Genomic DNA, 51,250 nt, shown 5'->3' on the forward strand with positions numbered 1-51,250 from the left:
AGGGGATTGCGGGGGGGTATGTGAGATCTGTGACGGGTACGGTCAAAATGTGGGAGCGGGCTTGCCCGCGAAGGCGGCCGTTCAGCCACCACCTCTATCGCCCATGCCGCCGCTTTCGCAGCCTCGCTAAAGCTCGAAAGCGGCCACACAAGCCGGCACCTGTCCGCGGCGTGTTCAGTTCAAGAGACCATCCGCCCGCAGCAGGGTTTCCAGGCAGTGCTCGGTGATGTGGTAGAACGCCTTCAGCTCCTGGATTTTCGCCAGCAACTGCGCGTTGTCCACGGGGTCGGCGCGCTTGACCGCGAGGATCATCTTGTTCTTGTTGGTGTGCTCCAACGAGATGAACTCGAACACTTTGGTCTCGTAGCCACAGGCTTCGAGGAACAGCGCACGCAAGCTGTCGGTGACCATTTCCGCCTGCTGTCCCAGGTGCAGGCCGTACTGCAGCATCGGCTTGAGCAGCGCCGGGCTCTGGATCTGCAGGCGAATCTGCTTATGGCAGCACGGCGAGCACATGATGATCGACGCGCCGGAACGGATGCCGGTGTGGATCGCGTAATCGGTGGCAATGTCGCAGGCATGCAGGGCGATCATCACGTCCAGCTCGCTCGGCGCCACGCTGCGCACGTCGCCGCACTTGAACACCAGGCCCGGATGCTCCAGGCGCGCAGCGGCGCTGTTGCACAGGGTCACCATGTCTTCACGCAGTTCCACGCCGGTCACTTCACCCTCGGCCTTGAGGGTGTTGCGCAGGTAATCGTGAATCGCAAAGGTCAGGTAGCCCTTGCCCGAGCCGAAGTCGGCGACGCGCACCGGCTGGTCCAGCTTCAACGGTGATGAGGTCAGCGCATGGCTGAACACTTCGATGAACTTGTTGATCTGCTTCCACTTGCGCGACATCGACGGGATCAGCGCCTGCCTGGCATCGGTCACGCCGAGGTCGGCGAGGAACGGCCGGCTCAGGTCGAGGAAGCGATTCTTCTCGCGGTTATGCTCAGCCGAAGGCGCCTCGCGCAGTTGCTGCGGCTTGCTTTTGAACAGCGAGCTTTTGTTCTTCTTGCTGTATTCCAGCTGCGCTTCATCGGTCAGCGACAGCAGGTGCGCGTTCTTGAAGGACGCCGGCAGCAACTCGGCAATCATCGCCACGCCTTCGGCCAGCGCGAAATTCTTGGTGATGTCGCGGGTCTTGTAGCGGTAGACGAAGGACAGGCACGGCTGCTCCTTGACCTCTACCTGCTTGATGATCAGCCGCTGCAGCTCGGCTTCCGCACCGACGTACTTGGCCAGCACCAGCTTGATAAACGCATGCTGCGCCAGGCTTGCGCTCAACAGTTCGATGAACTGGGCGTGATGATCCGGCGCAGGGCGGGCAGGTTGAGCGGTGACAGACATGAACAAAAAAGCCTCGGGCTGGGGATGCCGGGCATTTTAGGGGGGATGGGGGCCGAGGGCACGGGGTTATTTGATCAACGGTCAATCAACCCTGCCCATCCACGGCGGGACGCACCTTATGTGGGAGCCGGGCTTGCCCGCGATTGCATCACCTCGACAGGCCTGACAGACCCAGTTGCCCGCCCCGCAGGCAAGCCAGTTCCCACCTGGAGCAAAATGAGCTATTCGAGCACGACCAGGCGATTGGGCAGCTCATTGCGGGTCTGCGTGACCGGCACATGCACCTTGAGCAACTCCCCGCAGGCTTCAATGCAGGCAATAAACCCCGCCAGTGTCTGCCCCTGTTTCACTTGCTGAGTGAACGCCCTGACGATGGTGTCCCAACTGCTGTCATCCAGGCGCTTGGAAATCCCCTCATCCACCAGGATCTCCACGTAGCGCTCGGCCTCGCTGACAAAAATCAGCACACCGGTGCTGCCCAGCGTGTGGTGCAGGTTCTGCTCCAGGAACTGCCGGCGCGCCAGGTTGGACGCGCGCCAATGGCGCACCGAGCGCGGGATCAGGCGGGTGGTGACCTTGGGCAGGCGAAACACCAGGCACAGCACGATAAACGTCGCCCACTGCGCCAAAAGCAAGGTGTACATGGTCAAGTAGCCGGACAAGTAATGCACCACACCCGGCACCACCAACGCGATCAGGCTGGCCCACAGCAGTGGGATGTAGGCGTAGTCGTCCGCGCGGGCAGCCAGTACCGTCACCAGTTCGGCGTCGGTCTGCTGCTCGACGCGGGCAATCGCCTCGGCGACCTGGCGTTGCTCGTGTTCACTCAGTAGTGCCATGGTTGTAGATGCTCTGTTGTCGTTATTGTCATTACCAGCCGCCCGAGGCCCCGCCGCCGCCGAAACCGCCACCGCCGCCGCGGAAACCACCGCCACCGCCTCCGCCACCACCGCCGCGCCCGCTGCTGCTGAGGATCGCCAGCAAAATGGCGCCCACTGGCAGCCCCAGCCGATTGCACAGCCACAGCACACCGATCAGCAAGATAAACAGGCCGATGGAAAACCCCGGATTATCCTTGGCAAAGTTGGCGTCCGCCACGTGCGCCGGCACCGCCAGCGGTTCACCGCCGACCACCTGCACCATCGCCGAAACACCATCGCTGATGCCCTGGCTGTAATTGCCAGCCTTGAACTTGGGCGCGATCACCTGGTTGATGATCACCCAGGACTGCGCATCGGTCAGCACGCCTTCCAGGCCATAGCCGACTTCGATGCGCAATTTGCGCTCATCGCGGGCGACGATCAACAGCGCGCCGTTGTCCTTGCCCTTCTGGCCAATGCCCCACTGGCGGCCCAACTGATAACCGTAGTCTTCAATCGGCACCCCCTGCAGGTCGGGCACTGTGACCACCACGATCTGGTCGCCACGGGCTTGCTCGAGCGCCTGCAATTGCTGGGTGATCTGCTCCCGGGTCGCCGGGTCGATCATCTGGGCGGTGTCCACCACCCGACCGGTCAATGCCGGGAAGGTCAGCGCCGCCTGGGCCACGCCCACGCAGGCCAGCAGCCACAGCGCCAGGCCTATCCTGAATAAACGCATCGACACCTCAATGCAGCCTTATTTGAACTTCACTTGCGGCGCTTTATCGGCATCGGCACTGGTGGCTTCAAACGTGGCGCGGATCGGCAGATCGCTGTACATCACGCTGTGCCACAAGCGACCGGGGAAAGTGCGGATCTCGGTGTTGTAGGCCTGCACCGCCTGGATAAAGTCGCGGCGGGCCACGGCGATACGGTTTTCGGTGCCTTCAAGCTGCGATTGCAGGGCCAGGAAGTTCTGGTTGGCCTTCAGGTCCGGGTAACGCTCGGACACCACCATCAAGCGGCTGAGGGCACCGCTCAAACCATCCTGGGCCTGCTGGAACTGCTTGAGTTTTTCCGGGTTGTCGAGGGTGCTGGCATCCACCTGGATCGAGGTGGCCTTGGCCCGTGCCTCAATGACGGCGGTCAGGGTGTCCTGCTCATGGGCGGCGTAGCCCTTGACCACTTCCACCAGGTTGGGGATCAGGTCGGCACGGCGTTGATACTGGTTCTGCACCTGGCCCCAGGCGGCCTTGGCCTGTTCATCCAGGGTCGGGATGGTGTTGATGCCACAACCGCTCAGCAGCGTGCTGATCAGTAGCAAAGCCGCGGCCTTGAGGCCCCAGCGGGAAGAGTGTGCTGCTTGCATGGTGTTTCTCCTGACCAAACTGGATGGAATGTGACGACTAACCCTATAAACCGCGCGCTTGGGGCATAATCCGCCACCACTGGAATGCATTGAGCCAATCAGCTACAAAGATGCCCAGCGCGAAAAAGAGTTCAGAGTGTGCTGCATTTATCTGAACAACACCCGAACAACAATAGACGCTCCCCACATTTTGGCCGATCAGCCCCAGCGCTGTGCAGTGAGCCGAAAAAGGATATTCATGAAGAAGCTGTGTTTGCTCGGCCTTGTTGCCACTCTGGCCACCCACCCCGTCTGGGCAGAAACAAAGCCTGCTGCGCTCAAGGACAAGGACGCCTTCGTCAGCGACCTGCTCAAGCAGATGACCCTCGATGAAAAGATCGGCCAGTTGCGCCTGATCAGCATCGGCCCCGAGATGCCCCGCGAGCTGATCCGCAAGGAAATCGCCGCCGGCCGCATCGGTGGCACCTTCAACTCGATCACCCGCCCGGAAAACCGTCCGATGCAGGACGCAGCCATGCGCAGCCGGTTGAAGATCCCGATGTTCTTCGCCTATGACGTGATCCACGGCCACCGCACGATCTTCCCGATCAGCCTGGCCCTGGCGTCCAGCTGGGACATGGACGCCATCGGCCGCTCCGGGCGCATCGCCGCCCAGGAAGCTGCCGCCGACAGCCTCGACATCACCTTCGCGCCGATGGTCGACATCTCCCGCGACCCGCGCTGGGGCCGCACCTCCGAAGGTTTCGGCGAAGACACCTACCTGGTCTCGCGCATCGCCGAAGTGATGGTCAAGGCCTTCCAGGGCACCAGCCCCGCCAATGCCGACAGCATCATGGCCAGCGTCAAGCACTTCGCCCTGTACGGCGCGGTGGAAGGCGGGCGTGACTACAACGTGGTCGACATGAGCCCGGTCAAGATGTACCAGGACTACCTGCCGCCCTACCACGCGGCGATCAAGGCCGGCTCCGGCGGCGTGATGGTCGCGCTGAACTCGATCAACGGCGTCCCCGCCACCGCCAACACCTGGCTGATGAACGATCTGCTGCGCAAGGACTGGGGTTTCAAGGGCCTGGCCGTGAGCGACCATGGCGCGATCTTCGAGCTGATCAAGCACGGCGTGGCCAAGGACGGGCGTGAAGCCGCCAAGCTGGCGATCAAGGCCGGTATCGACATGAGCATGAACGACTCGCTGTACGGCAAGGAATTGCCCGGCTTGCTCAAGTCCGGCGAGATCGAGCAGAGCGACATCGACAACGCCGTGCGCGAAGTGCTCGGCGCCAAGTACGACATGGGCCTGTTCGCCGACCCGTACCTGCGCATCGGCAAGGCCGAGGATGACCCGGCCGACACTTACGCCGAAAGCCGCCTGCACCGCAGCGAGGCCCGCGACATCGCGCGCCGCAGCCTGGTACTGCTGAAGAACCAGAACGACACCCTGCCGTTGAAAAAATCCGCGACCATCGCCCTCGTCGGCCCGCTGGCCAAGGCACCGATCGACATGATGGGCAGCTGGGCCGCCGCCGGCAAACCGGCGCAGTCGGTGACCCTGCTCGACGGCATGAATGCCGTGATCGGCGAAAAAGGCAAGGTGATCTACGCGCGGGGCGCCAACATCACCAACGACAAGGCCGTGGTCGACTACCTCAACTTCCTCAACTTCGATGCCCCGGAAGTGGTGGATGACACCCGTTCGCCGCAAGTGCTGATCGATGAAGCGGTCAAGGCCGCCAAGGATGCCGACGTGGTGGTGGCTGCCGTGGGTGAATCGCGCGGCATGTCCCACGAGTCGTCTAGCCGCACCGACCTGAACATCCCGCAAAGCCAGCGCGACCTGATCAAGGCCCTCAAGGCCACCGGCAAGCCGCTGGTGCTGGTGTTGATGAACGGTCGTCCGCTGTCGATCCTCGAAGAGAACCAACAGGCCGACGCGATCCTGGAAACCTGGTTCGCCGGCACCGAAGGCGGCAACGCGATTGCCGACGTGCTGTTCGGTGACTACAACCCGTCGGGCAAGCTGCCGATCACCTTCCCACGTTCGGTGGGGCAGATTCCGACCTACTACAACCACCTGACCATCGGCCGGCCCTTTACCCCGGGCAAGCCGGGCAACTACACCTCGCAGTACTTCGATGACGTCACCGGGCCGCTGTTCCCGTTCGGTTATGGCCTGAGCTACACCACGTTCAGCCTGTCGGAAATGGCGTTGTCGTCGACCACCCTGAACAAGACCGGCAAGCTCGACGCCAGTGTCACGCTGAAAAACACCGGCAAGATCGACGGCGAAACCGTGGTGCAGCTGTATATCCAGGACGTGGCCGGCTCGATGATCCGCCCGATCAAAGAACTGAAAAACTTCCAGAAGGTCATGCTCAAGGCCGGTGAGGAGCGCACGCTGCACTTCACCATCACCGAGGACGATTTGAAGTTCTACAACACCCAGCTGAAATACGCCGCCGAACCCGGCCAGTTCAACGTGCAGATCGGGCTGGACTCCCAGGATGTGCAGCAACAAACCTTCGAACTGCTCTGACCTGAAGCTGTAGACACGGTCAATGTGGGAACTGGCTTGCCTGCGATAGCGGTGGAACACTCACCAACGTCATCGCAGGCAAGCCAGCTCCCACCGTTTATCGATGTGATCGAATCAGCCGCGTCGATCAAGCAAGTTGACCACCAGCCGATCAATCCACCCCCACACCCGCTGCTTCACCCGCCGCCACAATGGCCGCGCCTTCCACGCCTCCAGGCTCACCGCCAGGCTCTGGGCAAAGTCGCGCTCGAAACTGCCCGCCACCGCCTGCGTCAATTCCGGGTCCAACGCTTCCAGGTTGGCTTCCAGGTTGAAGCGCAAATTCCAGTGATCAAAGTTGCATGAGCCGACGCTGACCCAATCGTCCACCAGCACCATCTTCAGGTGCAGGAAACACGGCTGGTATTCGAAGATCTGCACCCCCGAACGCAGCAGGCGCGGGTAATAACGGTGCCCGGCGTAGCGCACGGACGGGTGATCGGTGCGTGGGCCGGTGAGCAACAGGCGCACGTCCACCCCGCGCCCGGCTGCGCGGCGCAAGGCACGGCGGACACTCCAGGTCGGCAGGAAATACGGCGTGGCCAGCCAGATACGGTGCTGGCCGCTGTTCAAGGCGCGGATCAGCGATTGCAGGATATCGCGGTGCTGGCGGGCATCGGCATAGGCCACGCGCCCCAGGCCCGGCCCGGTCGCCGGCACCTTGGGCAAGCGGGGCAAACCAAAATGCGTGGCGGGTTTCCACTCGCGCCGCGCGGCGTTGGCGTGCCACTGGCGATCGAACAGTGCCTGCCAGTCCTGCACCAACGGGCCGCTGATCTGCACCATCACTTCGTGCCAGTCGGCAGTGTCTTGCCCCGGCGTCCAGAACTCATCGGTAACGCCCGTGCCACCGACCACGGCGATGTGCTGGTCGATCAACAACAGCTTGCGGTGGTCACGGTAGAGATTGCGCATCCACCGTCGCCAGTTCAGGCGATTGTAAAAACGCAACGCCACGCCGGCGTCGGTCAAGCGTTTGCGCAGCCCCAAGGTAAAGGCCAGGCTACCGTAATCATCAAACAGGCAGCGCACCTGCACCCCGCGTTCGGCGGCCAACACCAGCGCCTGCACCATGGCTTCGGCGCAGGCGCCGGCTTCCACCAGGTACAACTCCACATCGACTTGCCGCTCGGCGCGGGCAATGCCCACCAACATCTGTGGGAAAAATTGCGGGCCGTCGATCAACAACTCGAAACGGTTGGCGCTGCGCCAGGGGAAGACCGCGCCGCTCACGTCAGCGCGCCGTGAAAATCAGCACCGCACCCACCGGCACCGACAAACTGATCGACTTGAGCCCCGCCGCCTTGCGCAACGCGGCCACACCCGGCACCAGCTCGAAATCCTCGGCATGCAACACCACTGGTTCCAGGGTCACCACCTGAAACCGTCGATCATCCAGGCGCGTGGCCAACAGCTCGGCGCTGTAGGTCTGGGTCTTGCCATGCAACGTCACGCTCAGTGGCAGGCGCAATTCCAATTGCGCGCCAGGCGCCAGGTCGTTGATGGGTTGCAGGTTGATCTGCGCGTTGATCAGCGCGCCAGGGAAAGTCTTGATCTCGAACAGCTGGTTGCGCATGCGCTCATCGCGCAGCGGAATGCCACTGTTGACCGACTCCAGCTCCACCTCCAACTGCGCCGCGCCTTTGCCGTCGACCTTGCCGTGCAACACCAGGAAGCGCTGCACCTCGGCAATCTCGGTGTTTTTAGTCGTCACGAAGGACAGGCGCGAGGACTCGTTGTCCAGGTACCAATCGGCGTGTGCAGGCGCAGCGGCGGCGATCAGCAGGAAGAAGGCCAGGGGTTTGACATTGAACATAAAGACTCATGCGGCAAAAAACCTGCACGAACCTTAACTGTGCCGTGGGCCCGGTGCAATGGAACTGACAAAGCCGATCAAGTGTGGGCGCTGGCTTGCCTGCGATGGCGGTAGACCAGCCAACAACCCTATCGCCGGCTTGGCGGCGCCTGCATGGGAAGGCGGTGTGTCAGGAATTCGGGCGACACCTGCCACCGCGTACTGGCGCGATGCAACTGACAAAGCCGAGCAAATGTGGGAGCTGGCTTGCCTGCGATGGCGGTAGACCAGCCAACAACCCTATCGCCGGCTTGGCGGCGCCTGCATGGGAAGGCGGTGTGTCAGGGGTTGAGGCGACACCCCTGCCGATCGCCGTACCACCGCGCGCTGTGTGTGCGCCCCAACCCACTGGCCGTCACTTCACTGCGCTCCGGGTTGTCGGTGAATGCGCTGGTGGGCACGTACTGCTGCACATACCCCCGGCAATATTCAGCGGGGTTGTTCGCCACATACCGACACGAGCAATACTCCTTGGCGGTATAGGCCGCGATGATGTCGGGGAAGGCTTGCAGGTTGACGCGCTCGTGCCAGATCCATCCCAGCAGGGCGAGCAACAGCAGCAGAAACAGGCTGGTAAACGGGCGACGACGGATCATGGCTTCACCGCCGCCAGCACGCGCTTGAGCAGTTCGTTATGGCGGTAGCTGCCATCGCGGTCATCGCCGTAGCGCACGATCACCAAATGTTCTTCAGGCATTACAAACAGCGCCTGGCCCCAGTGGCCCAGGGCGGCGAAGGTGTCCGCAGGGGCGTCGGGCCACGGGCGTGGAGCCCCTTGGTTGAGCCACCATTGGCCGCCGGGCACGGCTTCGTCCTGGCCTGCCTGGTAGCGACCGAACGGCTGGCGATTGAAATCGACCCAGGCCTTGGGCACCAGCTGTTGTTCCCCCCAGCGCCCGTCTCGCGCCATCAGCAGGCCGACACGCGCCAGATCACGGGCGGTAAGGTAGGCGTAGGACGAGGCGACAAAGGTTTCGTCGGCGTCGGTCTCCCACGTGGCGTTGTGAATCCCCAGCGGCTTGAACAGTGCATCCCACGGGTAGCTCATATAGGCCTTGTGGCCGAGCATGCCTTTAAGGGTGGCGGAGAGAATATTGCTGTCACCGCTGGAGTAACGAAAGACCTGGCCCGGGGCGGCGAAAGCTTCGGTGTCGGCGGCGAACTCGGCCATGTCGGCGTGGCCACGGGTGTAGAGCATCGCCACCACCGAGGATTTCAACGGGGCGTATTCGTAGTCTTCCTGCCAGTCCAGGCCCGAGGCCCAGTGCAACAGGTCAGCCATGGTCACCGTGGGGTGCTGTTTCATCGGCGGGTAAAACCGCGCCGCCGGGTCGGTCAGTTTGAAGCGATTATCACCGAAGGCCACGCCCAGCACGGTGGCCATCAGGCTTTTGCTGATGGACCAGGTCAGGTGCGGCGTGGTGGCAGTGGTGGGCGCGGCGTAGCGTTCATAAATGATTTCGCCGTCACGGATCACCAGCAACGCATCGGTGCGGATGCCTTGTCGGGTGGTGTCATCACGCGGCGGGAACGCATAAGTGTTGAGCGCTTCGACAGCGGGGCCTTCAAGCGGTGTGCCCTTGACCCATTCCTTGTCCGGCCAGGTTTCGGCGCGGGCGGTGACGGTGGCTAACAGCAGGGCAACGCACAACAGGCCTCGGACCATGGACGCAAACTCAAGGGGGCATTCAAGCCCGCGAGCCTAGCCGAGGCCGATGACAGATTTGCGACAAGGGGGGCTGTCATCCAAGCGTCACCATAACTTCATGGAGATGACACCGAGGCTACATAGCCTGACTTTGGACAACAAAGTCGACCGGCCGAAATCGTGGCCGGCACTCGGAGACTCGCCATGACTCAGATCGCCCGCATCAGCGACACCGGCAATGAACGCCGTCTGCAAGCCGAACGCCTGATCGGCGCGCAGGCTTTGCAGGAAGCCCAGGCCCTGCGGTTCAACGTGTTCAGCGGCGAGTTCAACGCCAAGCTGAAAGGCGCGGAACTGGGCCTGGACATGGATGACTATGATGTTCACTGCAGCCACATCGGCGTGCGGGACTTGAACAGCGGTCGACTCGTCGCCACCACCCGTTTGCTCGACCACCAGGCCGCCAGCACCTTGGGCCGGTTCTACAGCGAAGAAGAATTCAGCCTGCATGGCTTGCTGCACTTGCAGGGCCCGATCCTGGAAATCGGCCGCACCTGCGTCGACCCGGCCTACCGCAATGGCGGCACCATCGCCGTGTTGTGGGGCGAGTTGGCCGAAGTGCTCAACCAGGGCGGCTACAGCTACCTGATGGGGTGCGCGAGCATCCCGATGCACGACGGCGGCATCCAGGCCCACGCGATCATGCAGCGCCTGCGCGAGCGCTACCTGTGCAACGAACACCTGCGCGCCGAACCGAAAAAACCGCTGCCGGCGCTGGACCTGCCGTCCAACGTGATCGCCGAAATGCCGCCGCTGCTCAAGGCCTACATGCGCCTGGGTGCGAAGATCTGCGGCGAGCCGTGCTGGGATGAAGACTTCCAGGTCGCCGACGTGTTCATCCTGCTCAAGCGCGACGAGCTGTGCCCGCGCTATGCACGTCACTTCAAGGCGGCCATGTGATGAGCCGCCTGCGCGCATACGGGCGCATTGCCCGGGTACTGGGGGTGGTGGCATTGGGCTTGAGCATGGCCAGTGTGTTTGGCGTGTTCGAACGCATGGGGGTGGCCAATTCGATGGTGCGCCGCCAACGCTGGTCGCGGTTTTTCATGGCGCGACTGACCAACGCCCTGCCCTTTCGCGTGACGGTGCACGGTGAGCTGCCACAAACGCCGATGCTATGGGTGAGCAATCACGTGTCGTGGACCGACATCCCGCTGCTGGGCATGGTCACGCCGATGTCGTTCCTGTCCAAGGCCGAAGTGCGCACCTGGCCGGTGGCCGGCTGGTTGGCGGCCAAGGCCGGCAGCCTGTTTATCCGCCGCGGTTCAGGTGACAGCCAGTTGATCCGCAAGCAGATGACCCGTCATCTGGAGCAACAGCACCCGCTGCTGATGTTCCCCGAAGGCACCACTACCGACGGGCGCAGCCTGCGCACCTTCCACGGGCGCTTGCTGGCGAGTGCGATCGAGGCCGATGTGTCGCTGCAGCCCGTGGCGATCCGTTACCTGCGCGACGGGCAAGTCGACCCGCTGGCCCCGTTCATTGGCGATGACGATTTGCTCTCACACCTGATGCGCCTGTTTGCCAATGACCAGGGCGATGTGGAAATCCATGTGCTCAAACCCATCGCCTGCGCCGGGCAGGAACGCGCGGCACTGGCGTTCCAGGCGCAGCAAGCGGTGCAAAAGGCGTTGTTTGGGCCGTTGCCGGAAGCTGAACAGGTGGATACCCGACCTGCGTTTGCAGCCTGATATCAACTGAACACGGTTAAAGTGTGGGAGCTGGCTTGCCTGCGATGACGGTCTACCTGTGAATGCAGCGGTTGCTGACACATCGAGATCGCAGGCAAGCCCGCTCCCACCTTAGACCCCACTGACCAGTTGGGTGCGTGCAAACGCCTGCAACTGCGGATAGAACCGCCGGAAATCCTCACTCAGCGGCTCATACAGCACCCGCAATTCCTGCATGGCCTGGCCCAGTTCCTCGGGTTGCGTCAGGCGCCGCGAGATCCCCCGCAACACCTGCTCCATCACCGCAAACTCGCGGTAAGAACCCAACCAGTCATCCGCCGCCATGTACGGCGCAATCTGCGCCAGCCGCCCTGGCAACTGCGGCTCGGCGGCGAGCACGCGGTAGACCTGCGCGGTGAAGCGCTCCAGCGGCTGGTCGGCATACAGCGCCCAATCGCGCGCCAGGCAATGATCGAAGAACACATCAAGGACAATCCCCGCGTAGCGCCTGCGGGTCAGGCTGAAACGCGACAACGCCTCGCCGACCAGCGGGTGACTGTCGGTGAAGCGGTCGATGGACCGATGCAGCTGGATCGCCGCCTCGATTTGCGGGCTGAACTGGCCCTGCAGGCGGCCTTTGACGAAATCGCCATACAGGCTGCCCAGCAGTTGCGCAGGAAGTTGGCCGCCCAGGTGCAGATGTGCGAGATAATTCATGGCGCGCAGTCTAGCACTGCCGACAACGTATCGTTATAACCCGATATACCGATTTAGCCTGACCTCAGACCAAAATCATATTGGTATATCGGGATATAACGATTTAAGGTTCGCCTCATCGCGATATAACGCTTTACGACACCGAGCACCTGCCATGTCCATCGACCTCGACGAAATAATAAAAGCCCTGGCGCACCCAGTACGACGAGACATCCTCACCTGGCTGAAAGACCCGAAAGTGCAGTTCCCCGAGCAACTGCACAACCACGAATACGGCATCTGCGCCGGGCAGATCGACCAGCGCTGCGGCTTGTCCCAGTCGACGGTGTCGGCCCACTTGGCGACCTTGCAACGGGCGGGACTGATCAGCAGCCAGAAGGCCGGGCAGTGGCACTTTTTCAAACGCAATGAGGAAGTGATCCAAGCCTTCCTCACGGCGCTCATCACTGAACTCAGCGCACCGCTGTAACAAGGAAACGCAAATGCCCCTCTCGCTACTCATACTGGCCCTGAGCGCCTTCGCCATCGGCACCACCGAGTTCGTCATCATGGGCTTGCTGCCCGATGTGGCGGCGGACCTCGGCGTGTCGATTCCCGGCGCCGGCTGGCTGGTCACCGGCTACGCCCTGGGCGTGGCCATCGGCGCGCCGTTCATGGCGCTGGCCACCGCCAAGCTGCCGCGCAAGGCCGCCCTGGTAGCGTTGATGGGCATCTTCATTGTCGGCAACCTGCTGTGCGCCCTGGCCAGTGACTACAACGTGCTGATGTTTGCCCGAGTGGTCACCGCGCTGTGCCACGGTGCGTTCTTCGGGATCGGCTCGGTGGTGGCCGCCAACCTGGTACCGGCCAACAAACGCGCTTCGGCAGTGGCCTTGATGTTCACCGGCTTGACCCTGGCCAACGTGCTCGGCGTGCCGCTGGGTACGGCGCTGGGCCAGGCAGCCGGCTGGCGCTCGACCTTCTGGGCCGTGACGGTGATTGGCGTCGTGGCGCTGATCGGCCTGATCCGCTTCCTGCCGGCCAAGCGTAACGAAGAAAAACTCGACATGCGTGCCGAACTGGCCGCCCTCAAAGGCGCCGGCATCTGGCTGTCGCTGACCATGACCGCGCTGTTCGCCGCGTCCATGTTCACCCTCTTCACCTACGTGGCGCCTCTGCTTGGCGACGTCACCGGCGTCTCCCCCAAAGGCGTGACCTGGACCCTGCTGCTGATCGGCCTGGGCCTCACCGTGGGCAACATCATCGGCGGCAAGCTGGCGGACAAACGCCTGGCGGCCACGCTGATCGGCGTGTTCATCAGCATGGCGGTGGTCTCCACCGCGCTGACCTGGACCAGCATCGCCGTGATCCCGACTGAAATCACCCTGTTCCTGTGGGCCACCGCCTCGTTTGCCGCCGTCCCTGCGCTGCAGATCAACGTGGTGACCTTCGGCAAGGCTGCACCGAACCTGGTCTCCACCTTGAACATCGGCGCCTTCAACATCGGCAACGCCCTGGGTGCCTGGGTCGGCGGCAGTGTCATTGCCCACGGTTTCGGCCTGACCAGCGTGCCCCTGGCAGCCGCCGCCCTGGCGATCCTCGCGCTGGTGGTGACCTTGATTACTTTCCGTCAGAGCGGCGATGCCGACCTGGCACCTGCGACCAACTGATCAACTTCAAAGAGAAAGGTGTTTTCCCCATGACGACTATTTTCGATCCGATCAAACTGGGCGACCTGGAACTGGCGAACCGCATCATCATGGCGCCGCTGACACGCTGCCGTGCCGACGCCGGCCGCGTACCCAACGCGCTGATGGCCGAGTACTACGTGCAACGCGCCTCCGCCGGGCTGATCCTCAGCGAAGCCACCTCGGTGACGCCACTGGGCGTGGGCTACCCGGACACTCCGGGGATCTGGTCCAACGACCAGGTGCGTGGCTGGGCCAACGTCACCAAGGCGGTGCACGGTGCCGGTGGCAAGATCTTCCTGCAGCTGTGGCACGTGGGCCGTATCTCCCACGAGTCGTACCTGAACGGCGAAACGCCGGTGGCTCCGAGCGCCATCCAGGCTAAAGGCCACGTGAGCCTGGTGCGCCCACTGGCGGACTACCCGACGCCACGTGCGCTGGAAACCGCTGAAATCGCCGACATCGTCGACGCTTACCGCACCGGCGCCGAGAACGCCAAGGCCGCCGGCTTCGATGGCGTGGAAATCCACGGCGCGAATGGCTACCTGCTCGACCAGTTCCTGCAGAGCAGCACCAACCAGCGTACCGACCTCTACGGCGGCTCCCTGGAAAACCGTGCACGCCTGCTGCTGGAAGTGACCGACGCAGCCATCGAAGTCTGGGGCGCCGGCCGTGTCGGTGTGCACCTGGCACCACGCGCCGATGCCCACGACATGGGTGACGACAACCTGGCAGAAACCTTCACCTACGTCGCCAGCGAGCTGGGCAAGCGCGGTATCGCGTTCATCTGCTCCCGCGAAAAAGAAGCCGGCGACAGCCTCGGTCCACAATTGAAAAAGGCCTTCGGCGGCGCGTACATTGCCAACGAGCGCTTTACCAAGGACAGCGCCAACGCCTGGCTGGCGGCGGGCAAGGCCGATGCGGTGGCCTTCGGCGTACCGTTCATTGCCAACCCGGACCTGCCAGCACGCCTGAAGGCCGAGGCGCCGCTCAATGAACCACGCCCGGACACCTTCTACAGCAAGGGTCCGGTCGGCTACATCGACTACCCGACACTGGCCCTGTGATGTAACTTGCTGAAACGAAAAAGCCCCGGCTCGCGAGAACCGGGGCTTTTTCTTGAGTGCGAAGAAACATTCCTTCACAGCCTTGCAACAAAATCGCTACAAAATACTTAGGCGGCTACCTATCAACCGCCCGCCAGCCCGTATATAAAGTCACCCCACCGATCAGGCAAAAGGACGATTGACGGTCCTTGGGCTTTACTGTTGACACAACTGGATGCAATTACGCATTTTGTCTTAATTGCGCAGGCTGGGGCTCCAGCGCAGCATGTCCAGCCCGGCATCCACCCAGCGTTCGGCGTCCTGGTGCAGTTGGAAACTGTCGGGGACCAGCAGCCACTGGCCAATCAACCCGTTGATGTAGGCATGAATGCACACTGCCCCTCGGGTAGTGTCGAGGTTTTCCGGAAGTTGCCCGCGATGGACCGCATTACGCAGTGTCAGGCCGATGCGCAGGTTGCATTCCAGGCTGTGGGTCTGGCGCTGACGGCGCATATCGCACATTTCATCGGTGAATTCGCACTTATGAAACAGGATCTCATTGATGCGCCGGGTTTTCGGGTCCAGGGCCACTTGATGAAACAAATGAATCAACAGCTTGCGCATGCACCCGAGCGGGTCGAGTTCATCCTCGCTTTCGCTGGCGCGCGCCAACTCATCCAGCGGCTCATGCAGGGTGTCGAGCAGCGCCTGCAACAGATCGGATTTATTACTGAAATGCCAATAGATGGCACCCCGCGTCACCCCGGCCAGCGCGGCGATGTCAGCCAGCGTGGTCCGCGCAACGCCGCGCTCATAGAAGGCTTGCTCGGCGGCGGCGAGAATCTGGCTGCGCGTTTCCTGAGCTTCCTCTTTGGTGCGACGAACCATGGCAGTAAAACCTCAATCAGGACACTTGGGACTATCGGTAACGCACGATCAATAGGCGGTAACGATCATCTGAATAATTGTGGGACGACACCGTCATGGGCGCCGAACGTACTAAAATCGAGGCTTTGGGCGGTGCTTTGTCAACATTCCGCGAAGCCTGTCAAGAGTTTACAAACAACCATGAACGTAAGTATATTGCGTAGCAAGCTACTTATCTACTCACAGCTTGTTTTTTACCCTTCCACACTTCTTGTGCGCACTCTGCGCGCCTGACCCGAGGATCTTCATGCAACTTAAGCCAGCTGTTACCGCTCTGGTCACTGCCGTCGCCCTGGCATCGCTGCTCAGCGGATGTAAAAAGGAAGAAGCGGCTCCGCCCGCTCAAACCCCTCAGGTCGGCGTGGTCACCCTTCAACCGCAAGCCTATACCCTGACCTCCGAACTGCCGGGCCGCACCACTGCCTACCGCATCGCGGAAGTTCGCCCGCAGGTCAACGGGATCATTCTCAAGCGCCTGTTCAAGGAAGGCGCGGATGTGAAAGAAGGCCAGCAGCTTTATCAGATCGACCCGTCGGTCTATGAAGCCACGCTGAAAAGCGCACAAGCCAGCCTGACCCAGACCAAGTCCATCACCGACCGCTACAAGCAGTTGGTCGATGAGCAAGCCGTCAGCCGCCAGGAATACGACACCGCGGTCGCCAACCGCATGACTGCCGAAGCAAACGTTCAAACCGCCCAGATCAACGTGCGCTACACCAAAGTGTTCGCGCCGATCTCCGGGCGTATCGGGCGTTCTTCGGTGACCGAAGGCGCGCTGGTCAGCAACGGCCAAGCCGATGCCATGGCCGTGATCCAGCAACTGGACCCGATCTACGTCGACGTCACGCAATCTTCGGCTGAAATGCTGAAACTGCGCCGCGACCTGGAAAGCGGCCAGCTGGAGAAAGCCGGCGCCAATGCCGCCAAGGTCAAGCTGACCCTGGAAGACGGCAGCGACTACGGCCTGGACGGCAAGCTGGAGTTCTCCGAAGTGTCGGTTGACCAGACCACCGGTTCCGTGACCCTGCGCGCCGTGTTCCCCAACCCTGACCACACCCTGTTGCCTGGCATGTTCGTCCACGCCCAGTTGCAGGCCGGTGTGAACAGCAAGGCCATCCTGGCCCCGCAGCAAGGCGTGACCCGCGACATCAAGGGCATCCCGACCGCGCTGGTGGTGAACAAGGACAACAAGGTCGAGCAGCGCCAGCTGGTGGCCAACCGCACTGCCGGCGCCTACTGGCTGGTGGAAAAAGGCTTGAACGCCGGTGACCGCGTGATCACCGAAGGCCTGCAATTCATCAAGCCGGGCATCGAAGTCAAGGTCAAGGACGCGGACAACGCCAAGCCCGCAGGTTCCGCTGCTGCTCCTGCTGCCGCTGCTGGCCAGGGGGAGTAACCCATGTCGAAATTTTTTATCGACCGTCCCATTTTCGCCTGGGTAATTGCCCTGGTGATCATGTTGGTCGGGGCACTGTCGATCCTGAAGTTGCCCATCAACCAATACCCGGCCATTGCGCCAACCGCCATTGATATCCAGGTGACCTACCCAGGTGCGTCTGCACAAACCGTGCAGGACACCGTGGTACAGGTGATCGAGCAACAGCTCAACGGTATCGACAACCTGCGTTATGTCGCCTCGGACAGTAACTCCGACGGCAGCATGACCATCACCGCGACGTTCAACCAGGGTACCAACCCGGACATCGCCCAGGTCCAGGTGCAGAACAAGCTGAACCTGGCGACCCCACTGCTGCCGCAAGAAGTGCAGCAGCAGGGTATCCGCGTGACCAAGTCGGTGAAGAACTTCCTGATGGTGATCGGTCTGGTGTCGGAAGACGGCAGCATGACCAAGGACGACCTCTCCAACTACATCGTGTCCAACATCCAGGACCCGATCTCGCGTACCGCGGGTGTAGGTGACTTCCAGGTGTTCGGTTCGCAGTACGCCATGCGTATCTGGCTCGACCCGGCCAAGCTGAACAACTACCAGCTGACGCCGGTGGATGTGAGCAACGCGATCCAGGCGCAGAACGTCCAGGTGGCCACCGGCCAACTCGGCGGCCTGCCTGCCCTGCCCGGCACCCAACTGAACGCCACCATCATCGGCAAGACGCGCCTGCAAAGCGCCGAAGAGTTCGCCAAGATCCTGATGAAAGTGAATGCCGACGGCTCGCAGGTGCGCCTGGGTGACGTCGCGCGTATCGAACTGGGCGGCCAGAACTACAGCATCAGTGCACAGTTCAACGGCAAGCCGGCTTCCGGCATGGCGATCAAGCTGGCTGCCGGTGCGAACGCCCTGGACACCGCCAAGGCCATCCGCGCCACCGTGGCGTCCCTGGAGCCGTTCTTCCCGCCTGGCATGAAGGCAGTGGTGCCGTATGACACCACCCCGGTCGTGACCGAATCGATTTCCGGTGTTGTACACACCCTGGTCGAAGCGATCGTGCTGGTGTTCCTGGTGATGTTCCTGTTCCTGCAGAACTTCCGCGCCACCATCATCACCACCATGACCGTACCGGTGGTATTGCTGGGTACTTTCGGGATCCTCGCAGCGTTCGGTTTCACCATCAACACCCTGACCATGTTCGGCATGATCCTGGCCATCGGCTTGCTGGTGGACGATGCCATCGTGGTGGTGGAAAACGTCGAGCGGGTCATGGCCGAGGAGCACTTGTCGCCGAAAGAAGCGACGGTCAAATCCATGAGCCAGATCCAGGGCGCCCTGGTGGGTATTGCCCTGGTACTGTCGGCGGTACTGTTGCCGATGGCGTTCTTCGGTGGTTCCACCGGTGTGATCTACAAACAGTTCTCCATCACCATTGTTTCGGCGATGGCGCTGTCGGTACTGGTTGCCTTGATCTTCACTCCGGCCTTGTGCGCCACCATGCTCAAGCCGATCGACCCTGAAAAGCATGGCCAACCCAAGCGCGGTTTCTTTGGCTGGTTCAACCGCACCTTCGACCGTGGCGTACTGAGCTACGAGCGCGGCGTGGGCAACATGATCAAGCACAAGTTTCCAGCGTTCCTGGTCTACGTGCTGATCCTGGCCGGCATGATCTGGATGTTCACCCGTATTCCAAGCGCGTTCCTGCCTGAGGAAGACCAGGGTGTGATCTTTGCCCAGGTGCAGACACCCGTCGGTTCTTCGGCTGAACGTACGCAAAAAGTCATCGACGACATGCGTGCCTTCCTGCTGAACGACAAGGAAGGCGAGCCGGGCGAAGGCAAGGCCGTGAAATCGGTGTTTACCGTGAACGGCTTCAACTTCGCCGGTCGTGGCCAGAGCTCGGGCCTCGCGTTTGTGATGCTCAAGCCGTGGGATGAGCGTGACTCGTCGATGTCGGTATTCGAGGTGGCCAAGCGTGCGCAGGGTTACTTCTTCGGGGCCTTCAAGGACGCCATGGTATTTGCCATCGTTCCGCCTTCGGTACTGGAGCTGGGTAACGCCACCGGTTTCGACGTGTTCCTGCAAGACCAGGGTGGCGTCGGCCACGAGAAGCTGATGGCGGCACGCAACCAGTTCCTCGGTGCAGCGGCGCAAAGCAAGATCCTCGCAGGTGTGCGTCCCAACGGCGTGAACGATGAGCCGCAGTACGAGCTCACCGTCGACGACGAGAAGGCCAGCGCCCAGGGCATCAGCCTGGCGGATATCCAGCAGACCTTGGCGATTGCCCTGGGTGGTAGCTACATCAACGACTTCATCGACCGTGGTCGTGTGAAGAAGGTGTACGTGCAGGGTGACGCGGCCAGCCGGATGTCTCCGGAAGACCTGAACAAGTGGTTCGTGCGCAGCAGCTCCGGGAAGATGGTGCCGCTGTCGGCCATCTCGTCGGGCCAGTGGATCTTCGGTTCGCCGAAACTCTCGCGCTATAACGGTGTAGCGGCGATGGAAATCCTCGGTACCCCGGCACCTGGCTACAGTACCGGTGATGCGATGGCGGAAGTCGAGCGTATCGCCAAGGACCTGCCAGCCGGCGTCGGCTATGCATGGACCGGCCTGTCGTATGAAGAGCGCCTCTCCGGCTCCCAGGCGCCTGCGCTGTACGCGCTGTCGCTGCTGGTGGTGTTCCTGTGCCTCGCGGCACTGTACGAAAGCTGGTCGATCCCGATCGCGGTGATCCTGGTAGTGCCACTGGGTGTGATCGGTGCATTGATTGCCACCAGCCTGCGCGGCCTGTCCAACGACGTGTTCTTCCAGGTGGGCCTGTTGGTCACCGTGGGCCTGGCGGCGAAGAACGCCATCCTGATCGTGGAGTTCGCCAAAGAGCTCCACGAACAAGGCAAGGGCATCGTCGAAGCCGCCATCGAGGCGTCCCGCATGCGTCTGCGTCCGATCATCATGACGTCCATGGCGTTCATGCTCGGCGTATTGCCACTGGCGATCTCCACCGGTGCAGGCTCAGGCAGCCAGCACGCCATCGGTACCGGCGTAATTGGCGGTATGATCACCGCCACCGTCCTGGCGATCTTCTGGGTGCCACTGTTCTTTGCAACCGTGTCGGCCGTTGGCGAGCGTAAAAAGACCGACACTACTGAAACTCCTAAAGAGGCTGGCCAATGAGCAAGTCGCTACTTTCCCTAGCCGTCACGGCATTCGTGCTCAGTGGCTGCTCGTTGATACCTGACTACCAGCGCCCCGACGCGCCGGTAGCAGCGCAATACCCGCAGGGGCCGGCGTATTCGTCGGCCCAGGCGCCGGGCCAGGCCGCTGCCGAGCAGGGCTGGAAGCAGTTTTTCCATGACCCTGCCCTGCAACAGCTGATCCAGACCGCGCTGGTGAACAACCGTGACCTGCGCGTCGCGGCCTTGAACATCGACGCCTACGCCGCGCAGTACCAGATCCAGCGTGCCGACCTGTTCCCGGCCATCTCGGCCACGGGCAGCGGCAGCCGTTCGCGTACCCCGGCCAAGTTGTCGCAGACCGGCGAAGCCGGGATCACCAGCCAATACTCGGCCGGCCTCGGGATCAGCTCGTATGAGCTGGACCTGTTCGGTCGCGTGCGCAGCTTGAGTGAAGAAGCACTGCAGAAGTACTTCGCCACTGAAGAAGCGCGGCGCAGCACCCAGATCAGCCTGGTGGCCAGCGTGGCCAATGCCTACCTGACCTGGCAGGCCGACAAGGAACTGCTCAAGCTGACCCAGGACACCCTCGGCGCGTTCGAGCAGAGCTACAAGCTGACCTCGCGCAGCAACGAAGTCGGCGTGGCCTCGGCCCTCGACCTCAGCCAGGCGCGCACCTCGGTGGAAAACGCCCGTGTGCAACTGGCGCGCTACACCCGCCAGGTGGCCCAGGACGAAAACAGCCTGACCCTGCTGCTGGGCACCGGCTTGCCGGCAAACATCACCAGCAAGCCGCTGTCGGATGACCTGCTCAGCGAAGTGCCGGCCGGGTTGCCATCGGACCTGCTGCAACGTCGTCCCGACATTGTGCAGGCCGAGTACAACCTCAAGGCGGCCAACGCCAATATCGGCGCAGCCCGTGCGGCGTTCTTCCCGAGCATCAGCCTGACCGCGAGTGCCGGCACTGCCAGCCCGACCCTGGGCGGCCTGTTCAAAGGCGGCTCGGGGACCTGGTCGTTTGCCCCGCAGATCAACATCCCGATCTTCAACGCCGGTAGCCTGCGCGCAAGCCTGGACTACTCGAAGATCCAGAAAGAGATCAACGTGGCCAACTACGAGAAGGCAATCCAGACCGGCTTCCAGGAAGTTTCCGACGGCCTCGCCGCGCGTGAAACCTACAAGCAGCAGCTGGATGCCCAACGTGGCTTCGTCGCCGCCAACCAGGATTACTACCGCCTGGCCGAGCGTCGCTACCGCATCGGTGTCGACAGCAACCTGACCTTCCTCGACGCCCAGCGCCAACTGTTCAGTGCCCAGCAATCGCTGATCACCGACCGCCTGGCGCAGCTGAACAGCGAGGTCAACCTGTACAAAGCCCTCGGCGGTGGCTGGAACGAGCAGACCGCGAAGAACGAGCCGTTGAAAGAACAAGCACCGCCGCTGAAGTTGTTCTGACAGTGCGGCTGTAGATAAAACCGCTTCCCTTACCGGAAGCGGTTTTTTTATGTCAGTTCACTTCCCGACGGTGCTTTTCTGTGGGAGCTGGCTTGCCTGCGATTGCATCGAATGGGTGTCACTGATGTACCGAGGTGCCTGCATCGCAGGCAAGCCAGCTCCTACAGAAAAGCCGCGTGTTTTTTGCTCGGCTGCCCATCTCACTCCAACCCCACCGATCCGGCTATCCCCGGTCGTGCACCTTGCGCTCCCTTCAACCTTTCAGGGTAAAATTGGTAACAGATTCTTACAGACCACAGAGGGAGCTTGTCGTAATGATCGTAGGAATCGACTTGGGGACCACCAACAGTCTCGCGGCAGTCTGGCGGGGTGATGCCACTGAATTGGTGCCCAACGCCCTGGGCCAGATGCTCACCCCCAGCGTGGTCGGGCTGGATGATCAAGGCCGCGTGCTGGTCGGCCAGGCCGCCAAAGAACGCCTGCACACGCACCCGCACCTGACCACTTCGCTGTTCAAGCGCTACATGGGCAGTGCCACCGAAGTGCGTCTGGGCGACCGTTCGTTCCGTCCTGAAGAACTCTCGGCACTGGTGCTCAAGAGTCTCAAGGAAGATATCGAGCGCACCTACGGCCATACCGTCACCGAAGCCGTGATCAGCGTGCCCGCCTACTTCAGCGACGGCCAACGCAAGGCCACGCGCATCGCCGGTGAACTGGCGGGGCTCAACGTCGAGAAACTGATCAACGAGCCCACCGCGGCCGCCCTCGCCTACGGCCTGCACCAGCGCGACAAGGAAACCTCGTTCCTGGTGTTCGACCTCGGTGGCGGCACCTTCGACGTGTCGATCATCGAGCTGTTCGACGGCGTGATGGAAGTGCGCGCCAGCGCCGGCGACAACTTCCTCGGCGGCGAAGACTTCGACACGCTGCTGCTCGAACACTTTGTCGACAGCCAGCGCAACGCCCAGGGTTTCCCGCCCACCAGCAGCGTCTTGCAAGCCCTGCGCCGCGAGGCCGAGCGCGTGCGCAAGGCCCTGGGCCAGGACGACAGCGCCGACTTCAGCCTGCGCGTCGACGGCCAGCAATGGGTCACGACCATCACCCAACAGGAACTGGCCAAGCTCTACACGCCGCTGCTCGAACGCCTGCGCGCGCCGATCGAACGGGCCCTGCGCGATGCGCGGATTCGCGTTGGCGACCTCGATGAAATCCTGCTGGTCGGCGGTACCACGCGCATGCCGCTGGTGCGCAAACTCGCCGCCGGCCTGTTCGGGCGCTTCCCGTCCATCAGCCTCGATCCCGACCAGGTGGTCGCCCACGGCGCCGCGATCCAGGCCGCGTTGAAGGCACGTTCGGCCGCCCTCGAAGAAGTCGTGCTGACCGACGTCTGCCCCTACACCCTCGGTATCGAGACCTCGAACCAGTACGGCAGCCACATCGAAAGCGGCCACTACCTGCCGTTGATCGAACGCAACAGCAGCGTGCCGGTCAGCCGGGTCAAAAGTGTGTTCACCCTGTACGACGACCAGACCCGCGTGCTGTTGAAGATCTACCAGGGCGAAAGCCGCCTGGTCAAAGACAACATCGAGCTGGGCCAGCTGGAAATTGCCGTGCCCAAGCGCAAGGCCGGTGAAGTCTCGCTGGACGTGCGTTTCACCTACGACAACAACGGCCTGCTGGAAGCCCAGGTGAAAATCCCGCTGACCGGCGAGCAACACTCGCTGGTGATCGAGAACAACCCCGGCGTACTTAACCCGCAGGAGATCCAGCAGCGCCTGCAAGCCTTGGCAGAGTTGAAGGTTCATCCCCGCGACCAGCAGGTCAACACCGTGCTCGTCGCCCGCCTCGAACGCCTCTATCAGGAAAGCCTGGGTGAGTTGCGCGAGCAGCTCGGGCACTGGGCCGGGCAATTCCAGCAGGTGCTCGACACCCAGGACGAACGCCGCATCCGCGAAGCGCGCAGTGAACTGACCCGCCAACTCGAGCAACTCGACAACGGGTTCTGGCGCTGAGGGACACTCCATGGATTGTTGGACCGTGCTGCAACTGCCGGAAGATGCCGACGAGCGCACCATCAAGCGCACTTATGCGCGGCTGCTCAAAAGCTGCCGCCCGGACGAAGACGCCGAAGGCTTCCAGCGCCTGCGCGAGGCCTACGAAGAAGCCCTGAGTGAAGCGCGCTGGCGCGTCGATAACCAGGACGAGGACGAGGACCGGGTCGAGGCGCCTGTGGCCGAAGCCGCCTACGGCAACCTCAGCGACCTGGCCGAACTGATGGACGTTCGCCCGCTCAGCCCTGCCCCCTTCGAGGCGTCGGCGCCGAACCCGGCCCAGGCGCTGCTCAGCGGCCTCAGCGTGGATAACCTCGACGAGCGCTGGGCCCAGGCCCGCCAACAGGGCTGCGCCGATGCCTTCCAGACCCTCCTGCTGCGTCATTGTTTCGATGCCCCGGGCGAGCGCAGCGCCATCGCCAGTTGGGCAGTCCAGCACCTGGAATGGCTGACGCCGTGGCAGCAGGTGACGATGACCCCCTGGCAATACGAAGCGCTGACCAGCGAGCTGCTGCAGGATTACCGCCGCACCTTGCAGGAACTGCTCGAGCAAAAGGCCGAGCGCGAGTTCATCACCCGGCTCACCCACTACAACAACCAGCCTTGGCTGCGGGTCTTTGACCTGCAGCAACAGTGGCAACGTATCGTCCTGCACGTGCTCCACGACACGCAATGGAGCGTGCCGCTGTTTGAACGGGTGTGCCAGGCGTTCGGCTGGGACGACCAGAAAGGCGTGTACCCGGAACCCGCCTGGATATGGCGCCAACTGGTGTCCCGCTGCGAGCAGGAAAGCTTCTACGCCAACCTGCTCGACAAGGCCCAGGACCAGCGACGCAACTCGGCCGATGCGCTGGCCGCGCGCCTGCTGCTGACGCCGATGTCGGCCACGCAACAAAAACGCCTGACCGACACCTTCGGCGAAAACGACTGGCAAGCCTGCCAGCACCTGGCCGAAACGCTCACCTGGCGCTACCCGCAACTGCTCGAACGCCTGCCCCACAAACAGCTGTTTTTCTGGCGCAAGTTCGTGCCCCGGCCCATCTACACCCAGGTGTTTATCCGGCTGTGGGGTGTGTTCGCCCTGGGTTTCGGCCTGAGCATCGCGCACGACAAACCCGACAACCTGAACCTGATGTCGCTCGTGATCTTCATGCTGATGGCGTTCGTGCCGGCCGCCATCGGTTTTCGCGTGACGCAACTGTGGGCCGGGATGAGTTCCACCTATCGGGTACCCGACCTGTGGCTGAGCCAGTACCTGATCCCCAAGCGGATCAACCCCAATGAATACTGGCTGGTGATACGCCACGGCGTGCCGCAGGCGATCATGCTGGTGGCCTGCGGGCTGATGCTCGGCGTGCTCGGCGCGCTCACCTATGCCGGCATGGTCCTGATCCACCTCTTGCACAAAAAACGCATCGGTTCCATGAGCCCTGCCTTCGCCGAAGGCTACCCGTGGCTGAATGGCTTGCACTGGGCGTTCTGGAGCCCGTTGCAAGCGGTGTTCCTGGTGGTAATGGTGGCGCTGATCGTTGCCGCCCAGCACTACCTGCCGAGCTTCCCCTGGACCCACTTCGACCTGCCCAAGCGCTGACCCTGACTGCCGGGCCCGACGGCCCGGCAACTTGCGTTCGATCATCGCCCACAACCCGCCCTCCCCCGATTGAATCGTCCCCGCACCGCCCCGCACCATGGCCGCCACCTGCATAACCCCAATAACAACAGGTCCGACACCATGAGCACTTTCCACCCGCGCCGGCTCTTGCTGGCCACCGCTGTCGCCAGTCTTGCGTTGCCTGCCGTCGCCGAAGAACATGGGTTTCTCGAAGACGCCAGCGCCAACCTCAACCTGCGCAATTTCTTCTTCAACCGCAATTACACCAACCCCACCAAGATCCAGGGCGGCGCGCAGGAGTGGACGCAAAGTTTCATCCTCGATGCCAAGTCCGGCTTTACCCAGGGCACGGTCGGTTTCGGCGTGGATGTGCTGGGGCTGTACTCGGTGAAGCTCGATGGCGGGCGCGGCACCGGCGGCACCCAATTGCTGCCGCTGGATCACGATGGCCGCCCGGCGGACGAGTTCGGCCGCCTGGGCGTGGCGTTCAAGGCGCGGATATCGAAGACTGAAGTCAAGGTGGGCGAATGGATGCCGGTGCTGCCGATCCTGCGTTCGGACGATGGCCGCTCCCTGCCGCAAACCCTGCGCGGCGGGCAGATCACCTCCAGGGAAATCGATGGCCTGACCCTCTACGGCGGCCAGTTCCGCGCCAACAGCCCGCGCGACGACAGCAGCATGACCGACCTGTCGATGTTCGGTAAACCGGCCTTCACCTCCGACCGTTTCAACTTCCAGGGCGGCGAGTATGCGTTCAACGACAAGCGCACCCAGATCGGCCTGTGGAATGCCCAGCTCAAGGACATCTATAGCCAGCAGTTCGTCAACCTGATCCACAGCCAGCCCATCGGCGACTGGACGCTGGGGGCCAACCTCGGATTCTTCTACGGCAAGGACGATGGCAGCGCCCGCGCAGGCAACCTGGACAACAAGACCTGGTCGGGGCTGTTCTCCGCCAAGTATGGCGGCAACACCTTCTATGTCGGCCTGCAACGACTCACCGGCAACAGCGCCTGGATGCGCGTCAACGGCACCAGCGGCGGCACCCTGGCCAACGACAGCTACAACTCGAGCTACGACAACGCCGAGGAAAAATCCTGGCAGGTGCGCCATGACTACAACTTCGCCGCCCTCGGCGTCCCCGGCCTGACCCTGATGAACCGCTACCTCAGCGGCAGCAACGTGCACACCGGCACCATCACCGACGGCAAGGAATGGGGCCGTGAAAGCGAAATCGGCTACACCGTGCAGAGCGGCGCCCTGCAAAACCTGACGGTACGCTGGCGCAACTCAAGCATGCGCCGGGACTACAGCAACAATGAATTCGACGAAAACCGGTTGATCGTCAGTTATCCGATAAGTCTGCTGTAAACCGCCGCCGGACTTGCTGTATGGTGCGCGCCTGCCGCTGCTGATCCACTCAGCAGCGGCTATTATCCGGGCCCGCGCACACCATGAAATCCTTCGTCATCGTCTTCGCCCTCTGTGCCCTGGCCCTGAGCCTCAGCGGCTGCATTGGTGCGCCCATTCCCCTGACGCCGCAGACCGAAGAGCGCCTGCAAGCCCAGGCACCGATCCGTTTCCTGCTGACCTTCGACGACGGCCCCAGTGCCTCGGGCTACAACAATCCCAGCCGTTCCGTGGTCGCCGACCTGGCGCACAACCCGGTGTTGCCGGGGATCAAGGCGGTGTTTTTCCTGCAGACCGAAGCGAGCCGTTCCGGCGGTAGCTCCCGGGGCCGCAAGACCATGGAGCGTGAGTACGCGGGCGGGCATATCCTGGCCTTTCACACGGCGACAGCGTTTCATACCAACCATCGCTGGCTGAATGACGCCGAGCTGGACAGCACCCTCGCCCAAGGTGCGGCCGACATTGCCGCGATCACCGGCACGCCGCCCGTGCTGGTGCGCCCACCGTTCTGGAATTACGACCGCCGCACGTTCGCCGCCTACCAACGCCATGGCATGCAGGTGTTGCTGACCGACTTGAGTGCCAATGACGGCAAGATCTGGGGCTTCAACGGCAGCCCGCGCCGCCGCGCCAATCTGTATCGACAACTGTCGGTGGTGCGCGAACACATCGCGCTCGGCGAGCTACCGACGGTGGACGGGGTGATACCGGTGGTGGTGACCTTCCACGATATCAACCGCTACACCGCGCGGCACCTGCAGGAGTACCTGCAGATCCTGCTCGACAGCGCCCGCATCAATGGCATGCCGACGGCCGCCGAGCCGTTCTACACCGACACCGGCGCCCTGCAACGCGCCGCGCTGGCGCGTACGGTCAAGGATGTCAGCGAGCCCGTGCATCTGCCCGGCGTGTGGAATTGGGTGTGGGACGCCGATTCCCATTAAATCCAGGCCGCTCGCAAGGCACGCAACATCGAGACAAGTGTTTGACTGCCCTCTCCTCGGAACAACACTTCCCTGCCCACCACTCAAAGGAAAATCTGCCAGCACCGATCGAGCCTAACCATGACTATCTCTGCGTCCGCGCCCGTAATGACGAATTACACCCACAGCCCATCACCGACACCGCCAGAACCCTCCGTCCAGATCAAATACAAACGCCCTGACTCCGATGCCCTGACCCCCGCCTCCCGTCCGTCTCCGCAAATCGCCCTGGGACACAAAAGCTACGTCAACAGTGAGGTCCTGTTTCAGGACAAGAACGTGAAAATCTCCCAGGAGGTTGAATTCAGCGCCGCAAAAAACGGCGACGTCAGCACCATATTCAGTCAAATGGTGTTAGAAACCGGCAACCATGCAGACCGGGTGAACATCAAGCGCGCCCCCGATGGGAAGCTGCTCGCGACGGTCAACGGTAAAGCCTACAGCCTCGAGCTGCTCAATCGACCAGAGCAGGGAATGGTCCAGCCCCTGTGTATCAAGACCCACGGCGGCAATGACTCCGTGGTGGTGGCTCCAGACGTCACGACGCCCATCAAGATCGATTTGGGAGACGGTGACGACTACGCCCGCGGCGGTGGCGGGCCCACCCAAATCAAGGGCGGCGCAGGCGACGACTTTATCGTGATGGGCAGGGGGCGTGGGGTCGCATCAGGCGGGGAAGGCAACGACACACTGATCGCGGGCAGTGGCAGCAGTGCGCTGTACGGCGGCAATGGCAATGACCATCTTCAGGCCATGCTGGGCCCTGCCAACCGAAAGGTGCATATGGACGGAGGGCGCGGCAACGACTTCATGATCGCCAAAAATGGCCACACCGTGATGCACGGTGGCGGTGGTGACAACCTGATGGTCAGCCATGGCAGTTCGGTCATTTACACCGGCAGGGGTAAAAACAACGTGAGGTCTTACCATGACAACACGGTGATCTACGCCAAACCTTCGGACAACGTGGTCCGCTCGCTCAGCTCACGCAGGATTGATGTAACGCCCAGTGATGCCGGGAAAACTGCCTATAAGGTCGAGGGTTCCGCCGAGTTCAAACAGCGCGTCGAAGACGATCTGGAGCTATTGAGAATGTCGCCCATAGGCCAGCAGTCCTTGAAGAAAGAGGACGAACTGGCCGCGAGCAACAACGCGCCAGTCACCCTGCGCGAGCTGGACACCCGGTATGACATGACCTACGGCTTCAACACCAAGGCCATCCAACAGCATCTTCAAGCCGGCGGCGCCGTCGAAGCCCTGAGCGAGTCACAGTTGGGTTATATCGTGGAGGGTAAAGCCGGAGAAAAAGCTGACCTGGGCACGATCAATTACAACCCGATGTATATGCACGACGACAGTTCGCCCCCGATCATCAGTCTCGCGCATGAAAGGGGACACGCCTTCGCGGGTGCCACAGGCCAAAATCTAAAGGGGACCACCGCAGACCCCGACAATAACCAGGAACGTGAACCCAACAGGGAGCGACAGGCGATCGGTCTGCATTCGGCAGTCCCACCGGTTGATTTCGACGGCGACCCCAGCACCGCGAAAACCACCACCAATCCGCGGGCATTTACCGAAAACGGCCTGAAAGAAGAAATGGGGCTTCCATTGCGCAAGAGGGTCTACGCCACGTAGGCAGCCTGAGCCGGCTCGACCGCCTCAGGCCCGGGGGGGCTGTTACTTCGGCTGGCGGGATTCAACTCCCAGTTCATCCCACACCGATTCAGCCAGGTGAAACGTCGCGTTCGCCGCCGGTATGCCGCAGTAGATCGCGCTCTGCATCAGCACTTCCTTGATCTCGGCGCGGGTCACGCCATTGCTGGCCGCGGCGCGCAGGTGCAGCTTGAGTTCTTCGCTGCGGTTCATGCCGATCAGCATGGCGATGGTGATCAGGCTGCGGGTGTGCCGGGGCAGGCCCGGGCGGGTCCAGATGTCACCCCAGGCGTGGCGGGTGATCATTTCCTGGAACTCACTGTTGAACTCGGTCAGGGCATTGAGACTGCGGTCGACGTGCGCATCACCCAGGACTTCGCGGCGCACCTGCAGGCCATCGGCATAACGTTGTTTCTCATCCACAAAAATACTCCCGACTGAATGTGATAAAGACTCGCCCCACTGTGGCAAACGCACCTGCCGTAGCCAGCACGCTTGTCTTGCTGAGCAGGCTTGTTTTGCTGAGCCGACTTATTGTGGCTAATGGGCTTGTTGTGGCTAGTGGGCTTGTTGTGGCGAGCGGGCTTGCCCCGCGTTGGGCTGCGCAGCAGCCCCAAAACCTGCGACAAGGTCCATCGAAAAAAACGCACTGACTAACCCCAGCCCGCTTCGCTCCCCAGCCCTGTGCAAGCCCGCTCACCACAGGTTCATTGCGCCAGCAGAAACTCCAGCACCCGCTCACTGAACGCCGCACCCGCCTGCACATTGGACAGGTGCGCGGCATAGAACTCGGCGTATTCGGCGCCCTGCACATGGCTCTGGATAAAGTGACTGCCGGCCGGTGGCGTAACGGCATCTTCGGTGCCGGCAATCGCCAGGGTCGGCACTTTGATCAAGGCCAGTTGCTCGCGGAAATCGGCGTCGCGCACCGCCGCACAATTGGCCGCGTAGCCTTCGGGCGAGGTGGCCGCGAGCATGTCGGTGATCTGTTGGGCCTGGTGCGGGTTGGCCGCAGCGAAATCGGCGGTGAACCAGCGCGCAATCGATGCATCGCGCAACGCTACCATCGCCGCCGCGCCATCGCGCAGGACCATCTCGATACGCGGGTTCCAGATGTCCGGCGTGCCGATCTTGGCGGCGGTGTTGCACACCACCAGGCGCTGCAGGCGCTCGCCGGCATGGATGCCGAGCCATTGGCCGATCAAGCCGCCCATCGACAGCCCACAGAAATGCGCCCGCTGGATATCCAGCGCATCCAGCAGCGCAATCACGTCGCGCCCCAGTTGCTCGATGCTGTAGGGCCCCTCGGTGACCAGGGATTTGCCATGGCCACGGGTATCGAAACGCAACACGCGAAAATGCTTGGTGAAAGCCGGGATCTGGATGTCCCACATGTGCAGGTCAGTGCCCAGCGAGTTGGACAGCACCAACACGGGTGCCTCCACAGGTCCATCCAGTTGGTAATGCAGTTCGCCCTCGGCGAGTTGTACAAAAGCCACAGCGTTCTCCTCAGGCGGTCAAGGCAAAATGTTCGGTGACGGCGCGGGTCACCCAGGTGTGCGCCTGGCCCAGGTAGTGGGCCGGGTCGAGCAGGCGGTCGAGTTCAGCGGCGGAGAGTTCGTGGGTGATTTGCGGCTCGTCCGCCAGCACCGCACGCAAATGACGCCCCTCGGCGACGGCGCGTTTACAGCATTGTTCGAGCAGGTGGTGGGCGGTCTCGCGCCCCAGGCGTTGGGCGAGCACGATGCTCACGGCTTCGGCCAGCACCAGGCCCTGGGTCAGGTCGAGGTTCTGCGCCATGCGCTCAGGATTGACCTCCAACCCCTCGCTCACCAGCAAGGCCTGGTGCAGCGCTCCGGAGACCAACCGGCAAATCTCCGGCAGGGTTTCCCACTCGGCGTGCCACAGGCCCAGGCTGCGCTCGTGTTCCTGGGGCATGGCGCTGAACAGTGTCGCCACCAGGCCAGGTACGCGGGTCGCCGCGCTGATCAGTACGGCGGCGCCCACCGGGTTGCGTTTGTGCGGCATGGTCGAGGAACCGCCCTTGCCCGGCGCCGACGGCTCGAAGACTTCCGCCGCCTCGGTCTGCATCAGCAGGCTGATATCACGCCCCAGCTTGCCGAGGCTGCCGGCGATCAGGCCGAGCACACTGGCAAACTCCACCAAACGGTCGCGCTGGGTATGCCAGGGTTGTTCGGGCAGGCCCAGCTGCAATTCGGCAGCCAAGGCCTCGGCGACCGGCATCGCCTGTTCACCGAGCGCCGCCAAAGTGCCGGACGCGCCGCCAAATTGCAGCACCAGCAGACGCGGTTTCAGCTCGGCAAGACGTTGCCGACTGCGCGTCACTGCCCCCAGCCAACCAGCGATTTTCATCCCCAACGTGACCGGTGTCGCATGCTGCAACCAGGTACGCCCAGCTAGCGGCACGCCGGCATAACGCTGCGCCTGCGCGGCCAGCACGCCGCCCAGTTGCGCCAGGTCAGCTTCGATCAACGCCAGCGCCTGGCGTATTTGCAGAACCAGGCCGGTGTCCATCACGTCCTGGCTGGTCGCGCCCAGATGCACATAACGCTCGGCCCCGGCATCCTCACTGGCAATCAACTTGCCCAGAGCCTTCACCAACGGAATGGCCGAATTCCCCGCCGTGGCGATCGCCACGCCGAGGGCGTCCACGTCGTACCGCGACGCCAGGCAGGCCTGGGCAATCGGGGCAACGGCGGCGTGCGGAATCAAGCCGACCCGCGCTTCGGCACGGGCCAGGCCCGCTTCGAAATCGAGCATGCCCTGCAGGCGTCCCTGATCGCAGAACACCTCGGCCATGCTGTCAGCGGTGAAGTAGGCGTCGAACAATTGATTGCTCGTGCGCAGCGTCATAACGGTCCCTTACAAATCGTGGTGCAAATACGCCGCCTGTTTCGGCAGGCGCAAGCTGAACAGGAAGGCCACCGCCATCATGCCGGTGACATACCAATAGAAGGTGTTTTCCATGCCCATGGATTTGAGCCCCAGGGCCACGTATTCCGCCGAACCGCCGAAGATCGCGTTGGCCACCGCATAGGCCAGGCCCACGCCGAGGGCGCGCACTTGTGGCGGGAACATTTCGGCTTTCACCAGGCCGCTGATCGAGGTGTAGAAGCTCACGATGGCCAGGGCCAGGGTGATCAGCACAAAGGCCAGGAACGGGCTGCTGACGGTTTTCAGGCTGAGCAGGATCGGCACCGTGCACAACGTGCCCAGCGCGCCGAACCACAGCATCGAGTTACGGCGACCGATCTTGTCGGCCAGCATGCCGAACAGCGGCTGCATGCACATGTAGAGGAACAGCGCGCCGGTCATGATGTAGCTGGCAGTCTTGGCGTGCATCCCGGCGGTGTTCACCAGGTACTTCTGCATGTAGGTGGTAAAGGTGTAGAAAATCAGCGAGCCGCCGGCGGTGTAGCCGAGCACGGTGATAAACGCAGCCTTGTGGTCACGGAACAGCGCGGCGATGCTGCCGGCGTCCTTGTCCTGGCGGGTTTCCTTGCTGGTGGTTTCCTTGAGGGTGCGACGCAGCAGCAGGGAGATCACGGCTGCAACCGCGCCGATCACGAACGGAATCCGCCAGCCCCACGCCCGCAGTTCGTCTTCGCTGAGCAGTTGCTGCAGGATCACCACCACCAGCACTGCCAGCAGTTGCCCGCCGATCAACGTCACGTATTGGAACGAGGCAAAGAAGCCACGTTGACCCTTGAGCGCGACTTCACTCATGTAGGTCGCGGTGGTGCCGTATTCGCCGCCGACCGACAAGCCCTGGAACAACCGCGCCACCAGCAGCAACGCCGGCGCCCAGGCGCCGATGTCTTTGTAGGTGGGCAGGAAGGCGATCACCAGCGAGCCGGCGCACATCATCAGCACCGAGATCATCATCGAATTCTTGCGACCATGCTTGTCGGCCACCCGGCCAAATAGCCAGCCGCCGATAGGTCGCATCAGGAAGCCGGCGGCAAAGACGCCAGCGGTGTTGAGCAGTTGGACCGTGGGGTCGTCCGACGGAAAAAACGCCGGGGCGAAGTAGATGGCGCAGAAGGCATAGACGTAGAAGTCGAACCATTCGACGAGGTTGCCGGAAGACGCACCGACGATCGCAAAAATCCGTTTGCTGCGTTCTTCTCCGGTGTAGTGGCTGGTTTTTGTTGTCATGTTTTTTTCACTCAGTGGGAACGGTTATAGCCTAGACATACTTTGCAACAACCATGTTCCGCAAGCAGACTTTTGCACAGCAGTTGCCTGAACCGGCCTCATCGCCGGCAAGCCCGGCTCCCACATGTGGAAAGCATCCCCCTGTGGGAGCTGGCTTGCCGGCGAAAAATCTTCAGCCAACTCAATAATCAAAAAACACAGTCTCTTCGTCTGTGCCTTGCAAAATTACATTCCACTGATACACACCCGCCGCATCCGCCTTGGCGATCAGCGTGCGCCGCCGCTCCTGGGGCACACACGCCAGCAGCGCGTCATCCCCATTCAGCGCCTCGCCGTCAAAGTAAATCCGCGTCAGCAGGTGCTTCACCAGCCCACGCGCGAATACCAGCACCACCAGGTGCGGCGCCTGGGTAGTGCCCTTCAAGCCCGGAACGGCACCTGGCTTGATGGTGGTAAAACGAAACCGCCCTTCGGCATCCACCGGCACCCGGCCAAAGCCTTCAAAGTTGGGGTCGACAGCCTTGTCCTGCTCATCCTCGGGATGGTCGTACTTGCCGGCGGCATTCGCCTGCCAGACTTCCAGCATGGCGTCGTTGACGACATCGCCGTTGCCATCCACCACCTGCCCGCTGATCGCCACGCGCTCGCCGAGGGTGGCGGGCACGGTGAGGTCTTCGCGGTTCAGCCAGGTCAGGCCGATGTGGTAATACGGCCCGACGGTGTGGGACGTGGTCGCAGTGAGTGTCATCTCATTTCTCCATCGGCGTGGCGTCGCGGCCGCGCAGGACGATGTCCCAGCGGTAGCCGAGGGCATAGGAAGGAATGGTTTTTTCCAGGTCGAAGCGGGCGATCAGGCGCTGCTTGGCCGAGGTGTCCGGCACGCAGTTGTAGATCGGGTCGTACTCCAGCAGCGGGTCGCCGGGGAAATACATCTGTGTGACCAGGCGCGTCAGCACGCTCGGGCCGAACAGTGAAAAGTGGATATGCGCCGGGCGCCACGCATTGTGGTGGTTGCCCCACGGGTAGGCGCCGGGCTTGATGGTCTGGAACTGGTACCAGCCCTCGGCGTCGGTGACGGTGCGCCCGGTGCCCGTGAAGTTCGGGTCCAGCGGCGCGTCGTGCAGGTCGCGCTTGTGGTTGTAGCGACCGGCGGCGTTGGCCTGCCAGATCTCCACGAGGATGCCCGGCACCGGTTGGCCGTTTTCATCCAGCACACGCCCGTGAATGATGATGCGCTCACCGAGCGGTTCGCCGGCGTGCTGGCCGGTGAGGTCGTTGTCCTGCGCATTGACGCGCTCGGCGCCGATGGTCGGGCCGGTGATTTCCGACAACGAATGGGGCAGAAACACCAAGGGCTTGGACGGCGAACGCAGGTTCGTCGACTGGTAGGCCGGGTGCAGGTAATCAGGTTGAGTGCCCGCTTGCGGGCGCCGGTAACCGGGCTTGTCACTCATGGACCAATCCTCTCTTATTAGACGCGTTCAATCGCCAGGGCCAGGCCTTGGCCGACGCCGACACACATCGTCGCCAGGCCTTTGCTGCCGCCGGTTTTTTCCAGTTGATGCAGTGCCGTCAACACCAGCCGCGCACCGCTCATGCCCAGCGGGTGGCCGAGGGCGATGGCGCCGCCGTTCGGGTTGACCTGCGGCGCGTCGTCGGCAATCCCCAATTCACGCAGCACGGCCAGGCCTTGGCTGGCGAAGGCTTCGTTGAGTTCGATCACGTCGAAGTCGCTGACCGCCAGGCCCAGGCGCTCCACCAGCTTGCGCACCGCCGGCACCGGGCCGATGCCCATCACGCGTGGTGCCACGCCGGCACTCGCCATGCCGAGCACCCGGGCGCGGGCCGTGAGGCCGTGTTTTTTCACGGCGTCGGCGGAGGCCAGGATCAGCGCTGCCGCGCCATCGTTCACGCCCGAGGCATTGCCGGCGGTGACGGTCTTGTCCGGGCCGTTGACCGGCTTGAGTTTGGCCAGGGCATCGAGGGTGGTGTCCCGTGGGTGTTCATCGTGCTCCACCACGGTCTCGCCTTTTTTGTGCGCAACGCGTACCGGCACGATTTCCTCGGCGAAGTACCCGGCAGCCTGGGCGGCGGCCGTGCGTTGCTGGCTACGCAGGGCGAACGCGTCCTGGTCGGCGCGGGACACGTTGAAGTCGTCGGCGACGTTGTCGGCGGTCTGCGGCATTGCATCCACGCCGTACTGGGCTTTCATCAACGGGTTGATAAAACGCCAGCCGATGGTGGTGTCTTCCAGCTTCATGTTGCGGGAAAACGCCGCGTCGGCCTTGCCCATCACAAACGGTGCACGGGACATCGACTCGACGCCCCCGGCAATCGCCAACTCCATTTCACCGCTGGCGATTGCACGGAACGCTGTGCCGATAGCATCCATGCCCGAGGCACACAGGCGGTTCAGGGTCACGCCAGGGATGCTTTCCGGCAGGCCCGCCAGCAGCAGGGCCATGCGCGCGACGTTGCGATTGTCTTCACCGGCCTGGTTGGCGCAGCCGAGGAAGACTTCGTCGACCGCGTTCCAGTCCACCGAAGGGTTGCGCTCGATCAGGGCCTTGATCGGCAACGCGGCGAGGTCATCGGCGCGCACGGTAGACAGGCCACCGCCGAAACGGCCGATGGGGGTACGAATGGCGTCACAGATAAATACTTCGCGCATCAGGCTTCTCCGGGGGCTTGGCCATGGGCGGCGGCGGTAAGTGCTTCAAGGTCACGCAAGGCGCTCAACTCGACGTCGGTGGGTTCCTCGGTGGTGCTGACCTGGTCGGCAAATCGAATCGCCCAACCGGTGGCGGCCACGACTTGTTCGCGGGTCACGCCAGGGTGCAGCGCGGTGACCACAAATTCATGGGTGCCCGCTTCCGGCTCCATGATGCACAGGTCGGTAATGATCCCTACAGGCCCAGCCCCTGGCAGGCCCAGGCGTTTGCGTGAATCGCCGCCTTCGCCGTGGCCGACCGAGGTGATGAAGTCCAGCTTGTCGACAAACGAACGCGACGACTGCTTGAGGATGATCAGCACGCTCTTGGCCGAACCTGCGATCTCCGGTGCGCCGCCGGCCCCCGGCAGCCGCACCTTGGGCTGGTGGTAATCGCCCACCACGGTGGTGTTGATGTTGCCAAAGCGGTCGACCTGGGCGGCGCCGAGAAAGCCGACGTCGATACGCCCGCCCTGCAGCCAGTAACGAAAGATCTCACCGGTCGGCACCACCGTGTCGGCGGTCTCCGCCAGCTCGCCATCACCGATCGACAGCGGCAACACCGAAGGCTTGGCGCCAATCGGGCCGGACTCGTAGATCAGCACCACGTCGGGCGATGAGGTCAGGCGCGCCAGGTTGGCGGCCTTGGACGGCAGGCCGATGCCCACAAAGCAGACGGAGCCGTTCTTGAGGCGACGCGCGGCGGCGACGGTCATCATTTCATTGGTCGAGTAAGCCATTACTTGGCCTCCTGCACGGTGGCCAGCTTGGCCTGGAATTCACTGAAGTCGGCAGTGCCGTGGATGTATTCGTCGATCCAGGCGGTAAACGTCGCACGGTCGCGGGCAATCGGGTCCCACGCCTGATAGAAGCGGTTATCACGCTCGTTGTAACCATGCGCGTAGGAAGGATGTGCGCCGCCAGGCACATGGCACACCGCAGTCAGTGCCCACGTCGGCAACACGCAGCTGTTCATCGGCGCGTTGAGGTCATCGACAATTTCCTCGACGGTGACGATGCAGCGCTTGGCCGCCAGGGCCGCTTCCTTCTGCACCCCAAGAATGCCCCAGAGCAGCACGTTGCCCTTGCGGTCGGCCTTCTGTGCATGGATCACGGTGATGTCCGGGCGCACTGACGGCACCGCCGCCAGCACTTCGCCGGTGAACGGGCAGGTCACGGTCTTGATCAGCGGGTTGACCTTGGGCAGGTCGGAACCGGCGTAGGCACGCAGTACCGCGAACGGCAGGCCCGAGGCACCGGCGACGTAGGCATTGGCCAGGTCGGCGTGGCTGTGTTCTTCGATTTCCAAGGGTTGCGGCCATTGCTTCTCGACCGCGTCACGCAGGCGGTGCAAGGAGCCCACGCCAGGGTTGCCGCCCCAAGAGAAAATCAACTTGCGCGCACAGCCGGCGCCGATCAACTGGTCGTAGATCAGGTCAGGCGTCATACGCACCAGCGTCAGGTCTTTCTTGCCCTGACGAATGATTTCATGACCCGCTGCCGTAGGGATCAGGTGGGTGAAGCCTTCCAGTGCGACGGTATCGCCGTCGTTCACGAATTGCTTCACCGCGTCGCGCAGCGCAAGAATTTCAGCCATGGGGTTCGGGCTCCCGGTGTGGATCGAAAAAGGCGCTGAGGTGGCGCCGAAGTGCTTGAAGATTAAGCCGGGTAAATGGGCCGAACAATCCGATAATCGACTCAGTGTTCGATTATCGAACGGATTGTTGTCTAGCTAATCTTCTTGCCGACACGCCATCAGAAGCGCCCCACTCCTGTAGGAGCGGGCTTGCCGGCGACCGCATCACCGCGCTCAATGATTGACCGAGGCGCCCGCATTGCCGGCAAGCCCACCCCTGCAACGGCGTGTCAGGTGGCGTCGGCGTGGCTGACCATGCCTTTGATGACCACGGCTGCCGTAGCCAGCGCCGCCGGGATTACCAGCGCGGTCAGCACCTGCTCGAAGTTCCAGCCCAGGCCCAGCAAGGTGGCGCCCATCCACGCGCCGAGAATCGCACCGAAGCGGCCGATGCCGAGCATCCACGACACACCGGTGGCACGCCCCTGCGTCGGGTAGAAACGGGCCGCCAGGGACGGCATCGCCGATTGCGCGCCGTTGACGCACATCCCGGCGATCAGCACCAAAGTCGCCAATAAAGTGATATTGCCCAGGCTCTGCCCCACCGCGTAGGCAAACACCCCGGCCAACAGGTAGAAAGTGCCGATAACCTTGTGGGGGTTGAACCGGTCCATCGCCCACCCTACCCCGACTGCACTCAACACGCCGCCAAACTGGAACAACGCGCCGATAAACGCGGCCTGCTCCAGGCTGGCGCCGCTGTCACGCATCAGGGTCGGCAACCAGCTGGTCAGCAGGTACACGATCACCAGGCCCATGAAGTAGGTCAGCCATAGCAGCAAGGTGCCGGCGCTGTAAGTGCCGGAGAAGATCACCGCAAACACGTTGCGCGCCTTGACGGTTTTCTGCTCCGGCACGCTGAAGTGGGTAGCCTGGGCGACGATGGTCGGCTCGATGGGTGACAGGGTTTTGCGCACCTTGTCGGTCCCACGGTTGCGCACCACCAGGTAGCGCGCCGACTCGGGCAACCACAGCACCAACACCCCCACAAGAATCAGTGGCAGGATGCCGCCGATCATCAACAACGCGTGCCAGCCAAACGCCGGGATCAGCTTGGCCGAGATAAACCCGCCACCCGCCATGCCAAGGTTGAAGCCGCAGAACATGCTGGTCACCAGCAGCGATTTGTGGCGTTCGGGGGTGTACTCCGACAGCAGCGTCGTCGCGTTCGGCATGCCGGCGCCCAGGCCCAGCCCGGTAAGGAAACGCAGCACCAGTAATTGGTCGACATTGCTGCTGTAGGCCGAGGCCAGGCTGAATGCGCCAAACACCAACACCGCGCCGACCAGCACGACCTTGCGCCCGAACCGGTCAGCCAGCGGCCCCGATCCCAGGGCACCGAAGACCATGCCGATCAACGCGGCGCTCATCACCGGGCCGAGGCTGGCGCGATCAATGCCCCAATCCTGGGACAGCGCGGGCGCGATAAAGCCCATGGCCGCGGTATCGAGGCCATCGAGGAATACGATGAGGAAACACAGAATGACCACGCGCCACTGATAGCGTGAGAGCGGCTGGGCGTTGATAAAGGACTGGACGTCCAGCGTGGTACCGACAGAAGGCTGATTCATTATTTTTATTCCACACCGATGGCGGGCTGACGGCCTGGGGTCGTCGTTATTATTGGGCGGCGCTCAGAGCGCTGCCGCACAGTAATAAGCCAGGGGAAACATCGTCAATTGATCAAACCGGGATCTGTGCGGTCACCGAACAGTTAGGCAAACAGCTGCGCGCTCAGATCCCGACTCGCACTCAGCATGCTCGGCAGAAACCGCTGCTCCAGCTCGCTGCGGCTGACCCGCCCGGCGTGGGTACTGACATTGAGCGCAGCCAGCACCTGGCCGGACGCGTCATACACCGGCACGGCGATGGAGCGCAGGCCTTGCTCCAATTCCTGATCGACGATGCACCAACCCTGCTGACGCACTTGTTGCAGGCATTCGAACAAGGCTTCGGGGGTGGTCAGCGTACGGCTGGTCTTGGTTTGCAGGTCGGCGTGGTCGAGGTAATCCTGCAGGGAGGCATCGTCCAGCGCCGCCAGCAGGATGCGGCCCATGGAGGTGCAATAGGCCGGCAAGCGCCCGCCCACCGACAAGTCCACCGAGATGAGGCGCTGGGTGGTGGCCGAACGCGCGATGTAGAGGATGTCGTCACCTTCCAGGGTGGCCATGTTGCAGGCTTCATGGAGCTGCTCGCTCATGCGATCCAGGTAAGGCTGGGCCGACACTGCCAGTGGCGTGGATGACAGGTAGGCATGGCCGAGGGTCAGGACCTTGGGCAGCAGCGAATAGGTGCGCCCGTCGGTGGTGGCGTAGCCCAGCTTGATCAATGTGTGCAGGCAACGGCGCACGGCGGCGCGGGGGATTTCCGTACGATGGCTGATCTGGGCGATGGTGAGGTGACGCTTGCGTTCCTGGAACGCCTGCACCACGGCTAGGCCACGGGCCAGGGAGGTCATGAAGTCCGGATCACCGGTAAAGGCCTGGATACGCTTGGCCGGTGAGGCAACGATCGGCGGCGCCACTGAGGCGAAAGCGTTGCGCAATTGATCGTTCATGTCGGGATCCTTTCTCTTATTGTCAACCGCAAGGGAGGTTTGGCTGCTATTACAAGCCGCGCCGGCCGGGATGCACAAGGCACGACCGGGAACATTGGGCGATTATCGGACGCTCATTCGATAATCGCAATTTTGCATGACCGAGGACGGGGCCGCCTGCCAATCAACTAAAGTTAAGGCGGTGTTTTAACGTCCGAAGTGGGGTGGATTTTATGACGCCAACATTTATGCAAACACTGACGCGCTCGTGTAACAAAACGCTCACACAAAGTTGACGCTTTTTAACTTTATGCCGATAGTGTTATTCAAATGCGCCGCTATAATGCACCCTGTATGCAGGTCCGCCCGGTTTCACTGTCGGGACGGGAGCTGGCCAGATGATGCAGATGCCGTGCATTGTTGATCGCAACTACCTGCCTCGAATGTCAGCATTAATCCAAGGCCGTTCGTGCCTGTTTCAAGTTCAACGCTGCAACGGTTTAACTTGAAAGAGCCCGAGGGCGACATTCAGGCACCGTGCTGCAATGTAATTACTCAACTCAATTAGGTAACGATGTGACGAAAGACGAACTGCGCGCGGAACTTGAGCGCCAGGAGCAACGTTACAAGGACGTTTACGGCGGGGAAATCACCACCTACGCCGCCCAGCCTGAACCTGAACGCAAACCATGGCGCAAACGAGCCAGCCTGCTCGACCAGGCATTTGCCCAGGAAATCCAAAAGATTGAACAGGAACTCAAAACCGAAGAGCCATAAGCGCTTCGGTTTGAGCCACAGGTGCGCCAGGCTGCTGGCACATAGCTAGCAGCCGGCTATCTGGCATCCCACTACCGCGAGCGAAATTTCATACAAATGTTTCAGGCATGCGGTTTTTGCCAAAAAACCCTGCCCCTGGCACCCTCCGCGTTATAAATCAAAGACTTGCCAACCCCCCGAAAACCCTGGGATGGGCGCCTTTTGCCGCGGGTTTTTCAATGAAGATTGTTACCGATGAGCAGCTAGTGCATCGATTACTGAGGTTTTCTGGCATAATCGCGCCCCCTTACGACCGGGTCAGAAAACCTTCATGATCGATTTATTCAGCGGACTGGATGCTTGGGTTCTAGTGAGCCTGTTGCTCGCCCTGGCCTTTGTCCTCGCCTTCGAGTTCATCAATGGCTTTCATGACACCGCTAACGCGGTGGCCACAGTCATCTATACCAAAGCCATGCCGCCGCACCTGGCCGTGTTCTTCTCCGGGGTGTTCAACTTCCTCGGCGTGTTGCTCGGTGGTGTCGGTGTCGCCTACGCCATCGTGCACTTGCTGCCGGTGGAGTTGCTGATCAATGTGAATACCGGCCATGGCCTGGCAATGGTCTTCTCTTTATTGGCGGCGGCGATCACCTGGAACCTGGGCACCTGGTACTTCGGGATCCCCGCTTCCAGCTCCCACACCCTGATCGGCTCGATCCTCGGTGTCGGCCTGGCCAACGCGCTGATCAACGACATCCCCTTGGCTGACGGTGTGAACTGGCAGAAAGCGATCGATATCGGCGCATCCCTGGTGTTCTCGCCGATGGCCGGTTTCCTCGTTGCCGCCCTGGTGCTGATCGCGCTGAAGTGGTGGCGTCCGCTGTCGAAGATGCACAAGACCCCGGACCAGCGTCGCAAGCTCGACGACAAGAAACACCCGCCGTTCTGGAACCGCCTGGTGCTGGTGATTTCTGCCATGGCCGTAAGCTTCGTGCACGGTTCCAACGATGGCCAGAAAGGCATCGGCCTGATCATGCTGGTGCTGATCGGCATCGTGCCGGCGCAATTCGTTCTCGACCTCGGTAGCACCACTTACCAGATCGAACGTACCCGCGACGCGACGGTGCATTTGAGTCAGTTCTACCAGCGCAATCAAGACACCCTCGGCGAGTTCCTGGCCCTGGGTAAAAGCGTGCAGAACGACCTTCCTGGCAAGTTCCAGTGCAATCCGCAGCAGACCGAGCCGACCATCAACGCGCTGGTCAACACCTTGAAAGGTGTCTCCGACTACCATTCGTTGACTGCCGATCACCGCATTGAAGTACGCCGGTATTTGCTCTGCCTGGACGACACCGCGAAGAAAGTCGGCAAGCTGCCGAATCTGTCGGCACGTGACAAGGCCGACCTCGACAAGCTGCGCAAAGACCTGACCGCTACCACCGAATACGCACCGTTCTGGGTGATCCTCGCAGTCGCACTGGCCCTGGGCCTGGGCACCATGGTGGGTTGGAAGCGTGTGGTACTGACCATCGGCGAGAAGATCGGCAAGCAGGGCATGACCTATGCCCAGGGCATGTCGGCGCAGATCACCACCGCCAGCATGATTGGCCTGGCCAACATCTTCAGTCTGCCGGTGTCGACCACCCACGTGCTGTCGTCGGGTGTGGCGGGGACCATGGTCGCGAACAAGAGCGGGCTGCAGGGCGGCACCGTCAAGACCATCCTGATGGCTTGGGTGTTGACCTTGCCGGCGACTGTGGGCCTTTCGGCCGGGTTGTTCTGGTTGGCTTCCAAGGCGCTGGGTAGCTGATAGGCTGCCCTCGGAAAAAAAGGCGTGATCCTTGATTGGGATCGCGCTTTTTTTTGTCTTGTGATAAGCCCCCGTGGATCAAGATCTAGCACGGCGCCCCAAAACCCGACCCGATTGGTGCAGGAGAATGCGCTCAACTGTGGGAGCTGGCTTGCCTGCGAAGGCATCGACTGGGTCTCACTGGAAGACCGAGTTGCCTGCATCGCAGGCAAGCCAGCTCCCACACAAAAGCGCGCACGCTTTGGGCCTACTCACACAGCAACCCAAAAGCCGACCGCAGTGGTGCGGGGGAACACGGTCAACTGTGGGAGCTGGCTTGCCTGCGAAGGCATCGACTGAGTCTCACTGGAAGACCGAGTTGTCTGCATCGCAGGCAAGCCAGCTCCCACACAAAAGCGCGCACGCTTTGGGCCTACTCACACAGCAACCCAAAAGCCGACCGCAGTGGTGCGGGGGAACACGGTCAACTGTGGGAGCTGGCTTGCCTGCGAAGGCATCGACTGGGTCTCACTGGAAGACCGAGTTGTCTGCATCGCAGGCAAGCCAGCCCCCACACAGAAGCGCGCACGCTTTGGGCCTACTCACACAGCAACCCAAAAGCCGGCCGCAGTGGTGCGGGAGAATGCGCTCAACTGTGGGAGCTGGCTTGCCTGCGAAGGCATCGACTGGGTCTCACTGGAAGACCGAGTTGTCTGCATCGCAGGCAAGCCAGCCCCCACACAAAAGCTAATCTGCAATAAGCGCGGGGTCCATTTCAGCCATTCCCGCAATAGTGGGCATGCAAAAAAACAAACAAAAAAAAGGGCGACCGAAGTCGCCCAAAATGCCTTGCGTGCTCATGTAATCCAGAAAGACTTACGGTTCTTTACGCTTATTAGCGTCCTTCCAGATAAAAATCCCAAACCCTACAAAAAACAGCACCATGAGGCTGACAGTCAGCACCCCGGCAAATACCACATTATCGATAAACATGACCGGCCTCCTGCACTTGCCCTGTTGCGATAGGGCTAAGTTAATGGAGAAGGCGGATTGGAAAATTGACGAGGATCAATGTCGCCCGCGACGGGGCGTAAAGAAGGGCAATAACTGACCTGCATCAACGGATGCAGGTTGTTTCAACGCTTTTTCGGTTTGTTCTTCGGTTTTTTCTTGGCTTTTCCCAGCGGCATGGCCTGCTCAAACGCTTGGCGCACTTCATTCAGGCGCTTGTCATTGAGGTCATGCACACGCTTGGCACGTTCGGCATTCAGGTCGATCAGCTTGTCGTCATCACTCATGGCTTGGCTTACGTTGTGGCGGGAATGACTCAATAATGCGGCCTTGCCTGCGTTGCGGCAAATACCCTGGAGAAATTTCCCGCCGCACTCACATTCACTCGCTTATTTATCGCGCTCAAAGGTAATGATGGAGCGTGTAGTGCCCGGCCAATTCGGCATCTCTCGCCAAGGCGTCAGTACTTCCAACGTGTCCCCCTTGACCTCAAAATCCCTGCACTGCTCGGTACCGACCCAATCCGGGTTCCAGGCGGCCTCTACCTGTGTGCACCATCGGTTGCCCTCGATCCGCTCGATACCGGTATAGGCCACCAGCGTATTCAGCAACATCGCCTTTTGCGCGTCCGTTGATCCCGCTTTTCTTCCCTCACCCGTCAGCACAAAAGCCACTCGGTGATCTGCGGTAAAAATGACGCGCCCGGAAGGATGGCTTCCCATCGCAGGAATCCGCTCAAGGGTAGCCTGGGACTCAACCTGATAACCGACCAGTCGCCATGCCCCCACCAACGGTGACTCATTTGCCAGTACCGTCCCGCAAAGTGCCGTCGTAATAGTCACCCCAAACAACCACTTTTTTACATACCTGTGCATCGTTGCATCACCTCAATAATGAGGCGTGAATTCTTCAGAATAATTGTGGAAGTCTATGTAAGACAAATCCCAAGCCAATGCCATGCAGGCCTGGCGATCAAAATCGACAGCAAAACAACGGGCGACAAATTACACCGCCATCGCCCAGAATCAGCACTTTTACACTCTACGCAAGAGGCGCACTCAGGTGGCACTGCACAAGGACCTTCCCCCACTTCTGGCCCTGCGCGCCTTTGAGGCCGTGGCCCGGCATTTGAGTTTTATCAAGGCCGCCGCCGAGCTGTCGGTGACCCAGAGCGCCCTCAGCCATCAGGTGCAAAAGCTCGAACAGCACTTGGGCAAACCGTTGTTTATCCGTCGCACCCGCGCGATCGATCTGACCACGGACGGCCAACAGTACTACGACGAAATCCGCCCGGCCCTCGACGCCATCGCCGCCGCGACCCGCACCCAAAAAACAGCGCCCAGCAGCACCGTGCTGCGTGTCGGCCTGCTCGCCTCCTTTGCCACGCTGTGGCTGGCACCGCGCCTGGCCGGGTTTCTCAATCGCTACCCGCATATCCAGGTGGAGCTGTTACCGGCGATTCAACTGGCGGACGTGGCCGGCGCCGAGGTCGACCTGGCGATTCGCTATGGCAAGGGCGACTGGCCCGACGTGCAGGCCACGCGGCTGATGCCGGAAGTCATCTCCCCGGTGTGCAGCCCGACATTCAAAGCGATGCATGACAGCCCACTGCTGATGGCCACCTCGCACCGCCCCTTCGAATGGACGGATTGGTCTGCGCACTACCACGTCGATCTCGACCGCCACCCGCGCGTGATGCTGCATGACTACAACATCGTGGTCGAAGCGGCCGTGGCCGGCCAAGGCATCGCCATGGGCCGTCATCGCCTGATCCAGCGCAGGCTCCAGGACGGCAGCCTGGTGGAAGCCTTCGACTGGCCGCCATATCACAGCGACATCGGCTATTGGCTGATCGCGCCGCCCGGCCCGGCCGGTGACGCCGCCGCGTGCTTCAGCGAATGGCTGCTGGAAGCCTGCCGCGACGCGTGAGTTTTTTCGATACGTCGGGTGAGATCTATCCGTTTGTCGCCGCCCTCCTCGGCCAACATGCTGGCACCTCTTAACCCAGGAGGATGGATCATGAGCGACTCCCTGCGCCAACGCGTGCAAGCCCTCGGCCTGACGCTGCCGACCCCGAGCCAACCGGCGGCCAACTACATCAACTATGTGATCAGCCAGAACCAGCTGTTCGTCTCCGGGCAAATCCCGATGGTCGATGGCAAGCCCGCCTACGTCGGCCGCCTGGGCGAATCCCTCAGCGATGAAGAAGGCGCCCAGGCAGCCGAGCTGGCGGCGCTGGGCCTGTTGGGACAATTAAGCCATGCGCTGGGTGATGACCTGTCGCGCCTGGTGCGCATTTTGCGCCTGGGTGTATTCATTGCCAGCAGCGGCGATTTCCAGCGCCAAAGCGGGGTTGCCAACGGCGCCTCGAACCTGCTGGTCAATGCCCTCGGCGAAAAAGGTCGGCATGTGCGCACCGCCGTTGGCGTTTCCAGCCTGCCGGCCGGCGTGGCCGTGGAGGTTGACGCGATTTTCGAGCTGCAACCGTGAGCCCGCTCGACGTCCAGCAATTGCGCGACAGCACGCCCGGCTGCCAGTCGGGCATCGTGCATTTCAATCACGCCGGTGCCTCGCTGCCAAGCCAGGCGACCCTCGATGCGATTATCGATCAACTGCACCGCGAAGCCCGTGATGGCCCCATGGAAGCCGGCGAGCATGGCGCCGTGCTGGTGGAAAAAGCCCGCCGCGCCGCCGCGCAATTGCTCAACGCACCCGCCGCGTCGATCGCCTTCGCCAGCAGCGGTTCGGCCGCCTGGAGCCTGGCATTCCAGGCACTGGGGCCGTGGCAACCGGGCGATCGCATCCTGGTCGGCCGCCATGAATGGGGGGGCAACCTCGCCAGCATGGACCTGGCGGTGCAGGCCGGCGCGCGCGTGGAAGTCATCCCTTGCGATGCCTCCGGCGCGGTCTGCCCGCTGGCGCTGGAGTCGATGATCGACGCGCACGTCAAGCTGATCGACCTGACCTGGCTGCCGGCCAACGGTGGCCTGATCAACCCCGCCGAGGCCATCGGCGCCGTGGCCCGACGTCATGGCATTGCCTATTTCATCGACGCCGGCCAAGCCGTCGGCCAGGTGCCGGTGGACGTGCAGGCGCTGCAGTGCGATGTGCTCAAGTCCGCCGGGCGCAAGCACCTGCGCGGGCCGCGTGGCACCGCGCTGCTGTATGTGCGCCCGGACTTTTTGCCGCACCTGAATCCGGCCCAGCGCGATGTGTTTTCGGCGCCGTGGAGCGCAGACGGTTTCGACCTGCGCAACGACGCCCGGCGCTTCGAAACCAGCGAAGTGTCGTTTGCCTTGTTGGCGGGACTGGGCAACGCGTTGCAGGAGATGAATCGACTGGGGCTTGAGCAAGTGTGGGAACAGATCGCACACACCAGTGGGCGAATTCGCCAGGCCTTGCGTCAGATGCCGGGTATTTCCCTGCATGACCTGGGCACTGCGCAATCAGGGCTGATCGCCTTTAACCTGGACGGCTGGGACGCTTTCGAACTCAAGCGCCGCCTGGCCCTGAAGCGCATCAATATCGGTGCCAATGGCGTAGCCTACACGCCGTTGGACATGCAGGCGCGCGGGCTGACCAGCATCGCGCGGATCTCCGTCAGCCCGCTCAACAACGACGACGACATCGCGCAGTTGATGGCGGCATTGCAGGCGTTGCGCGACTAGACCTCGACGTCCACCCACAAGCCCTGGCGCGGCGCATCTTCGATCAGCGGCGCCACCGGCACGGTGTTGTCGGCATTGAGCAGGTCGCCGGGAATCGCCAGGTGCTGCTCCGGGTCTTCGTCGGCTTCGCGCCGGCGTTTTTGCTGCTCTTGCTGGCGGCGTTGCTCTTCACGCAGCAGAAAGGTCGACTGCTCGGCATCGCCCTTTTTAAGGTCGATCGTGCTTTCGTTGGAGCCCGCTTGTACTGGCACCACGGGCGGGATATCCGGCTTCTGGCGTACCGGGTCGAGTTGCGAAGTGACCGGCACAACGCTGACGGGCAGCATGGGTGGCAGCATAATAGTTATTCTCCTGATCAACAGGCTGTCGGCGGGCCGCGTGGCGACTTGAGAACGCACTCGCCAAGCTGTGACCCAGTCGACACTCGCAAGTGCCTGCCACCCGTCGATTCGGCTTCCGGACACTGCCGCAAACGGAGTAGTTTTTGTCAGAGTCCTTGGGCGTGGGGCCTTGTTCCGTTAACATAGTCGGCTTTTTCACGGCGGGAGTCAGGCAGCATGGCGCAGCAGTATCAACCGGGGCAACGCTGGATTAGTGACAGCGAAGCAGAGCTGGGGTTAGGCACCGTTCTGGCACAGGACGGCCGCTTGTTGACCGTGCTCTATCCGGCCACTGGCGACACCCGCCAGTATGCGCTACGGAATGCGCCCCTCACTCGCGTGAGGTTCTCGCCGGGTGACTCCATCACCCATTTCGAAGGCTGGAAAATGACCGTGCAGGAAGTCGACGACGTCGATGGCCTGCTGGTGTATCACGGCCTCAATGGGCAGAACGAGCAGGTCACCCTGCCGGAAACCCAACTCTCCAACTTCATCCAGTTCCGCCTGGCCAGCGACCGTCTGTTCGCCGGGCAGATCGACCCGCTGGCCTGGTTCTCGCTGCGCTACCACACCCTGGAGCACACCAGCCGCCAACTGCAGTCTTCGCTGTGGGGCCTGGGCGGCGTGCGTGCGCAACCAATTGCGCACCAACTGCACATCGCCCGTGAAGTCGCTGACCGTATCGCGCCACGGGTATTGCTGGCGGACGAAGTGGGCCTGGGCAAGACCATCGAAGCCGGCCTGGTGATCCATCGCCAGCTGCTCTCGGGTCGCGCCAACCGTGTGCTGATCCTGGTGCCGGAAAACCTCCAGCACCAGTGGCTGGTAGAGATGCGCCGCCGCTTCAACCTGCAGGTTGCGCTGTTCGACGAAGAACGTTTCATCGAGAGCGATGCGACCAACCCGTTCGAAGACACCCAGCTGGCGCTGGTCGCCCTGGAGTGGCTGGTGGACGACGAGAAGGCTCAGGACGCGCTGTTCGCAGCCGGTTGGGACCTGCTGGTCGTCGACGAAGCCCACCACCTGGTGTGGCATGAAGACAAGGCCAGCGCCGAGTACGCGCTGGTCGAGCAACTGGCCGAGGTCATCCCGGGCGTGCTGCTGCTCACCGCGACCCCGGAACAGCTGGGCCAGGACAGCCACTTCGCGCGTCTGCGCCTGCTCGACCCGAACCGCTTCCACGACCTGCAAGCCTTCCGTGCCGAGAGCGAGAACTATCGCCCGGTGGCCGAAGCCGTGCAGGAGCTGTTGGATAAAGGCCGCCTGTCGCCTGCCGCACACCAGACCATCCAGGGTTTCCTCGGTAACGAAGGTGAAGCGCTGCTGACCGCCGTCAACGATGGCGACACCGAAGCCAGCGCGCGCCTGGTGCGCGAGCTGCTCGACCGCCATGGCACCGGCCGCGTACTGTTTCGCAACACCCGCGCCGCTGTGCAAGGCTTCCCGGAGCGCAAGCTGCACGCCTACCCGCTGCCGAACCCGGACGAATACCTCGAATTGCCGCTGGGCGAGCACGCCGAGTTGTACCCGGAAGTCAGCTTCCAGTCGCAGCCAGACATCGAAGAAGAAAACCGCTGGTGGCGCTTCGACCCACGGGTCGAGTGGCTGATCGACCAGCTGAAAATGCTCAAGCGCACCAAGGTCCTGGTGATCTGCGCGCACGCCGAAACCGCGATGGACCTGGAAGACGCGCTGCGCGTGCGCTCCGGCATCCCGGCCACGGTGTTCCACGAGGGCATGAACATCCTCGAGCGTGACCGTGCCGCCGCCTACTTCGCTGATGAAGAGTTCGGCGCACAAGTGCTGATCTGCTCGGAAATCGGCAGTGAAGGTCGCAACTTCCAGTTCTCCCACCACCTGGTGCTGTTCGACCTGCCGTCGCACCCCGACCTGCTGGAACAACGGATCGGACGTCTGGACCGGATCGGCCAGAAACATGTGATCGAACTGCACGTGCCCTACCTGGAAACCAGCCCGCAAGAGCGCCTGTTCCAGTGGTACAACGAAGCGCTGAACGCCTTCCTCAACACCTGTCCGACCGGCAATGCCTTGCAGCACCAGTTCGGCCCGCGCCTGCTGCCGCTGCTGGAAAACGCCGACGATGGCGAATGGCAAGCCCTGATCGACGAGGCCCGTGCCGAGCGCGAGCGCCTGGAGCAGGAACTGCACACCGGTCGCGACCGTTTGCTGGAGCTCAACTCCGGCGGTGCGGGTGAAGGCGATGCACTGGTCGAGGCCATCCTTGAGCAAGACGACCAGTTCGCCCTGCCGATCTACATGGAAACCCTGTTCGACGCGTTCGGCATCGACAGCGAAGACCATTCGGAAAACGCGCTGATCCTCAAGCCCAGCGAAAAAATGCTCGACGCCAGCTTCCCCCTGGGCGACGACGAAGGCGTGACCATCACCTACGACCGCAACCAGGCGCTGTCGCGCGAAGACATGCAGTTCATCACCTGGGAACACCCGATGGTGCAGGGCGGCATGGACCTGGTGCTGTCCGGCTCGATGGGCAACACCGCCGTGGCGCTGATCAAGAACAAGGCGCTCAAGCCTGGCACCGTGTTGCTGGAGCTGCTCTACGTCAGCGAAGTGGTTGCCCCGCGCTCGCTGCAACTGGGCCGTTACCTGCCGCCGGCCGCCCTGCGCTGCCTGCTGGATGCGAACGGGAATGACCTGTCCAGCCGCGTGTCGTTTGAAACCCTGAACGACCAGCTGGAGAGCGTGCCACGGGCCAGCGCCAACAAGTTTATCCAGGCGCAGCGCGACCAGTTGACGCCACGGATCAACGCCGGTGAAGAGAAGATCACCCCACGCCACGCCGAACGTGTGGCCGAAGCCAAGCGCCGCCTGGCTGCAGACACTGACGAAGAGCTGTCGCGCCTGACGGCGCTGCAAGCGGTCAACCCGACCGTACGCGACAGCGAATTGGTGGCCCTGCGCCAACAACGCGAGCAAGGCCTGGCCATGCTCGACAAGGCAGCGCTGCGACTGGAAGCGATCCGGGTGTTGGTGGCGGGTTGATGACCGCCCTGCTCCGCTGAAAAAAGGCCCGCGCAATGCGGGCCTTTTTTATTCACT

At 62.2% G+C, this 51,250-nt stretch carries 45 protein-coding genes; 20 read left to right on the forward strand and 25 right to left on the reverse strand.

The annotated features are described in order from the left end of the window. Positions 1–174 precede the first annotated feature (174 nt). From NTD80_RS19095 to NTD80_RS19110, 4 genes are all read right to left on the reverse strand, one after another. Positions 175–1,392: a class I SAM-dependent methyltransferase gene (locus tag NTD80_RS19095; protein ID WP_262134572.1), complete on the reverse strand. Its 1,218-nt coding sequence runs from the start codon at positions 1,390–1,392 to the stop codon at positions 175–177. A gap of 221 nt (positions 1,393–1,613) precedes the next feature. Then, complete coding sequence (locus NTD80_RS19100; RefSeq protein WP_106804892.1) at positions 1,614–2,231, reverse strand: TPM domain-containing protein; 618 nt, start codon at positions 2,229–2,231, stop codon at positions 1,614–1,616. Positions 2,232–2,262: 31 nt separating this feature from the next. Further along, the gene (locus tag NTD80_RS19105) at positions 2,263–2,991 is read right to left on the reverse strand and encodes a TPM domain-containing protein (protein WP_065899457.1); all 729 of its coding nucleotides are present in this window, start codon (positions 2,989–2,991) and stop codon (positions 2,263–2,265) included. Between the two features lie 18 nt (positions 2,992–3,009). Beyond that, the gene (locus NTD80_RS19110; RefSeq protein WP_065899458.1) at positions 3,010–3,621 is read right to left on the reverse strand and encodes a LemA family protein; all 612 of its coding nucleotides are present in this window, start codon (positions 3,619–3,621) and stop codon (positions 3,010–3,012) included. A 238-nt stretch (positions 3,622–3,859) separates the two neighbouring features. Between NTD80_RS19110 and bglX the strand changes: the two genes are divergently transcribed. Next, positions 3,860–6,151, forward strand: a complete 2,292-nt coding sequence (gene bglX, locus NTD80_RS19115; RefSeq protein WP_262134573.1) for a beta-glucosidase BglX — start codon at positions 3,860–3,862, stop codon at positions 6,149–6,151. Positions 6,152–6,265: 114 nt separating this feature from the next. On the opposite strand, the gene NTD80_RS19120 is transcribed toward bglX, so the two are convergent. The 4 genes from NTD80_RS19120 to NTD80_RS19135 all read right to left on the reverse strand — a co-directional run bounded on the left by NTD80_RS19120 (position 6,266) and on the right by NTD80_RS19135 (position 9,711). Further along, the gene (locus NTD80_RS19120; RefSeq protein ID WP_065899460.1) at positions 6,266–7,423 is read right to left on the reverse strand and encodes a phospholipase D-like domain-containing protein; all 1,158 of its coding nucleotides are present in this window, start codon (positions 7,421–7,423) and stop codon (positions 6,266–6,268) included. Position 7,424: 1 nt separating this feature from the next. After that, positions 7,425–8,006 (reverse strand): YceI family protein, encoded by a 582-nt coding sequence (locus NTD80_RS19125; RefSeq protein ID WP_262134574.1) that lies wholly within the window; start codon positions 8,004–8,006, stop codon positions 7,425–7,427. Between the two features lie 320 nt (positions 8,007–8,326). After that, complete coding sequence (locus NTD80_RS19130; protein ID WP_262134576.1) at positions 8,327–8,641, reverse strand: amidase; 315 nt, start codon at positions 8,639–8,641, stop codon at positions 8,327–8,329. Continuing rightward, the gene (locus NTD80_RS19135) at positions 8,638–9,711 is read right to left on the reverse strand and encodes a serine hydrolase domain-containing protein (protein ID WP_262134577.1); all 1,074 of its coding nucleotides are present in this window, start codon (positions 9,709–9,711) and stop codon (positions 8,638–8,640) included. The genes NTD80_RS19130 and NTD80_RS19135 overlap by 4 nt, the downstream gene beginning before the upstream one ends. Positions 9,712–9,897: 186 nt before the next feature. Here NTD80_RS19135 and olsB point away from each other — a divergent pair, with 186 nt between their 5' ends. Then, entirely contained in the window at positions 9,898–10,653 is a 756-nt protein-coding gene (gene olsB / locus NTD80_RS19140; protein ID WP_049709576.1) for an L-ornithine N(alpha)-acyltransferase, read from the forward strand. Beyond that, a complete protein-coding gene (locus tag NTD80_RS19145) occupies positions 10,653–11,444 on the forward strand; it encodes a lysophospholipid acyltransferase family protein (protein ID WP_262134578.1) in 792 nt (263 codons plus the stop codon). The genes olsB and NTD80_RS19145 overlap by 1 nt, the downstream gene beginning before the upstream one ends. 111 nt (positions 11,445–11,555) lie before the next feature. Here NTD80_RS19145 and NTD80_RS19150 read toward each other — a convergent pair whose 3' ends face one another. After that, positions 11,556–12,140, reverse strand: coding sequence for an ACP phosphodiesterase (locus NTD80_RS19150; protein WP_262134579.1), 585 nt, complete (start codon positions 12,138–12,140; stop codon positions 11,556–11,558). A 154-nt stretch (positions 12,141–12,294) separates the two neighbouring features. Between NTD80_RS19150 and NTD80_RS19155 the strand changes: the two genes are divergently transcribed. The 3 genes from NTD80_RS19155 to NTD80_RS19165 are packed head-to-tail and all read left to right on the forward strand — an operon-like array spanning position 12,295 to position 14,874. Then, positions 12,295–12,609 (forward strand): ArsR/SmtB family transcription factor, encoded by a 315-nt coding sequence (locus tag NTD80_RS19155; protein WP_065899467.1) that lies wholly within the window; start codon positions 12,295–12,297, stop codon positions 12,607–12,609. A gap of 13 nt (positions 12,610–12,622) precedes the next feature. After that, positions 12,623–13,789: an MFS transporter gene (locus tag NTD80_RS19160; protein WP_262134580.1), complete on the forward strand. Its 1,167-nt coding sequence runs from the start codon at positions 12,623–12,625 to the stop codon at positions 13,787–13,789. 29 nt (positions 13,790–13,818) lie between these two features. After that, positions 13,819–14,874: an alkene reductase gene (locus NTD80_RS19165; RefSeq protein WP_065899469.1), complete on the forward strand. Its 1,056-nt coding sequence runs from the start codon at positions 13,819–13,821 to the stop codon at positions 14,872–14,874. A 234-nt stretch (positions 14,875–15,108) separates the two neighbouring features. On the opposite strand, the gene NTD80_RS19170 is transcribed toward NTD80_RS19165, so the two are convergent. Continuing rightward, positions 15,109–15,741 (reverse strand): TetR family transcriptional regulator, encoded by a 633-nt coding sequence (locus tag NTD80_RS19170; RefSeq protein ID WP_065899470.1) that lies wholly within the window; start codon positions 15,739–15,741, stop codon positions 15,109–15,111. Between the two features lie 286 nt (positions 15,742–16,027). Between NTD80_RS19170 and NTD80_RS19175 the strand changes: the two genes are divergently transcribed. The 8 genes from NTD80_RS19175 (at position 16,028) to NTD80_RS19210 (ending at position 29,489) form a co-directional block, all read left to right on the forward strand. Next, positions 16,028–17,176 (forward strand): efflux RND transporter periplasmic adaptor subunit, encoded by a 1,149-nt coding sequence (locus NTD80_RS19175; protein WP_106804900.1) that lies wholly within the window; start codon positions 16,028–16,030, stop codon positions 17,174–17,176. Positions 17,177–17,179: 3 nt separating this feature from the next. Further along, a complete protein-coding gene (locus NTD80_RS19180; RefSeq protein ID WP_065899472.1) occupies positions 17,180–20,341 on the forward strand; it encodes an efflux RND transporter permease subunit in 3,162 nt (1,053 codons plus the stop codon). After that, positions 20,338–21,795 carry an AdeC/AdeK/OprM family multidrug efflux complex outer membrane factor gene (adeC, locus tag NTD80_RS19185; RefSeq protein WP_065899473.1) on the forward strand — a complete coding sequence of 486 codons (1,458 nt, stop codon included), beginning with the start codon at positions 20,338–20,340 and terminating at the stop codon, positions 21,793–21,795. Before NTD80_RS19180 ends, adeC begins: the two co-directional genes overlap by 4 nt. A 314-nt stretch (positions 21,796–22,109) precedes the next feature. Then, positions 22,110–23,807 carry a molecular chaperone HscC gene (locus tag NTD80_RS19190; protein WP_065899474.1) on the forward strand — a complete coding sequence of 566 codons (1,698 nt, stop codon included), beginning with the start codon at positions 22,110–22,112 and terminating at the stop codon, positions 23,805–23,807. Between the two features lie 10 nt (positions 23,808–23,817). Further along, entirely contained in the window at positions 23,818–25,437 is a 1,620-nt protein-coding gene (locus NTD80_RS19195; RefSeq protein WP_262134582.1) for a J domain-containing protein, read from the forward strand. 141 nt (positions 25,438–25,578) lie between these two features. After that, positions 25,579–26,829: an OprD family porin gene (locus tag NTD80_RS19200; RefSeq protein WP_262134584.1), complete on the forward strand. Its 1,251-nt coding sequence runs from the start codon at positions 25,579–25,581 to the stop codon at positions 26,827–26,829. An 83-nt stretch (positions 26,830–26,912) separates the two neighbouring features. Then, the gene (locus tag NTD80_RS19205; RefSeq protein ID WP_262134585.1) at positions 26,913–27,812 is read left to right on the forward strand and encodes a polysaccharide deacetylase family protein; all 900 of its coding nucleotides are present in this window, start codon (positions 26,913–26,915) and stop codon (positions 27,810–27,812) included. 120 nt (positions 27,813–27,932) lie between these two features. After that, on the forward strand, positions 27,933–29,489 hold the full coding sequence (locus NTD80_RS19210; RefSeq protein ID WP_262134587.1) for a M91 family zinc metallopeptidase: 1,557 nt from the start codon (positions 27,933–27,935) through the stop codon (positions 29,487–29,489). Between the two features lie 42 nt (positions 29,490–29,531). On the opposite strand, the gene pcaC is transcribed toward NTD80_RS19210, so the two are convergent. The 11 genes from pcaC to pcaR form a co-directional block, all read right to left on the reverse strand. After that, entirely contained in the window at positions 29,532–29,930 is a 399-nt protein-coding gene (gene pcaC / locus NTD80_RS19215) for a 4-carboxymuconolactone decarboxylase (protein ID WP_262134588.1), read from the reverse strand. A 284-nt stretch (positions 29,931–30,214) separates the two neighbouring features. Continuing rightward, on the reverse strand, positions 30,215–31,006 hold the full coding sequence (gene pcaD / locus NTD80_RS19220; protein WP_262134589.1) for a 3-oxoadipate enol-lactonase: 792 nt from the start codon (positions 31,004–31,006) through the stop codon (positions 30,215–30,217). 10 nt (positions 31,007–31,016) lie between these two features. Beyond that, the gene (locus NTD80_RS19225; protein WP_213552343.1) at positions 31,017–32,381 is read right to left on the reverse strand and encodes a 3-carboxy-cis,cis-muconate cycloisomerase; all 1,365 of its coding nucleotides are present in this window, start codon (positions 32,379–32,381) and stop codon (positions 31,017–31,019) included. 9 nt (positions 32,382–32,390) lie between these two features. Continuing rightward, on the reverse strand, positions 32,391–33,686 hold the full coding sequence (locus tag NTD80_RS19230; RefSeq protein WP_065902911.1) for an MFS family transporter: 1,296 nt from the start codon (positions 33,684–33,686) through the stop codon (positions 32,391–32,393). A gap of 181 nt (positions 33,687–33,867) precedes the next feature. Further along, entirely contained in the window at positions 33,868–34,434 is a 567-nt protein-coding gene (gene pcaG, locus NTD80_RS19235; protein WP_106804909.1) for a protocatechuate 3,4-dioxygenase subunit alpha, read from the reverse strand. 1 nt (position 34,435) lies between these two features. Then, positions 34,436–35,140 carry a protocatechuate 3,4-dioxygenase subunit beta gene (gene pcaH, locus NTD80_RS19240; RefSeq protein WP_262134590.1) on the reverse strand — a complete coding sequence of 235 codons (705 nt, stop codon included), beginning with the start codon at positions 35,138–35,140 and terminating at the stop codon, positions 34,436–34,438. Between the two features lie 17 nt (positions 35,141–35,157). After that, complete coding sequence (gene pcaF / locus NTD80_RS19245; protein WP_177410378.1) at positions 35,158–36,360, reverse strand: 3-oxoadipyl-CoA thiolase; 1,203 nt, start codon at positions 36,358–36,360, stop codon at positions 35,158–35,160. Continuing rightward, the gene (locus tag NTD80_RS19250) at positions 36,357–37,136 is read right to left on the reverse strand and encodes a CoA-transferase subunit beta (protein ID WP_262134591.1); all 780 of its coding nucleotides are present in this window, start codon (positions 37,134–37,136) and stop codon (positions 36,357–36,359) included. The genes pcaF and NTD80_RS19250 overlap by 4 nt, the downstream gene beginning before the upstream one ends. Then, a complete protein-coding gene (locus NTD80_RS19255; RefSeq protein ID WP_065902921.1) occupies positions 37,136–37,993 on the reverse strand; it encodes a CoA transferase subunit A in 858 nt (285 codons plus the stop codon). The genes NTD80_RS19250 and NTD80_RS19255 overlap by 1 nt, the downstream gene beginning before the upstream one ends. A 269-nt stretch (positions 37,994–38,262) precedes the next feature. Further along, positions 38,263–39,603 carry an MFS transporter gene (locus NTD80_RS19260; protein WP_065902923.1) on the reverse strand — a complete coding sequence of 447 codons (1,341 nt, stop codon included), beginning with the start codon at positions 39,601–39,603 and terminating at the stop codon, positions 38,263–38,265. 143 nt (positions 39,604–39,746) lie between these two features. Next, on the reverse strand, positions 39,747–40,589 hold the full coding sequence (gene pcaR, locus NTD80_RS19265; protein ID WP_065902926.1) for a pca regulon transcriptional regulator PcaR: 843 nt from the start codon (positions 40,587–40,589) through the stop codon (positions 39,747–39,749). A gap of 555 nt (positions 40,590–41,144) precedes the next feature. On the opposite strand from pcaR, the gene NTD80_RS19270 reads away from it, so the two are divergent. Together NTD80_RS19270 and NTD80_RS19275 are read left to right on the forward strand one after the other, a co-directional pair. Further along, on the forward strand, positions 41,145–41,345 hold the full coding sequence (locus NTD80_RS19270; protein ID WP_057701255.1) for a hypothetical protein: 201 nt from the start codon (positions 41,145–41,147) through the stop codon (positions 41,343–41,345). A gap of 310 nt (positions 41,346–41,655) precedes the next feature. After that, positions 41,656–43,131, forward strand: coding sequence for an inorganic phosphate transporter (locus tag NTD80_RS19275; RefSeq protein WP_065902928.1), 1,476 nt, complete (start codon positions 41,656–41,658; stop codon positions 43,129–43,131). An 855-nt stretch (positions 43,132–43,986) separates the two neighbouring features. On the opposite strand, the gene ccoM is transcribed toward NTD80_RS19275, so the two are convergent. The 3 genes from ccoM to NTD80_RS19285 all read right to left on the reverse strand — a co-directional run bounded on the left by ccoM (position 43,987) and on the right by NTD80_RS19285 (position 44,996). Beyond that, the gene (gene ccoM, locus NTD80_RS31250; RefSeq protein WP_276145525.1) at positions 43,987–44,103 is read right to left on the reverse strand and encodes a cytochrome c oxidase subunit CcoM; all 117 of its coding nucleotides are present in this window, start codon (positions 44,101–44,103) and stop codon (positions 43,987–43,989) included. A 143-nt stretch (positions 44,104–44,246) separates the two neighbouring features. Next, positions 44,247–44,408 carry a hypothetical protein gene (locus tag NTD80_RS19280; RefSeq protein WP_003172386.1) on the reverse strand — a complete coding sequence of 54 codons (162 nt, stop codon included), beginning with the start codon at positions 44,406–44,408 and terminating at the stop codon, positions 44,247–44,249. Between the two features lie 102 nt (positions 44,409–44,510). Continuing rightward, positions 44,511–44,996, reverse strand: a complete 486-nt coding sequence (locus NTD80_RS19285; RefSeq protein WP_262134592.1) for a lipocalin-like domain-containing protein — start codon at positions 44,994–44,996, stop codon at positions 44,511–44,513. A gap of 187 nt (positions 44,997–45,183) precedes the next feature. On the opposite strand from NTD80_RS19285, the gene NTD80_RS19290 reads away from it, so the two are divergent. The 3 genes from NTD80_RS19290 to NTD80_RS19300 all read left to right on the forward strand — a co-directional run bounded on the left by NTD80_RS19290 (position 45,184) and on the right by NTD80_RS19300 (position 47,789). Beyond that, complete coding sequence (locus tag NTD80_RS19290) at positions 45,184–46,050, forward strand: LysR substrate-binding domain-containing protein (RefSeq protein WP_262134593.1); 867 nt, start codon at positions 45,184–45,186, stop codon at positions 46,048–46,050. Positions 46,051–46,140: 90 nt separating this feature from the next. Then, positions 46,141–46,611, forward strand: coding sequence for a RidA family protein (locus tag NTD80_RS19295; protein WP_065902931.1), 471 nt, complete (start codon positions 46,141–46,143; stop codon positions 46,609–46,611). Further along, entirely contained in the window at positions 46,608–47,789 is a 1,182-nt protein-coding gene (locus NTD80_RS19300) for an aminotransferase class V-fold PLP-dependent enzyme (RefSeq protein ID WP_262134596.1), read from the forward strand. Before NTD80_RS19295 ends, NTD80_RS19300 begins: the two co-directional genes overlap by 4 nt. Here the strand turns inward: NTD80_RS19300 and NTD80_RS19305 are convergent. Next, positions 47,786–48,127, reverse strand: coding sequence for an aspartate-semialdehyde dehydrogenase (locus NTD80_RS19305; RefSeq protein ID WP_065902935.1), 342 nt, complete (start codon positions 48,125–48,127; stop codon positions 47,786–47,788). The genes NTD80_RS19300 and NTD80_RS19305 overlap by 4 nt on opposite strands. 219 nt (positions 48,128–48,346) lie before the next feature. Between NTD80_RS19305 and rapA the strand changes: the two genes are divergently transcribed. Beyond that, positions 48,347–51,193 carry an RNA polymerase-associated protein RapA gene (rapA, locus tag NTD80_RS19310; protein ID WP_065902937.1) on the forward strand — a complete coding sequence of 949 codons (2,847 nt, stop codon included), beginning with the start codon at positions 48,347–48,349 and terminating at the stop codon, positions 51,191–51,193. Positions 51,194–51,250 lie beyond the last annotated feature (57 nt).

Source organism: Pseudomonas sp. 13B_2.1_Bac1 (genome assembly GCF_025466155.1).
GTDB lineage: Bacteria > Pseudomonadota > Gammaproteobacteria > Pseudomonadales > Pseudomonadaceae > Aquipseudomonas > Aquipseudomonas aylmerensis.

What these genes read in the sequence shown, in the direction of transcription:
- NTD80_RS19280 (WP_003172386.1), bottom strand. Translation starts at nt 44,408, where the DNA reads ATGAGTGATGACGACAAGCTGATCGACCTGAATGCCGAACGTGCCAAG.
- NTD80_RS19135 (WP_262134577.1), bottom strand. Translation starts at nt 9,711, where the DNA reads ATGGTCCGAGGCCTGTTGTGCGTTGCCCTGCTGTTAGCCACCGTCACC.
- NTD80_RS19155 (WP_065899467.1), top strand. Translation starts at nt 12,295, where the DNA reads ATGTCCATCGACCTCGACGAAATAATAAAAGCCCTGGCGCACCCAGTA.
- NTD80_RS19295 (WP_065902931.1), top strand. Translation starts at nt 46,141, where the DNA reads ATGAGCGACTCCCTGCGCCAACGCGTGCAAGCCCTCGGCCTGACGCTG.
- pcaH (WP_262134590.1), bottom strand. Translation starts at nt 35,140, where the DNA reads ATGAGTGACAAGCCCGGTTACCGGCGCCCGCAAGCGGGCACTCAACCT.
- bglX (WP_262134573.1), top strand. Translation starts at nt 3,860, where the DNA reads ATGAAGAAGCTGTGTTTGCTCGGCCTTGTTGCCACTCTGGCCACCCAC.
- NTD80_RS19130 (WP_262134576.1), bottom strand. Translation starts at nt 8,641, where the DNA reads ATGATCCGTCGTCGCCCGTTTACCAGCCTGTTTCTGCTGCTGTTGCTC.
- NTD80_RS19125 (WP_262134574.1), bottom strand. Translation starts at nt 8,006, where the DNA reads ATGTTCAATGTCAAACCCCTGGCCTTCTTCCTGCTGATCGCCGCCGCT.
- NTD80_RS19285 (WP_262134592.1), bottom strand. Translation starts at nt 44,996, where the DNA reads ATGCACAGGTATGTAAAAAAGTGGTTGTTTGGGGTGACTATTACGACG.
- NTD80_RS19260 (WP_065902923.1), bottom strand. Translation starts at nt 39,603, where the DNA reads ATGAATCAGCCTTCTGTCGGTACCACGCTGGACGTCCAGTCCTTTATC.
- NTD80_RS19150 (WP_262134579.1), bottom strand. Translation starts at nt 12,140, where the DNA reads ATGAATTATCTCGCACATCTGCACCTGGGCGGCCAACTTCCTGCGCAA.
- adeC (WP_065899473.1), top strand. Translation starts at nt 20,338, where the DNA reads ATGAGCAAGTCGCTACTTTCCCTAGCCGTCACGGCATTCGTGCTCAGT.
- pcaR (WP_065902926.1), bottom strand. Translation starts at nt 40,589, where the DNA reads ATGAACGATCAATTGCGCAACGCTTTCGCCTCAGTGGCGCCGCCGATC.
- NTD80_RS19195 (WP_262134582.1), top strand. Translation starts at nt 23,818, where the DNA reads ATGGATTGTTGGACCGTGCTGCAACTGCCGGAAGATGCCGACGAGCGC.
- NTD80_RS19100 (WP_106804892.1), bottom strand. Translation starts at nt 2,231, where the DNA reads ATGGCACTACTGAGTGAACACGAGCAACGCCAGGTCGCCGAGGCGATT.
- NTD80_RS19255 (WP_065902921.1), bottom strand. Translation starts at nt 37,993, where the DNA reads ATGGCTGAAATTCTTGCGCTGCGCGACGCGGTGAAGCAATTCGTGAAC.
- NTD80_RS19110 (WP_065899458.1), bottom strand. Translation starts at nt 3,621, where the DNA reads ATGCAAGCAGCACACTCTTCCCGCTGGGGCCTCAAGGCCGCGGCTTTG.
- NTD80_RS19105 (WP_065899457.1), bottom strand. Translation starts at nt 2,991, where the DNA reads ATGCGTTTATTCAGGATAGGCCTGGCGCTGTGGCTGCTGGCCTGCGTG.
- NTD80_RS19180 (WP_065899472.1), top strand. Translation starts at nt 17,180, where the DNA reads ATGTCGAAATTTTTTATCGACCGTCCCATTTTCGCCTGGGTAATTGCC.
- olsB (WP_049709576.1), top strand. Translation starts at nt 9,898, where the DNA reads ATGACTCAGATCGCCCGCATCAGCGACACCGGCAATGAACGCCGTCTG.
- NTD80_RS19200 (WP_262134584.1), top strand. Translation starts at nt 25,579, where the DNA reads ATGAGCACTTTCCACCCGCGCCGGCTCTTGCTGGCCACCGCTGTCGCC.
- NTD80_RS19170 (WP_065899470.1), bottom strand. Translation starts at nt 15,741, where the DNA reads ATGGTTCGTCGCACCAAAGAGGAAGCTCAGGAAACGCGCAGCCAGATT.
- NTD80_RS19145 (WP_262134578.1), top strand. Translation starts at nt 10,653, where the DNA reads ATGAGCCGCCTGCGCGCATACGGGCGCATTGCCCGGGTACTGGGGGTG.
- NTD80_RS19230 (WP_065902911.1), bottom strand. Translation starts at nt 33,686, where the DNA reads ATGACAACAAAAACCAGCCACTACACCGGAGAAGAACGCAGCAAACGG.
- rapA (WP_065902937.1), top strand. Translation starts at nt 48,347, where the DNA reads ATGGCGCAGCAGTATCAACCGGGGCAACGCTGGATTAGTGACAGCGAA.
- NTD80_RS19095 (WP_262134572.1), bottom strand. Translation starts at nt 1,392, where the DNA reads ATGTCTGTCACCGCTCAACCTGCCCGCCCTGCGCCGGATCATCACGCC.
- NTD80_RS19190 (WP_065899474.1), top strand. Translation starts at nt 22,110, where the DNA reads ATGATCGTAGGAATCGACTTGGGGACCACCAACAGTCTCGCGGCAGTC.
- NTD80_RS19275 (WP_065902928.1), top strand. Translation starts at nt 41,656, where the DNA reads ATGATCGATTTATTCAGCGGACTGGATGCTTGGGTTCTAGTGAGCCTG.
- NTD80_RS19160 (WP_262134580.1), top strand. Translation starts at nt 12,623, where the DNA reads ATGCCCCTCTCGCTACTCATACTGGCCCTGAGCGCCTTCGCCATCGGC.
- NTD80_RS19165 (WP_065899469.1), top strand. Translation starts at nt 13,819, where the DNA reads ATGACGACTATTTTCGATCCGATCAAACTGGGCGACCTGGAACTGGCG.
- ccoM (WP_276145525.1), bottom strand. Translation starts at nt 44,103, where the DNA reads ATGTTTATCGATAATGTGGTATTTGCCGGGGTGCTGACTGTCAGCCTC.
- NTD80_RS19225 (WP_213552343.1), bottom strand. Translation starts at nt 32,381, where the DNA reads ATGACGCTGCGCACGAGCAATCAATTGTTCGACGCCTACTTCACCGCT.
- NTD80_RS19175 (WP_106804900.1), top strand. Translation starts at nt 16,028, where the DNA reads ATGCAACTTAAGCCAGCTGTTACCGCTCTGGTCACTGCCGTCGCCCTG.
- NTD80_RS19205 (WP_262134585.1), top strand. Translation starts at nt 26,913, where the DNA reads ATGAAATCCTTCGTCATCGTCTTCGCCCTCTGTGCCCTGGCCCTGAGC.
- NTD80_RS19250 (WP_262134591.1), bottom strand. Translation starts at nt 37,136, where the DNA reads ATGGCTTACTCGACCAATGAAATGATGACCGTCGCCGCCGCGCGTCGC.
- NTD80_RS19305 (WP_065902935.1), bottom strand. Translation starts at nt 48,127, where the DNA reads ATGCTGCCACCCATGCTGCCCGTCAGCGTTGTGCCGGTCACTTCGCAA.
- NTD80_RS19210 (WP_262134587.1), top strand. Translation starts at nt 27,933, where the DNA reads ATGACTATCTCTGCGTCCGCGCCCGTAATGACGAATTACACCCACAGC.
- pcaG (WP_106804909.1), bottom strand. Translation starts at nt 34,434, where the DNA reads ATGACACTCACTGCGACCACGTCCCACACCGTCGGGCCGTATTACCAC.